Here is a 57,671-nt window from a genome sequence, read left to right as displayed (position 1 = left end):
GGCGACTGACTTCTCGTGAGACTCCACAGAGGATCGGAATTCTCCCCTGGAACCTCGACGTTCTCTGTCGTGATAGAGCCTCTCTGCATTCAGTCCGCCTCAAGTTACGGAAATCTCTTCGCTGCGCGCAGAACAGAATGCCCGTGCGGAGGCGAGAGTTGATCATCGTCTGCCAAGCGCCGATTGGCGTGGCCCCTGAAACGAGAACCGGTCGCTGCTCAGTGCGGGATCGCCTCCCGTTGAAACGCAATGGCCGTTTGGCTTCAAATGCCTGCTCGAAGAACGCAGTTGCCGCGGAGCCGGTTCCGCTGGCGGGAAAAATAGCGGTTGATCGGAGTTAGACGGCGGCGCTTCCGACTGGAAGCCGGGGAATGCCTCTGCGTTTCCTTGGAACCCCTTGGAACCCTGGGGCCGACTGCGAATTTCCGGATGATGAAGATTGGTGCGGTATTTCTCGCCATGTCGGAATCCGTCGTATGGCCGGCGGGCCACTGGCTCGTCCTCGCGGCGGCAATCCTCGTCGTGCTGATCTGGTGCCTCGTTGGCGTGGCAACCGGGATGCCCAACCAATGGTTCCTGCTCTCCAACGGCGCCGGCACGCTTGTCACGCTATTCATCCTTGGTGATCCAGCATTCACAAAACCGCGACATGCGCGCGCTGCAAGTGAAGGTCGATGAACTCATCAGGTCGAGCAATGCCAGGAACCACGTGATTGGTATCGAGCGACTGGAGACAGGAGAGCTCGTAACGTTGCCCAACGGCGAGGTTTCCGAAAGCCGTCCTATTGAACCGCATTCTGTGAACTGGAAAAAGAAGGGGTTTCGAAAGTCCATTTAGGCGCTATCTTGTCAAGGAGGCGTCAGCACGAGACTTTCATGACAGTTCAACATCACGGATACCTACACGAACGAATGACGATCCTTGGCGACCTCCAAGCCGCATCGTTTGTTCCGTGGATCCGTCGTCACGCAGCAAAGCTCGGTCTGTCCCAGGCCATATCTCATCAAAGTGTCGATCGGATCGAACTCGAAGTTGAAGGGCCGATAGAATTGATTGACATGATGGAGGTAGGATGCTCGCTCGGGCCTATTGATGTATGGGTGGAAACCATCTTCCGCACGCCGATTGAGAGCGACGCAGAGTAGGCCTTGCAACGCCCTTCAATTTTCCACTGCACGTTATTTGATCAGCGTTGCCAATGCGAAAAAATTATGCAAACGTGCTCCCGTCCGCTACGAACCGCACTATCCAAGCGGCGGCCTTGAAGCAGACAAAACGTTGATAATGCTGAGAAAGTTCCACCATGTCAGCCGATACGACGGGCTTTTGGACGCCAGTCGCGTTTTCTGCGGATTTGCCGTCAGGGACGGTAATCCCCGCACGCACAAGAGCCGGCTCAATTGCCCTCTGGAGAAGTGATTCAGGACGGGTCGCGGCATCGGCAGATCGCTGTCCCCATCGTGGCATGCGCCTCTCTTATGGGTTTGTACGCGGCGAGGCGCTCTCTTGCATCTATCACGGCTGGAGTTACACGCAGACGGGAAACTGCCTGCGCATCCCGGCTCACCCTGGTCTTACGCCGCCCGACACGATCCGCGTTGCGACGCATCTGGTCGAGGAGGCCGATGGCGTGATCTGGGTGGCCGTGGGAGAACCTTCGCATCCGCCCCCGAAATTGGAGGGCCTCGTTGCATTGCGCTCGCTAACGATGCATGCCGACGTTACCACCATTGAGGCGGCTTCCGGCGCGAAATCAGACGAGACCGGCCTTCTAAAAGCAACGCAGCAATCCGAAACGATGTGGTTGCTGCTTTCCGAACAGGAACAGGGCCGCACCCTCGTCCATGTACTCCTTGACGGCGAGAACACGCTCGGTGACCGCATCTCAGCGTCGCGGGCCGTCGAAAGCCTGCGCAGATGTGCCGAAGACCTTCAGGCAAGGAGATCTCGTGATGGCTAAGGAAGCTATGCTCGACGAGTGGTATCCAGTCGGCCTCTTCAGCCAGGTCAAAACGACCGCATACAAGACGGCCCTGATGGGCGAACCGATCGAGGTTTCTGTCGGGGCTGACGGCAATGCGATCGTGACGACGTCGGGCGGACGTGTTTTGTCGTCACGTGTTCGCTATGGCCACGTGTGGTCGTCCGTCGGAGATCCTCAAAAGGAGATCTTTTCCATTCCCGAGGCTGACCAACGGGGTCGCCGGTTTGTCGATGTTGGTGTGGTTCGCGTTCGCTGTTCGCCACTTCGCGCGGTCGAGAACTTTCTCGACATCGCTCATTTTCCTTTTGTCCATACTGACATCCTCGGAGCAGAGCCGCACACGGAAGTGCAGAACTACAAGGTTGAAATTCGCGACGTCGAGGATGAAGTCTGGGCAACGCAGGTGAAATTCTACCAGCCGCAAGCAGCAAAGTCGGCAAGCGGCGGGATTACGACAGAGTACATGTACCGCGTGCCGGCCCCGACCTGTTCAGTGCTTTATAAAACCTGCCCACCGCGCCCCAGTGAATGGGACGTCATTACTCTTTTCGTCCAGCCGCTGGCCGAGGATCTTTGCGATGTCTGGCCGTGGATGGCGCTGTTTGACGATGAAACATCGATGACCGACCTCATCCATTTCCAGCAGACGATCTTTCTGCAGGACCGCTCGATCCTTGAAAATCAGATCCCGCGTCTTTTGCCACTCGACCCCGGCATGGAGATCCCGACGCGCGCCGATCTGACATCGGTAGCCTACCGACGTTGGCTAAAGCGCCACAATTACACCTATGGCGCACAGTTGGTGGCGCAATGAGGCTTTACGATTACATCCTTTCGCCCAGTTGCTACAAAGTGCGCCTGATGGCGGCTCTGACCGGGCTGTCACTGGATATCCGGCCGGTCGACTTTCATCCGGGTGGCGAGCATCGCAAAGCCGAACTTCTGGCACTCAACCCGGCTGGCTCCATCCCTATCCTGGAGGACGGGGATCTGCTCCTGACGGAATCGTCAGCAATGCTCGTGTACCTGGCAAGAAAGGCGGCTCCGGAGTGGCTTGGGGACGGAACGGCCGAACAGTCGGCCAGGCTACAACAGTGGGTTTCCTTTTCTCACCGGCTGACCGCAAATCTTGGCGGCGCGCGCCTCCACGAGATGTTGCATCGCCCGGGCGATATCGCCCTGTTGCAAGCGCAGGGCGTTGCTGCGCTGCGCGAACTTGAAGCCGGGCTGGTCGAGCAAAATCTTCGGGGTATGCCGTTCCTTGCTTCCGATCGCCCGACGGTCGCAGACATCGCGTGCTTTCCCTACGTGGCGCTCGCGCCAGATGGCGGTGTCTCGCTTGACCCCTACCCTGCGATCCGGCGCTGGTCCCGCGCCATTCGCGCGCTCGATGCCTTCATAGAGATGCCAGGCATACACCGACTGCATGAGTTGAAGCCCGAGCCCCAGATTGGAACGGGCGAGGAGTAACATGACCGGCTATCTTCTGAAGAACTGCGCAGCGGTTATCGTCGATGAGGGCAAGGGCCAGACGACCCGTCGCAATGTTGACGTCCTGACAAGCGGTTCCGCCATTCAGGCAATTGGCGACAATCTTGGACAGGGCGAACTGCCGACCGGTACCATTGTTCAAGATGCGAGCGGCTGGTTCGTCTATCCCGGGCTCGTCAATACACACCATCACTTCTTTCAATGCTTTGTGCGCAACCGTGCGGATCTCGACTGGACGAAGCTGTCGGTCATCGAGTGGCTTGATCGCATTTATCCGATCTTTTCGCGATTGAACGAGGATTGCTTTTATCACTCCTCAGTCACCGCCATGGCCGAGATGATCAAGCACGGGTGCACGACTGCTTTCGATCACCAGTACTGCTTCCCCAGGCATGCCGGCAAAAGATTGATCGACCGCCAGTTCGAGGCCGCCGATCTTCTGGGCATGCGCTTTCATGCCGGCCGCGGTGGCAACACACTTCCGAAATCCGAAGGCTCGACCATTCCCGACGCGATGCTCGAAACGACGGACGAGTTCATTGGTGATTGCGAGCGGCTGATCGACACCTATCACGATGCCCGACCTTTCAGCATGCGCCAGGTGGTGGTCGCCCCATGCCAGCCGGTAAACTGCTACCGTGAAACCTTCGTGGAATCGGTGGCCCTGGCACGTGATCGTGGTGTTCAGATGCACACCCATGTTGGGGAGGGTGAAAGCCGCGTGGTCGAGGCCAGACATGGCATGCGCACCGTAGATTACTGTGCAGAGCTGGGCTTTGCGGGGCCTGATGCCTTTTACGCCCATTGCTGGGAACTGACCCACGACGAACTGCGCAAGATGGCTGCGGATGGGACCGGCGTTTCGCATTGCCCGGAGCCAGTCTATCTGGTTGGCGCCGAAGTAACCGATATTCCCGCCATGGCAGCCTTTGGCCTTCGCGTCGGACTGGGCTGCGACGGCGCTGCGTCGAATGACAACTCGAACCTGATGCATTGCATCCACTCCGCCTACATGCTGCAGTGCCTGACCGCATCGACGCGCAACCACCCTGTCCCGCCTCCGGTTGATTTTCTGGGCTATGCGACGGCGGGCGGTGCGGCTCTGCTTGGTCGAAAGGACATAGGCAGGTTGGCGCCTGGCATGGCCGCCGACCTGTTTGCGATCGACACGCGGCGGATGGACTATGTCGGCACACGCCATGATCCGCTGAGCCTGATGGCCAAGGTCGGTGTCGGCATGCCGACGGACCTGACAATGATCAATGGCCGCATTGTATGGCAGAAGGGCGAGTTCATCGGCCTCGATGAAAGCCGGATGTTCGCTGAGGCTGAAGCTGCGCTTGCGACTGTCGAACTCTAAAATCACAAAGAAGGGGAACCAGCATGACAAACATTTCTCGAAGAACCCTGATGCAGGGCGTTGCAGCTGCCGGCCTGGCCGGCGCATTTGGTGGTCGCGCCGCATTTGCGGCCGACGGCCCGCTCGGGATCACGCTCGTCGTACCCTCGCCCATCGGTGACGTTGGCTGGGGTCACGCGCTGGCTGCGGGTCTGGAGCCGATCAAGGCAGCGTATGGCGACAAGGTAAAGGTGACGGTCGTCGAAAACATTGCGGAGGGTCCGGATGCTGACCGCATCATGAACAAGACAGTCGCCGACGGAAACAAGTTCCTGATCGCAGGCTCCTTTGGCTATCAAAACGGTGCCCTGCAGATTGCTCGCCGCAACCCTGATGTCACCGTATTGCATGCATCGGGTTTCCAGGTGGCCCCAAACTTCTCGCCGTTTGCTGCCAAGTATTTCCAGGGGACGTATCTGCTTGGCATGGCGGCGGCGGCGCTGTCAAAGACCGGAAAGCTCGGTTCCGTGTCCGCCTTCGCCATTCCGGAACTGATTACCTCGATCAACGCGTTCACGCTCGGTGCTCAGGCTGTGAACCCCAACATCGAAGTTTCGGTCGTCTGGGTAAACTCATGGTTTGATCCGGCCAAGGAACAGGAAGCGGCCAAGGCGCTGATTGCGCAAAAATGCGACGTGATCTTCTCCAACGCGCAGGATACGCCCTCCGTCATCTCCGCGTGCGAGGAGGCTGGCGTCTACGCCTTCAACCTCAATTCGTCGATGAAGAAATACGCGCCGAAGACATATCTTGGTTGTGTGTCGACCGATTGGTCCCCGTTCTTCAAAGCCTCCGTCGACGCTCATCTCGCCGGCACCTTCAAGGGTGCAAACACCTTCCTAGGTGTTGCAGACAAGGTCGTTGAGGTTGTTGACTGGCACCCTTCGATCCCCGCAGAAACCATGACGAAGATCAAGGCCGCAGAGGCAAAGATTGCCGACGGAAGTCTCTCACCGTTTACCGGCCCGATCAGCAAGGCCGACGGCAGCGAGGGCGCGGCCGCTGGAAAGACCCTGGCCGATGGAGAAATTGTGGCCATGGACTGGCACGTCAAGGGCGTGACCACGCCGCTGCCAAAGTAAGCCATGACCGCCCCGCTCCTGTCGCTTCGCGGCATCTCGAAGAGCTACGGCCAGGTCCATGCCAACCAGGCCGTTGATCTGGACGTAGTCCCGCAGTCGATCCATGCAATTCTCGGCGAAAACGGGGCGGGCAAATCGACGCTGATGAAAATGATCTACGGCGTCGAGCAACCAGACAGCGGGTCGGTCGCCTGGGAAGGCGAACCCTTGGCCCTTGCCTCCCCGGCGGAGGCACGTGCCAAGGGTATCGGCATGGTATTCCAGCATTTTTCGTTGTTTGAGACCCTGACTGTCGTTGAAAATATTCAGCTCGTTGTCCCTGGCAAAAAAGCCGATCTCGTTAAACGTGTCCGTGCTCTCGGGCATGAATTCGGCCTTGAAGTCGATCCGCTCGCCCACGTGCATGCGCTTTCGGTCGGCGAACGTCAGCGAGTAGAGATCATCCGCTGCCTGATGACCAATCCGAGGTTGCTGATCCTCGACGAACCGACATCTGTTTTGCCGCCACAGCTGGTTGAAAAGCTGTTCGAGACGTTGCGCCGGCTTCGGGACGGCGGTGTATCGATCCTCTTTATCTCGCATAAGCTCGAGGAAATCCGGGCTATCTGTGACAGGGCAACCATTTTGCGCGGCGGCCGCGTCACGGGACATATCGACCCACGAGAACATGATGCCCATGACCTCGCCCGCATGATGATTGGCCGCGACATGCCCGAACCCATGGCCGCCGTGCCGCGCTCGGGCGGCGAGAAACGCCTTGAGATCATCGGCCTTCATCATCGGCCGGAAGATCCCTTTGCGGTGCCGCTTTCTGATATTGCGCTGACGGTGCGTTCTGGCGAGATCCTCGGGATCGCGGGCATTTCCGGAAACGGGCAGAGCGAGCTTGCCTCGCTGATCTCAGGCGAGATCATCCTCCCGAGAGACCAGCGCGACCGGATCTACATGATGGGACGTGACGTGGGAAGGCTCGACGCAGCTCACCGACGCCAGCTTGGATTTGCATTCGTTCCGGAGGACCGGTTGGGACGCGGAGCAATTCCTGAAATGTCACTCGTACTCAACGGGCTATTGACCGCCCACCCTTTGAACCTTCTTCGTCACGGCCTGATAGACAGGAAAAGGGCGTCTGCGTTTACCGAGGATTGCATCCGTCAGTATGATGTGCGCACGCCTGGCCCCGACGCCGAAGCCGGCGCACTTTCGGGCGGCAATCTTCAGAAGTTCATCGTTGGCCGTGAGATCATGTTGGCGCCGAAGCTGCTCTTTGTCGCGCAGCCCACATGGGGTGTGGATGTTGGCGCGGCGTCCGCTATACGCGCCCGTCTTGTCGCGTTGCGCAACGAAGGCATGGCCATTCTCGTCATTTCAGAAGAACTCGAGGAACTTTTCGAGCTCTGCGATTTCATCCAGGTATTGCACCACGGCACATTGAGCCCGCCGCTTGTCACCAAGGAAACGCAACCCGAAGAAATCGGCCGCTACATGATTGGCGCGCAAGACGCTTCAAAGAAAGTCATCGCATGAATGCCGTGTCTGCCGCCTTTCTGCCTACGCTTGTCCGCCGGGAACGCGCTTCGTTTTCTGCGACGCTGGCTGCGCCATTCCTGGCGCTGGTGGTAGCAACCATCCTGAATGTCGCACTCTACGTGGCGATGGGCCGCAACCCGGTCGCCGTCGTCTATGCAATGCTGCTTGAGCCCTTTCTGTCGTGGGCATCGTTTTCGGAAGTGCTTTTGAAAGCAGGGCCGCTATTGCTCATTGCGCAGGGTCTCGCGATCGGCTTCCGAGCCAAGGTGTTCAACATCGGTGCCGAAGGCCAGTTCATTCTCGGCGCCATTTTTGCCTCTGCAATTCCCGTGTGGTTTCCTCAGGCAACCGGTCAGTGGATTTGGCCCCTGATGCTTGTCCTTGGGACAGTCGGTGGCGCCCTTTGGGCCTCACTCACAGCGTTCTGGCGTGTCAGGCTGAATGCGAACGAAATCCTTGTTTCACTGATGCTGAGCCTGGTTGCGTCGCAGCTTTTGAATTACCTGCTGCTAGGCCCCTGGAAGGATCCAAACGGTTTCAACTTCCCGCAATCGGTCATGTTCCAGTACGACGCGATGGTGCCGCTTCTGATTTCGGGCACACGTGTCAACGTCTCGTTGATAATTACAATCGTCCTGTCCTTGGCTGCCTGGATATTCATGCAGAGGAGCTTTGCCGGCTACAAGCTTCAGGTTGGAGGCCTGGCGCCGCGGGCTGCAGCCTATGCCGGCTTCAAGGAAGGCTGGGCAATCTGGCTCTCGCTCCTGATCGGTGGATGTGCCGCAGGTCTTGCCGGCGCCGCTGAGGTCGCCGGGCCTCTTGGACAGTTGCAGCGGTCAATTTCCACCGGCTACGGCTACGCGGCCATCATCGTCGCCTATCTGGGCGGACTGCATCCAATCGGCATCATCGCCTCATCATTGTTCATGGCCGCTCTCTACATTGGCGGCGACAATGCCATGGTATCAGCAAACCTGCCCATCGCCGCGGTCCGGGTTTTCCAGGGAAGTCTCCTTCTCGCTTACCTGGTTGCAATCGCCTTCGTCCGGTACCGTCTTGAGTGGCGTCGGATCGTCCACCGGAGCCAATCATGAATGCCATCGAGTTCATTCTTGCGGGCATGCTCGCAGCCGCAACCCCTTTTCTTCTTGCGGCACTTGGCGAGCTGGTCGTTGAGCGCGCAGGCGTATTGAACCTTGGCGTAGAGGGTCTGATGGCCTTTGGCGCAGCCTTGGCCTTCATCATCGTCTATCACGGCGGCGGGCACTTTGCGGGGTTTGTCGTCGCGGGGCTTGGCAGCGCCGCCCTTTCCCTGGTCTTTGCGCTGATTGCCCTTGGCTTCAGGGCCAACCAGGTGGCAACGGGCCTTGCGATCGGCATCCTTGGCCAGGGTCTGTCTGCACTGTTTGGCAAGTCCTACGAGAGCCTCACGGTCAAGGGCCTGCCCAAGCTTTCCCTTCCGTTTCTGTCCGACATCCCGATCATCGGTGGGATCTTTGTTCAAGACGTTGTCGTCTGGCTGTCGCTCGCCGCAACGATCGGCATCTGGGCCCTTTTTGCCTTTTCGAAGGTTGGGCTCGTCGTGCGGGCAGTGGGTGAAAACCCCAAGGCTGCTCACGCCATAGGCTATCACGTGATTGCTGTTCGCGTGATTGCTGTAGCCTTCGGCGGCGCGATGGCAGGCTTTGCGGGCGCCTATGCTTCGGTGGTCTACACGCCGCTTTGGGCAGACGGGATGATCGCTGGTCGAGGTTGGATTGCCATTGCGCTTGTTGTCTTCGGCACGTGGCTGACTGGCCGCATCTTTCTCGGAGCGTGCCTGTTTGGCGCCGTCTCCCTGATGGGCCTTGCAGCACAGGCGACAGGGTTGAACGTGCCTTCGCAACTTCTTGCAAGCCTGCCCTACCTCGTTACCATCATCGTGCTCGGCATCATTTCGGCAGATCGTCGCCTGTTGAAGCTGAATGGGGTCGCCTCGCTCGGCGAGCCCTTCGAACGCTGAGCGTTACAAATAGCTGCATCGAGCACGATCGAAGCTGGTGGGAGAGATTATGATGGTTTCGCCGCCGGCTAACCCAATCGCACCTGTCAAAAGCGTCGATGTTCTCAGGGCCATACGCATTGAAGCGAGATCCCCCTATGCGCGGTCCCGATCTGGCCAGCGGTCATGCCAGGAGAGGCTGACTAAACGCTTCGCAGCAGCATTTCTATCCCGAGAAGCGCAAGGGCGATCAAGAGGCAGCGCTTGAACGTCACTGGGCTAACCGCCTTCCTCATGTACTGGCCGGCCCACATACCGATCAGAGCTGGAAGAACAGCGAGGCTCGACAGCGCTACTCCATCGAGCTGAAATGTACCTTGCAGAGCAAGCCCAGCGGCGAGCGCGATGGTGGAAATCGTGAAGGATAGTCCGAGCGCCTGAACGAGATCATCCCGTTCAAAGCCAAGTGCCTGGACATACGGTACGGCCGGAATGACGAACACGCCGGTTGCGCCTGCGATGAGGCCTGTCGCCAACCCAATCATGGGCGAGAGCCAACACTCGTGTGTTTGGTCAATATGGCAAGGTTTGGCTGACAGCGTGTAGATCGCATATGCCGTAAGCGCGAGGCCGAGGAAGACGGTGCTCAGGCGGGTTTCGCCACCTGTCAGCACAGACGTACTGGCGAGTGTGCCGACAAAAACTCCAGCCAGCATCGGCCAAAGCCGACAAACGACTGCGACAAAGTTCGGGCCAGCGATGAGCTGCCAGACATTCGTTGTGAACGAGGGCATGATGAGCAGCGATGCCGCTGTAACGGGCGACAACAATCCGCCGAGAATGCCCATGGCGACCGTCGGAAGGCCCATCCCTGTGATACCCTTTACGATACCGGCGACAAAAAATGTAGCTGCGACAGCGAGCAGCAATGAGATCGAGACATCATTCATTTCTTCTCATTACGACTTCTGACATCGTCCACAATGCGGCAGTTCCGTTTCCAGCCTTCGCCTGGACCGAAGGCAACGAGGAGTGTAACCTTCGAGGATGCGCTTCGACTTTACCGATCTTCGCCTCTTTCTTGCTGTTGCTGACGCTGGCAGCATCACCCACGGAGCGGCGGAGGTGAACCTCTCGCTTGCGGCGGCGAGTGAGCGCCTGCGGGAAATGGAGACAACCGGAGGCGTACGCCTGCTCGAACGAGGTCGTCGGGGCGTGACATTGACCGAAGCGGGCGAGGCGCTTTCGCACCACGCTCGTGAGATTCTAAATCAAGTGACGCTAATGCGTGGGGAGATGGGCCGCTTCGCACAAGGCATACGCGCGAGTATTCGCGTAAACGCAAATACTGCGGCCATCGTCGAGGTTCTTCCAATCCGCCTATCGGCGTGGCTTGCTTCGCATCCGCAAGTCGATATTGATCTGCGGGAGCGCCAAAGCTATGAAATCGCCCGAAGCGTCTCTGCAGGTTTCGCCGATATCGGCGTATTGTCGGATGCAGCTGGCCACCAAGGTTTAATCATTAAACCTTTCGCGGTGAGCAAACTCGTCGTGGTCTCAGCAAAGACACATTGGCTCGCGACTGAAAAGGAAATCCCGTTCGCGCGGCTCGCCGAGCAATACTTTATAGGCCTGGAAGGCGGAGCATTGCAGGACCATCTCGACGCTCAAGCCGAGAGGCTGGGCGTAGTGCTCCGATACCGGATCCGCCTCCGCACGTTTGAATCCATATGCGCAGCAGCAAGTAACGGCGTTGGAGTCGCTATCGTGCCGGACACGGTGGCGCGGCAGTGCAAGCGGGCCTACAACTGCGGGATAACGCCTCTAACCGACGCATGGGCGCGGCGAAATCTTTCCGTTTGCGTGGCCTCCGGATTCGATCCCACTCCAATTGCTCGAGAGCTGTTCGACCACTTGGCAAATGCGTGACCTGATGCCAGCATTTGCCGAGGCAACAACAGGCGAAACTCCAGCAGTAGGGCAAGGAGCTTTTACTCGGGGAACGCCTTTGAAGCGGGGCCTTTTGTTGACATATACGACTTCTGCGCTAGTTTATTTCTTGCACCTGTTTTGGTGCGTCCTCTTAATTCCACCTAAACGGCCCCGCCAATTCGCGGGGTTTCTTTTCGCCTTCGACGCAGGGACCCGTACATTTGCAGGGTAAGGATTCCACGGTTCGCTCTTCTATCCCGGCAAAGAAGTAAGGAATTCAAGAAAACATCACACACCTGTCCGTGTCACCACTCAGCGAGCGGACGGCATGTGGTATTCTTGACCAGGCTCGGGTTTGTCGGGACGAGCGCGCCGACCCTGGTCCGTTATTCAATAATCAATCGCCGAAGCGTCGAAGCATCGTCTGGAGCTGCAGATTTTCCTGGCGAAGGCGTATTGCCAAAAGTCGTTTCAGCCGCCTGTTCTCCTCCTCCAGGTCAGCGAGATCGTCGAATTGCGTTTCGATCTTCGCAATGCGCGTGGCCAGATTGCTCGCCTGTGGGACGCGATTTTTCTGGCGGGCGGCGCGTTGTTTGGGAGGAGGCGCACTTTGATTTGGCGAAGTGACCTCAGGTTCCATTACCTCTGCCTTGGAATCCGAGCTGACTGTTACGCTGTCCTTTTGCTGAACCGTTGGAGCCTCAAAAGCGGCGACCGGAACCTGGATCGTTTGGTCGATGCGACTTTCGCTCGACACATGAATTGATCGCACTGGAACCGGAACCGACTCGATTTGGCTTTCTTGGACGGCAGGTATCGAAACAGTGCTCGGCCCGAAAAGGTTCGGTGTCTGCGAGGCCGTTTCACGGACGGCGGCCTCAAGATCCGTGCCGGCCCAAATGGAAGCCGACTGTGTTTTCGATCGACGCCGCGCTGACTTGAACTCGACGACAAATTTCCGTTGCTGTGTTTTCATGGTTTCCCAAACTGTGCGAGCGACGCAATTCAGCTTACGTCGCATCTCTTGAGCATCTCTCTAAGCTGAGCATTCTGCTGGCGCAACTTTTCAGCCAGTCGCGTCCTCAACTGCCCTATTTCGTCATCGAGTTCCCTCAACGGGTCAATGGGCGTTTCTCGGGGCGGCGAAATTGATCTCGCTCTTTGACCCTCCCCTGATACCACGGTCTTTCCGACAACTCCATCCGGGCGGTTTTCTTTGACATGGCGCATGCGTCGCGCGTTGCTTTTGCGTGCGTGTTGCCCACCGGAGCCCCCTTCCCCAAACGATTCCTGAGCTCTCGCGCCCGGCGGAGGGACCTGAGCATTGCTCCGTTCTTCATCCCCGACAATTTCGACTGGCAGCCCCGATGATGGAGGATCAATGTCGCTTCTGGCCGCGTCCGGGCCTGCGAGCGTGTCGTCGTTTCCTGGCGCCAGATCCTGCGCATCCGGTACCTTTGGCGATGCGGAAAAATGCTCTTCCTCGACTTCAACCGCCTTTGCGTCGGCCTCGTCACCGGATGAAGATACGCCTTCCGTTCGCCGTTGGCGCGACGTCAGTTCTGACAGGAATTTCCAAGGAGATTTCATCGTGTTTCAATCTTGAACAAGCTGCACCGCGAGGTTGCAGTAGCTTATTGGTCGGGCCCGGAACTGGGCCCGACCAAATCAGTTTAGACAACGTCCCTCGCCACATCATGTCACGCTGGGTTACCGCAACTGATCGAGTTCTTTGAACTCTCAGTTAAGCCCAAGCCGTTTGCGAAGGTCAGCATTTTCGGCGCGCAGCTTTTCAGCAAGTGTCTTGCGCAACCGGCTGTTCTCTTCCTCGAGTTGGATAAGATCTGCCATATCGTCCAGCGCCGAGACAGAAGCGGGAGCTGTCTTGGTCAGTTGTTTTTGCGCTCCAAGTCTCCGGCCTTGCTTGACCGCGCCCTTCGCTTTCGCCGTGGCGGTCGTTGCCGAAGCAGCTGGCTTTGGCTCGCTCGCTGGCTCTTCCACCTTCTTGCGGCGACCTCGCGGCGATTTTACGACCGGCGCTGCCGCTACGTCGGCAGCGGCCTTCGGACGTCGTGGTCCCCGTGTTTTCTTCGGCGCAGGCGCCTCCGCCGAAGTAGTTGCTTCTGCGCCCTCGGTTATCGACGCGGTATTATTGTCGTCAGCCATGATTTTCTCCCTCACTAGCTGGGATTCTTTTCAACTGCGCGGGGAACAGAGTCAACATAAGGCCAATCGGCGGCATTGTGATTTTTACCCGCTTCATTCAATTCATTTCGTTGCTCGTGCGACACCCCCTATTCTGGTGGCATACTCAAGTCATGAGCGACAAGCGAAGGCAGGCGCCAGGGAAATGGGAGCCAAGCTGTGGGCCATCGGCCGCGATGCGCGAGAAACTAAATGTTGGCTGCGTTGATGGCTACTGAAAGGTTAACGGGCGACTTCTCTCCTGCCAATGCCCGGTCAACCGCGGCGCACATCACTGCCCGAGCGCGTTCGGAATCTAACGCTACACCATGGTCGTTACACCACTGGCGGACAACATCGCTCACCGTCTGGAGGTCGTCGTCATCCAAGGGGATCAAGTTGAGAAGTGGAGGCGTGCCCGTGCTCTCCAGTCAGGCAAGAGCACCTATAATCTCTCAAGCGGTCTTTGCCGTTAAATAGGGACCGACATCGGGGATGATACTCTGATCTTGGAACAAGGCAATGCCGAGATCGGAAGTCAGACAGTGTATACGAAGGGCGCAAGCTGACTCTGTTGACCAAGGCGATATTAAGTGAAATTGACCGAGAACGGATTTGCGATCCAACTCCATGTCGTGCCCGACAAAAAAACGCCATCGGACCGTCCGCATGGCGCCCTGGTCCGACATCGGCGAACACATCTCAGGCGTCCCTTTTTGCTTCGGGGGCGACGAATGGCCGCTCGATCCGTCGTGAGGGCTGAATAAAGCCGCCGGGATCCCGAAATGCCCCACCAGCGCTACGAGCATAAACTCTCTTCGATCAAGCCTAGTTCCTTGCGAGAAGAACAACGTTCTCGTTCGACAAGGTTACAGTCACAGGAGCGCCATTGATCCGAATGGTAACCTCTCCCTTTTCGTCGTCCACGTCAGTAATCTCACCAAACAGACTGACACGGTCTTTTATGGTGAAACTCCTGCTAGATGTGTCGGAACGCCACATCGAGTCGTCCCAATATAGGTCGAGTTCCGATATGCCAACGCTCGCGAGAAAGCTGGTCTGCAGGTTTTTCTCCAGCCACTCTGCCGAACAGCCAAGCGCGGTCGCGGCCGCGTTGACGTCAGAATAGTCGTTCTCCCCGCCCTCGCCCCAAGTGACCTTGACGGAATCACCGCGCTCTGGATTTCGATAGATCCGAACGTTCTTCTGTCTCATGGTTCGACCTCCTATTGGCTGTGACTTAGCGTTGATGTGCGAGTTTTCTTCCGCGTTGATTGCGTTTTTGATTATCCCGGCTCAAAGATTGCGGATTGGCGATATATTGTAAAGGTGCTCTGGCGAGCTAGCCGCTAATCGTCTCACGCGTCGTGCGTCTCGCCGGCCAACAGGATTGCGACACCGGCGGCGTGTTCATGCAGTTCCGAATCCTCCTCGATATTTACGAAGGCATCACATCGCCTTCATGCTTGGCTCCATTCACCGCTTGGTTGATGATGATAACAAGTTCGCTATGTTGGACAACTATTGGCGATGTGGCGCTATTGGATTGATAAATGTCGCAATTTGGACATCAAGCAATCAAATGAAAGGTAATGTAGTTATAACGAAATAAAGCGCAAAAAAATCGCGCCGGGAACGAATCAAATGACACCGTCCGAGTACCGGGCGACGCTGGCTGTCATCGGATTGACGGCAAGCGTCGTGCAAGAGCTTTTCGATATAGATGAACTTACAAGCCGCCGATGGGCCACAGGCGACTTGCCCGTTCCGCGCGCCGTCGCATTGAGTTTGTTGCTGATGGCATCGTATGGCGTATCCATAGGTGAGGCACGGATTCTTACAGGCTCCATACCCCTATTAAAGTCAGCTTGAGCGCCCTCCCCCGACCGCATGCAAGTGAGGTCATGTTAAAGCTGTCCCATCCTTTGCAGGATAGTACTGGTCGATAACGCAGTCAGCAGCTATGTCGCCGACGCGTGGCCGCCTTGCGGCGGACTGGCCGCACGAGAGCCTTCACTCGATCGGAAAGAGCGTGGGGTTCAGCAACGACCGTGCAGGCTGTTTGACCAGCACCGTTTTAAGCAGGTCTGGGGGCCCAAGGATATTGCCGGTCTGAAGCGGGCGAAGGGAAGCCGTTTGGGGCGGGGGCTTCCCTTCTTATGCTTCCCAGTCGCTCAGCGATCAGGACAACCTAGAGATAGCCGCCGTGGGCGATGCACGCTAGTTGGACCAAGGTCCGAGCACCTCGGTCCAAAGTCCTAGGTGCTGGCGTCACGTTTGCCCATCACCGATTTTGGCGAGGGTGATGGAGAAAATGAAAACCGCTGAGCGCGACGATATCGTCGAAACCGCTCGATCGTTGGCAAGGACAGGCCGCCCGGCAGTGGCGATTGCGGCCCGCCTGTTTTACGTTGCGGGCAAGGCTTGCAGCGCGGCATTGACCTTTGTCAAAAACCCATGGCTCTAGCCACAATCCAGGTGGGAACCCCGGCCGTTACAGCTGATGCCAACAATATCGAAACTATCTTGATCGCATAAGCCCGAGCATCATGCCGTTCGTATCTCATTGACCTGCCCTCCAATCCCCGCTTGCGAATTGAACTACAGGCGTGAAGGACAAGTCGAGTCACGTTTCTTCAACGTCGTTAATAGTCGGCGCCGCGGCGGTTCCGAGTAAGCGTTGGCGTCGACTTTAACTGCGCGGTCAGCGTGATCTGCGAAGCAGCTCTCGGATCTGAGCAAATGGAGGCTTGGCATTCTGAAGCGTGCGGGATAGCGGACGCTAAGAGAAAGTCGGTGCCCAAGGGGTCATCTGAGCTGTCACCGTATCGAGGGAGGCCGCTTGTGACGAAGCAGTGTTCAAATCAATCAACGGCAGTCATCATGCTCTTCAAAGCGCAAAAGCTGTGCCGAAAAGCGCGATGCTCAAGGGGCTATTCCGCCCATTCCGCATCGGCCGTGAACGCGATGGTGAGCCAGCGGTTGGTGCTTTCATCGCCGATCGCATTCCCTATTTCGTCGCGCAGCGCATCCCAATCCTCCACCGTTTTCGGCGGAAGGCCCTTGGGAACGATGAAGTAGAGTTCGATCTGTGTCGCCCGACCGACACGAGCAACGTAGGCGCGATATGAAAGGAAGTGGAGGCGACGCACGGTCTCGGAAGCGACGTTGTCCACATGGTTCTTAAGGTCGACCGGCGCGATGAGAAGGATCTCGGTCAGTGCCTTCCAGATTGTACCGATTAGAAGCGGAATCATCACCACGCAAACCAATGCGAGGACGACTGGGTCAACGTAGCTGGCGATCCACGCGACAGGGGTCGGCTGAACAGCGAGACCGATGACAAACGCGATCAGCAGGGCAAGGGCAATACCTCCCGACATGATCCAAGCCTTGACGTCGACAGAAATGAAGTCCGACTTCAGGCGGCGGTTCAACCTGACACCAATAACGGCCATGACAGCGCAGACGAGTACGGTCGCCGCCGTGTAAGTGATCGCCACGCCGTAACGCAGTTCGTGCCCGCCATTGAGGATGCTGATGATCGCGTTAATCAGCGCGTAAACCGCAACGGTCATCAGCAGGCTGCCGTTAAGCATCAAGACGATTGGCTCCAGATGCCAGAAGCCCATTGTAAAGCGGTTACGAACTCTTCCAGACAACGCGTCGGTTTGCGCTGACTTCACGATCAGGCTCGACACCCAAAGCGCAAGGCCGGTCATCGCCGCGTCGCCCAGAGAATAGACGCCGTCAAAGGCGATCGAGAACGAGCCCGACAAAATGCCAAAGGCCACTCCGAGAGCGGCGACGACAACCGTTGCCGCAATAGAGATGCGTAGGAACTGCTGCTCGCTCAACATCGAGTATCTCCGACATGACCGCACGACTATGTCCATCCTATCGTTTTGGCATCGCACGTGAAGACATTCGAAAATATCGACGACCGGGAATTCAACCGAAATGGAAAACCTGGGTTCCCAAAAGAGAATTAATTTCAAGGATTAGATTAGAGGGTCATTGTCGATGGTACGGTCGCAGGACATCATCGCTGGTGCTGGTTCAGCGCTCTAGGCTGCGTTCAAATACCGGGGTTTCGTCAGCCGGGGGTCACGATCGCTGGCAGTCATTCCTCTGCGAGCCGAGCGGCTTGTCCAGTCCGTCGTGCAGTTCGTCGGGGAGCCGGTTCAGCCAGCGAATGACGGTGTCATCGACGGTGTTCAGGGCACGCCCCCACGGTCTCGACCTCCTTGGTCGACAACGAGTAGTCACCAGATGTTTGATGACAAGGACGCGTTTTCCTTGACCGCCAGATGGCTGTGGATCAGACCAAACGCTGCGTTGTGCGCAACGTTTGCATTCCGAAAACGCACAATTCGGTCGTGGTCGGCTCCCGCCTCCCGGTTGGATTTACGCATTTTCCATCTGTGGTCAGGAACGCCGCGGAGGAAACATTCATCGATCAAGTCCGTCGTTTCGCCAACACAGCCGGATCGCCCCCGAAAGAAAATCGGCCGAGATCGGCAGACCGTATCAATTCGAAGTCTCAGGTGCGATTATCCCGATGGCCGCTGCGGCGAGCTCCGCCGGCGTTTCGATCAATAGATCTGCGCCGGCGTGTTCCAGCTCTTCTTTCGTCCCGTAGCCCCAAAGGACGCCAATCGATCGCATTCCGTTCGCATGCGCACCGGCGATGTCGTACCGGCGGTCCCCGACCATGACGCAGCGATCGCGGTCGAGGCCGTTCTCCCTCAAAATATGGGCGATCAGTTCTGGCTTGTGGTCGATATCGCCGGTCGGCGTCGATCCGTAAATTCCCGCAAACTGCGAATCCAGCTTCTTATTCTCAAGGATTCTACGCGCGAACGTTTCGCGCTTCGATGTGGCCAAGTAAAGCCTTGCGGACCGGCTCATTGCCCGCAGAGCCTGCGGTATCCCATCATAAACCTCGCTGAGGAGCAGGCCGCCAGCCCCGTAATCCTGCCGGTAGGCATCGACAGCTTCTGCGACGCGATCATCCCCGAATTGTTTGAGAAGGTAAGACATGACGTCTTCAATCGGTGGGCCGATGATCGATGCAATGTCCATCGCTGGATCGGTTGTATGCCCGAGCGCGCGCAGAGCAGCACGGCAGCTTGAGAGGATGCCGGGTTCCGACGCGATCAGCGTCCCATCGAGATCAAGCAGGATTGCGGAAAGGTCAGATACCACCAGGCAGTTCTCCATTGAGTTGCTGAAGTGGCGATAGCGGAAGTGAAACCGAAATACACCCCCAAGGAACCACGCCAGATGGAATGGCGCCGCTCGGCAACGCGGACGGGAGAGAAATGAGCAACTCCCGGCACCAATGGCGTCCGCAAAACCTCAGTCGAGCAGAATGACAATTCAGGGTCTCGTTCACAACCCGGTGCAGCCGGTCAAAGTCGGTGTCTAAATCGACACCGACCCATACAGACCACTGCTTGTGCTGTCACACGCTAACCGAGGGCCAGAATACCTACCGCCTATCCACGAAGTCCGCCATCCGACGGATCAGGAATGCGCCGACCGTGGCGCCGGCGTCCTGCAGACCGACGGTCTTTTCCTGGAATGCCGCCGCCTTGCCGTGCTGTGCCAGCATGGACTTTGTGGCTTCCAGCGCCTGTTCGGCAGCCTCGGCCGTGACGCTTAGAGCGTCTGAAAGCGCTGAACCCGCGGCAGCATGCGCCTCCAGCGTGGTCGCGACAGGATCCAGCACGTCGAGCAGGGTTTTGTCGCCAACCTTGGCCTTGCCACGCTCGGCAACACCATCGCGGTAAGCCCGCCAGAACGCTGCCATGTCGGCAGTATCCAGCGATTCCTTGCCTTCCACGGCCTTGCTTGCCCGGAGAAACCCTGTTGCCGTCAAGGTGCCCATCGTGGAGGGAGCAGTACGCGCCATGGTCGCCCCGGCGGTGCGCAGAAGCTTGGCTATACCGGCTGCCTCGCCTTCAGCGTCCAACGCTTCCGCCGCGGCCGCGAAGGACTTGTTCATGGTAATGCCGAGGTCGCTATCGCCTACTTTGCCATCAAGCGCGATAAGGAACTCGCGCTGTTCGGCAAACAGCTCCTTCCAGCTCTTGAAGAGGTCGATAACGTTCGCGGCGTTCAATGTCTGAAGCGTCATGGTCTCACCCCGCGATGTGCTGGAAGAACGGCGTGTTTGCGGGAGCCGCGACGAGGCGATCCAGCTCTTCGTCGAGATGCAGGATCGAGATGGAGGCGCCTGCCATTTCCATCGAGGTTGCAAATTCGCCGACCCAGACGTATTTCGCCGTCACGCCGCGTGCTTCCAGAAGCTGCGAAACACGGCGGAAGAGGATGTAGAGTTCCTCCAGTGGGGTACCGCCGAGGCCGTTCATCAGCACGGCAACGTTATCGCCCGGGTTGTAGTCGGTCTCGGCGAAGATGCGCTCCATCATCTCGTCCACAACAGCATCGGCTGGCGCCAGCTTCTTGCGGCTGATGCCATTCTCGCCATGGATGCCCATGCCGATTTCCATCTCATCCTCGCCGATGGAGAAGGTGGCATGGCCGATCTCTGGAACGACGCAGCTCGAGAGCGCCACACCCATGGTGCGAGTTCGCAGGCGGGCCTTGTCGGCCAGGCGCGTGACCTCGTCCAGTGAAAGTCCTTCGGCGGCAGCAGCACCCGCTGCCTTGTAGATGAAGAAAATGCCCGCAACACCGCGGCGCTTGTGTTCCTCACCGACGACCGACGAAGCAACGTCGTCGTTGCCGACGACCTGCTTGACCGCAATGCCATCGAGATCAGCGAGCTCGGCCGCCATGTCGAAGTTGATGAGGTCGCCGGTATAGTTGCCGTAGATGTAGAGCACGCCGGCGCCCTGATCGATGTGCTTCGTCACCTGGTACATCTGCTCGGCGCTGGGCGACTGGAAGACGCCGCCGACTGCGGCGCCATCAAGCATTCCGTCGCCGACGAAGCCGAGGAAGGTCGGCAGGTGACCAGAGCCCCCACCGGTGGCGATGCCGACCTTGCCTGCCTTGGTCCTGGCGGTGACGAGGCAGCGCGGGTCGCCAGCTGTATAGGTGACGGCGGGATGGGCCTTGTAGATGCCTTCGAGCATCTCGTCGACGAAGTTGACGGGGTCGTTCAGGAATTTTTTCACGGGGGTCCTCCGGAAGTGGGTTATTTCTTACGCTGGCGCGTGACGAAGAAGGCGGCGGCCAGCAAGATAAAGCTGCCGACGACGAGGCGTTGCCAGGTGCTGGGAATACCGACCATGACGAGCACACTGTTGAGCACGACGATCAGCAGCACACCGAGAAGGGTACCGAGGACCGTGCCCGTGCCGCCGGTGATACGCGCCCCTCCGAGCACGACGGCGGCAATGACGTTGATCTCGGTGCCGACGAGATCGAAGGGGTTTGCCTGTCGATTGGCGCAAACATGAATGATGCCGGCTAGACCGGCGAGCGCGCCCGCATAGCCGAACAGGAAGACATGCACGGTGCGCAGGCTGTAACCGAGACGGCTTGCGATATCGGCATTGCCGCCAACGGCAAAGATTGCACGGCCCATCAGGGTGCGGTTCAGGATCCACCAGGTCACGAGCGCCGCGACGGGCAGAACGAGGAAGTAGAACGGAAGCGTTATGAGCGCACCGTTGGCGGACTCAAACTGGACGAGCGGCATGCGCCCGAAGGCGCCCATTTGCGGCGGCAGCGACATGATCCACACGGTGCCGATGAACGAGAGCAGGAAGCCGCGGAAGAGATACTGTGTGCCGATCGTCACGATCAACGACGGCACCTTCAGGTGATGGACAAGCAAGCCATTAATGATGCCAAGCACCGCGCCGCCAAGTGTCGCCATCAGGATGACGACGACGATGGGCAGGCCCGGCAGGTAGCTCTGCACAAGCACCGTCATCGAGTACATGGTGAAGGCCGCGATCGCTGTGAAGGACACGTCGATGCCGCCCGCGGCAAGGATGATGAAGACCCCGAGCGCGAAAAGCCCCATGACCACGCTCGCGCGGCCGATGTCGATGAGCGTCGATGGCTGCAGGAACGCCGGGTTGGCGATGGCGACACCGACAACTATCGCTATCAGGAGGAGGAAGGTGATGGTCTCCGGTCTACGGCGCACCAGCTCACCGAAGCTGAAGGAACGCGACGGGCCGTCGGCGCCGTGGAGTTCATCGGTTCGTGAAGCGTCCATCACACAGTCTCCGTCGTAATCACCAGCATCGCCTTATAAAGCTGGTCCTCAGTTGCCTGCTCGGCATCCATTTCCGCGACCACCCGACCGCCGTTCATGACGAGGATGCGGTCTGCGTTCTGAAGGAGTTCCGGCAGGTCGTCGCTGACGATGATAAGCCCCATGCCGGCTTCAGCGAGCCCCTGGATGACGCGGTAGATCGTATCCTTGGACCCGACGTCGACGCCGACGGTCGGTCCGTGCAGCACGAGAAGCTTGGGCGCGATGCTCAGCCACCGCCCGATCAGTACGCGCTGCTGGTTACCACCCGAAAGCGCCCCGACCGGCAGGTCGAGATTCTTGGTGTTGAGCCGCATTTCCTCGGAAAGCCTGGTTGCGATAGTGCGCCCCTCCTCTCGATCGACGACGCCGATCGAATTGGCAAGGCGCGAGACGATAAGAGCGATCTCGTTTTCAAAGATCGACTTGCCGAGGAAAAGGCCTTCGGCGAGCCGGTCCTCCGGCACATAACCGATGCCCCGCTCGATCGCCTCGGCGGGCGAGCGTACGGAGACGGTCTTACCCTCGATCGTCACCACGCCGCTTGTCGCGGGTGCGACGCCGGTGAGTGCCATGGCAAGTTCGTTGCGGCCGGAATCGGCAAGACCGGTAATGCCGAGGATTTCACCCTTTTTGATCGAAAAGCTCATATCCCGCACGCCATCAGCAATGAGGCGGTCGACCTTGAGAAGTTCGGCATCGGACGGCTTGCCCGTACGATAGCGCTGAGCGTCGATGGATCGGCCGGTCATCAGCTCGGCCAGTTCCTTCTTGCTGTAATTCGCGATGGGGCCCTGGGCGACGCACTGGCCATCACGGAAGACGACAGCGTGGCCCCCGATGCGGTAGCATTCATCAAGCTTGTGGGTGACGAAAAGCACAGCGACATTTTCGGAGCGAAGGCGCTCGACGACACGAATGAGATTGTCCACCTCGCGACGCGTCAGGGACGTGGTGGGTTCGTCCATGATGACGAGCTTGGCGCGGGTCGCAATGGCCCGTGCGATGGCGACGAGTTGGCGGGACGCAAGCGGCAGATCGGAAACGATGGTGTTCAGGAAGGTACGGTCGGTCGGCAGCCCCGCGGCGGCGAGCGCCCGTTCGGCCGTCTCCTTCAGTCGCTTGCGGTCGAAGAGGCGCAACAGGCGGCCATTGCCGTTGACCAACTGCTCGTTCAGCGCGACGTTTTCGGCGACTGTGAGGTTGGGCAGAAGCGACAGGTCCTGGTAAACCGTCTCGATACCGGCAGCCAGCGACTGGATCGGCGTCAGCGACGAAAAGGTCTCACCATCGAGGATGATCTCACCAGAGGTCGGTGCATGTGCCCCGGACATGATTTTGATGACAGTGCTCTTGCCGCACCCGTTCTCACCGAGAAGATGGTAGGCTTCGCCCGGCTGGAGCGTCAAGTCGATGCCACGCAAGGCATGAACGCCGCCGAACCTCTTCTGGATGTTTCTAAGTTCAAGGAGCGCAGCCGAATGCTGTGCCGTGTGTGTTTGTGCCGCCACGGAAATTGTCCTCATGCTGACCGGCGCGTCGTTGCGCCGGACGGGTCGGCCGGGAGGTAAATCTGCCGGCCGACTGACGGTTTGCGGAATTAGAACAGGTGTTCCTTGTAGGTCGCCTTGTCGGCCAGGACCATGCCATTGCCGAGGATCAGCAGACCCTTGCCCGGGCCCTTTTTGACCGAGACCTTGTTGTAGCCTTCGACACCGAGGTCCATACCGTCGGTGACTTCCTTCTTTTCCAGCAGCAGCTTGGCAACGGAGTTCATAGCCATGCCGGCCTTCTGCGGATCCCAGAAGCCGATTGCGGTGATTGCGCCGGATTCGAGAAGGTCAGCGGATGGGTTCGGGAGGCCGGTGCCGACCAGGCAAACCTTCCCGCTCAGGCCCGCTTCGTCGATCGCGCGGCCAACGCCGAGTACGTCATTGCCGGCCGAGGTCTGGAAGCCCTTGATATCGGGGTGCTTGCGCAGGATCTCCTTGGCCTTTTCATAGGTGCCGTTTGCGTCGTCGAAGGATTCGTTGTTCGGATCGACGAGTTCCATGCCGGCATACTTCTTGGCGTTCGCTTCGCCGGCGCCGACCCACTGCATATGAGTGCGGCTACCGAGCGAACCAACGAAAGTCGTCCACTTGCCTTGCTTGCCCATGCACTCGGCCAGGCGCTCGTTGAGCGCGGCACCGTAGTCGGCATTGTCGAAGGCCTCGACGTCGGCATTGGTGTTCGTCTGGTTATCTGCTTCGTGAGTCACGACGACGATACCGCGGTCCATGGCGCGCTGGAACGTACCTTCGAGAACAGCCGGGTCCATCGGCACGACGGCGAGTGCGTTGACGCCCTTGGCGACGAGATCGTTGACGATCTGCAGCTGCTGGGCCGAATCCGCTGTGGCTGGACCGCTCTGGGTGGCAACGACGTCAGTATTTGCCTCCTGATAGGCAACAACGCCCGTATTCATACGGTCAAACCACGGGATACCGCTGATCTTGACGACGGTGGCGATGACCGGCTTGTCCTGGGCGGCCAGCCCACCGATCGAACCTGCGAGCGCGACAGCTGCAACCGTGGTTCCAGCCAAAAGCTTCTTCGAAAACGACTTCATAGTTTCCTCCACGAATATTCCCTCCTGTTTTTACTTCGATGCTTGAGGGACAGGCACCGAAGGGGTTTGCGTGCGGCGACCTGGGGACAGGAAGCCAGCGATGTCGTAGCGGCCGATGGCCAGGAAGGTGAGCAGCAGCAGGCCCCAGGCAAAATCGCGCACGAAATTGGAAAGGCCGCCGAAATTGAGCAGGCTCGACATAAGCTGCAGGGCGATGGCGCTGAGCACAACGCATACGACGCGCCCATAGCCGCCCTCCGGCTTCACGCCCGCCATCACCGCAATGAGGATGGCGATGAGCAGGTACGAGCTCCCGTAGTCGAACTTCACATTGACGTTGCGCGCCGCAATGATGATGCCGGCAAGACCCGACAGCGTGCCTGAGATCGCATAGGTGGCGATGATCACGCGGTTCCTCGGAAAGCCCGCATAGACGGCCGCCCTGGGATTGGTGCCCATCAGCATCAGCCACAAACCATAGGGCGTGAATTTCAGGAGTGCTGCAACGGCGCCGGCGACGAGCACGAAGATGAGAAAGCTGATCGGCACCGCAGTAATCATGTCGTTGCCGATGCTGGAAAGCAGCGCCGGGCTGCCGACAGCCACGGCCTTGCCGCCCGAAACAACGACCGCAAGCCCCATGAAGGCCATCTGCGTGCCGAGCGTGCAGAGTATAGGCGTGATGTTCAGCTGCGAGATGAGAAGGCCATTAATGACGCCGCCTGCAAGACCGATCAGGATTGCGCCGGCAATGAACAAGAGGCTAAAGGCCATGCCGCTCTCTGACACAGACAAAACGGATGAGACGATGACGGCGGAAAGCACGCCGGAAAGATTGGCGAGCGCAATCCCTGACAGATCGATACCGCCATTGCCGGCACACATGGCGAGCATGACGCCGATGGCCAGAAGACCGATTTCCGGCACCTGGCTTGCCATGGACTGGAGATTGAAAACAGAAAGGAACGTGCCGCCTGAAATCAGGGCGCCCGCCACAAGCAACAGACCGTTTATGACAAGCAGCATCGCCAGCTGTCCGCCGGTTTTCTGCATGATCTCCTCCCATTTGTTTACTAAACAATGTCCAGCTTCACTAAACGCTATCAAAGGATATTTGCGCTGACAAGCCCCGTTTTTGCGGCATATCGGTTGCGATTGGCCCCAAATTGGCTTAGGTCTCGCAAATACCGCTTAAATCGTTTAGTAAACTCGTTCGCAGTCGCAGCATGAAGGGTAACTTGTCTCCGCATGAAGAAACCGGGAAGACTGACCATCAGGGATATCGCCGAAGCGGCGGGCGTATCGCCCGCGACGGTTTCGCTCGTGCTAAACGGCAAGGGGGAGATTTCCGGCGTGACGCGGGCGCGGGTCTTAGAGGCGGTGGCTAGCCTAAACTACGTCCCGCGGGCAACGCGCAGCAACGCCGAACCGGGCGAGACCTTGCGCTTCTTGAAGATCGCCAAGCACGGCCACACGGTCAACCGCGACCATAGCGTCTTCATCTCCGACTATATCGACGGCATGTCTGCCGAGGCGACGCGGCGTAACTACACGCTCGAAGTCGTGAGCTTCGAAGGCCAGCCAATCAGCACGGTGGCGGAGTCCCTTGCCGGCGCGCCGATATCAGGCGTCATCGCGCTGGGTACGGAGTTGACGGAAGCCGATATCAGGCTCATTCAGGGTCTCGGCCTGCCGACCGTCTTCATCGACACGTTCTATGACGTGCTGGAGGCCAATTTCGTCGACATGAACAACGAGGACGCCGTCTATAAGGCGCTGTCGCGTTTCCGCATGCAGGGTTTCCAGCGCATCGGCTTCGTCGCATCCCATGTCGACACAACCAACTTCCGCCTGCGTCGCGAGGCTTTTTTCAAGAACATGGCGAGGCTCGGCCTGCCTGTGAACGAGGCCGACATCCTTTCGGTTGAGTCGACCTATGACGGCGCCTATCTCGATACTCGCGCGCTGCTTTCGACCGGGCTGGAGCTTGCCGAATGTTATTTTTGTACGAACGACATTATCGCCTACGGGTTCATTCGCGCGCTTCGCGAATATGGCGTATCAATTCCACAGGACGTCTCGATCATCGGCTTCGACAACCTGCCGCAGAGTGCGACCATGGAGCCGGGTCTGACGACCATCGACGTGTCGAAGCGCAAGATAGGCAACCTTGCCGTTACTGTGCTGGACGACCTGATTGTCGCCGCCGAGCCGCAGCCGCCGGTCAAGATCCTGGTTGGCGCTGAGCTTGTTCTGCGCGCCAGCCACGAGCATGGCGAATCGGAGACTGCGCGGGTCCGCGCGACGCGCAAGACACAGCAGCCCGTATAACGAAATCGCGGGGAAACTCACCTTGTCAGGGAAGAGAAACTCGCGTAAGACGCGTATCGTCGCTGCAACTACGCGGACCTGTCCAAGACCGCTGGAGCGGCCGTTCCCTCTGACTGTTGTCCACCATGCTTTAGAGCCTCGGATACGATGACTTTCGTTTGGATCACGGTCGGACGTTGAGGAATTTCCGCCACAACCTAATGACCCGGGAGCCCGGAAATGCGTATTGAGCCGCAGGTGCGAATTTATACCTGCTTCTTCCTCTTTTCGGCATCGACCGGTGCCCTGCTCTCACGCCTTCCCGATCTCCAGGATGCCCTCCAGGTCAACAAGTCGGAGCTTGGCCTCACGCTGATTGGTGCAGCGATCGGTGCACTGATATCCTTAACGTTCTTTTCGCCCCTCGTGGCCCGTTTGGGTGCCAGAATCACTGCGTTCATAACCGTGCTCGGGACGTCCGCGCTGATCGCCTCAGTCCCGTGGATGACGAGCGCCGAACTCGTTTTTGGGATCCTGTTTTTGGAAGGACTGCTCGCAGGAGCCCTAGAAATAAATCTCAACGTCGAAATTGACCGTATCGAAGCGCAGCTCGGCCGGGGTGTCATGAACCGTGCCCATGGTTTCTGGAGCCTTGGATTTTTCGTGACTGCGCTTATGTCATCAGGAGTGCGTCAGGCCGGCATCTCGATGCAATTCCACTTGGCACTGACATTTATTGTGGTGTTGGTTGTGGCCGCTGTCGTGATCAGCGGAATGCGTAGTGCACCGGCGCGGGCTTTGGGCGAGCATGCGGACGCAGGTCATGTCGCATTGCCGACGCTTGGTCTTCTTCCCCTCTGTGTCATAGGCATTGCCGCATTCCTGGTGGAGGGTGCAGGCATAGATTGGTCATCTATTTACATGCGCGATGTTTTCCAGGTTGAACCATTTGTCGGCGGCCTTGGATTGACCCTGTTCACACTGTTCATGGCGCTCACCAGGCTGTTCGCGGATCGTTTTGTCGATCAATACGGCTCCCGGGCAGTCGCGGTCACTTTGCTGCTGATCTCAACGGCTGGACTCATGGCAGTTTGGCTTGCTCCCCATCCGCAGCTTGCGCTCGTCGGCTTTGCCCTAATGGGTGGCGGCTGCAGCGCCGTCTATCCGCTTGCGGTTTCGGCTGCCGCTCAGCGAACCGACCGGCCTGCCCATATGAACGTTGCCGCATTGGGCCAGATGTCCTTCATCGTTTTTTTCCTTGCTCCACCTTTGCTCGGCTTTGTCGCTGAGCAGGCAGGTATTCGAATGTCATACCTGGTCTGCATTCCGGTCATTGTCGTTGCGCTTTTCTGCGTCAAATCGCTCTCAACAAGGCGAAGTGCGTTCGCGTAACCACCCAATCCGAGGAAACGAAACACGCACGGCATCGGCGCGCCTCGAACGGCCTGATGGCGGCGAACTTCCGGATGCCGTCAACTCTATCGGCATGTTGGACGCCACGGCAGAAGTCCGATCCGACGTTCCGGGCAGCCAGATTAGCCCTTGAGCGTCCTGACTTTGGCAAGCTCAGGAAACAGACGTGTCCACATCAATACGATGGCAATAGTGCCGACGCCGCCGATGACGCCGGCCAAAAGAGGCCCCATGAAGCCCGCCAGCATGCCGGATTCGAATTCGCCGAGCTGATTGGAGGTACCGATGAAGAGCGAATTGACCGCATTGACGCGGCCGCGCATCTCATCTGGCGTCAAAAGCTGGACAAGTGAGCTGCGCACCACGACGCTGACGGTATCGGATGCCCCGACGACAAGCAGTGCACATACAGACAGTGCAATATTGGTGGAGAGCGAAAAGACAACAGTCGCCGCGCCAAAGACGGCAACGGCAGCAAGCATCTTGATCCCGACACTGCTTCTCAGCGGCCGCCGCGCCAGCACGATCGACATGGCGAGAGCACCGATCGCCGGTGCGGCACGCAACAATCCCAACCCCCAAGGGCCGGCATGCAGGATATCCCGCGCAAACATCGGCAGCAAAGCGGTCGCCCCACCGAGCAGCACTGCAAAGAGATCGAGCGAAATCGTCCCTAGCACGACGGGTCGGCTGCGGATAAACGAGACGCCGGCAAATATCGACGTCAGCGTTACCGGCTCGCGTTTTGCGGGCCTCCACTGCATTCGGATAGAAATTACATTGACGCTCGCAACGGCAAAGAACACGGCGGCGACGGCAAAAGGTGCGACCGGATTTACGCCGTAAAGCAGGCCGCCGAGGGACGGGCCGACGATGAAGGCAGTTTGCTGCATCGAGGTGGTAGTAGCAACAGCCCGCTGGAGCATCAGTTCAGGCACGATATTCGGCAGCAACGCTGCCATCGTCGGCCGTTCGAAGGCGGCGGTAGCACCCAGGATCGTGACGGCAACGAGTATGCCCGCCGGTGTCAGCCACTGCTGCCAGGTGGCAATCGCGAGCGACAGCGAAGTCGCTGCCTCGATCAGTTGGCAGACAAGACCGATGCGTCGGCGGTCGTAGCGGTCGGCGACATGGCCAACGATGAAGGTCAGCACAACCATCGGCAGGAACTGGCAAAGGCCTACAAGCGCCAACGCAAAAGCGCTGTGCGTCTGGTCGTAGATCATCCACCCCATCGCGATCGCGATGCATTGGAATGAGAGAGAGGAGAGAACGCGGGAAGCTGCGAAATTGAGGTAGCCGGGATGGCGAAGGACGCTACCCGGCAGCACTTGAACAGTATCCATTTGAACATCCAGGCCGGCGGAACCCGCTGAGCCATATATAAGATTCTTATACGGTCTCTGTGCTGTTCGCATGACAGGTTTGTCAACCGCTCGAAGAGCGAATTGCTGGTTTGCGCCAGCGCGAACGAGATCTCCCACGTTCAAATCTTGTTGATCAAATGGCCCCGGGCCATCTGTTTCGGACAATACCCGGACCGGCCGACCCCTCCCTAAAAGGGACCGGCAGGGTGGCCCGTAACGGAATGATAAAAGACGGTGGCGACCGTCGCCAACTCAACAATTGCGCACACACGGCACTCTTGAATTTTTGGTGAGCCTGTCGATCGACCTGACCCGGTACGGCACGCTCACCGATTTCTCCGATAGTCTCTTTGTGCCACCGAGCGCGACATTGGTTTTGGCTGCCTCCGAATAGTGAAACCGGCTCTTCATGCCGTCGTTGCCGAACGCAATGAAGCAACCGTGCCTCCCAGCATGCGGTAATCCATTGGACATCAAGCGAAAAGCGGCAATAAAGCCAGACTTACCCGGCATTGTGTGGAGCGTTCTTCTCGCGATGCGTAGCAAAGTTTCAACGAGAAGACGTAATTATCTAAATTCCGTCTTGACAGATTAAGTAATTTTTAAAATTATCTCCACGTTCTCTAGCTTTCTGCATGTCATTGGAGGCAGTGCGCCATGGTGTACTGGATATGCAGCAAGTTCCTATCAGTAATAAATGGGAGGAAGTTTCATCTTGATTGAGGAACTTTCATGGGAACTAAAAGGATTCGTGTTTCGGTAATTTGCTCGTCCGGTGAATTATCCGAAAAAATTCGGTCGGGAGTCTGTGCTGATCACGGGATGTGCTTCGTCGACACGAAGCGTGCCGGTGAGTCTGCGCATGAATTTGTCGCCCGAACATTGCCCGCGGTTGTATTATGCGAAATAGCCAGTTCCGCCGACGTTGCGACTGGCACTGCAATACGCCGTTTGGCCGACACCGAGACAGAGTATCCGTTCACCCTGATATATGCCCTGAGCCGCGCAAGCGCGGATCTCATTCGTGACATCTATGTCGATGGCGTATCAAGCATGGTGTTTACGAATGACGACAACAGGGACATTCGCGCAGCAATCGCGAGCGTTGCGGCTGGTCATCACCATATCAGTCCCGCGGTCTTCAGATCGCTACCCGATTTACATATTCGCAGCTTCTACTCACTTCTCAACGGCCCATCACCTGCGGCATCGCGGTTGTCGGAAGGCAACCTGAGCGTGCGCGAAGAACTCGTTCTCAAGCTGATTGCCTATGGCTTCAGCACCAAGGAGATAGCGGCAGAGATGCGGCTAAGCACAAAAACGGTCGACACATACAGAGCACGTGGAACAGACAAGCTAAGCCTTTCGAGCCGCGCAGCCATAGTAAAATATGGAGCATCAAAAGGTTGGTTTGATATTTATCAGCAACAAAGCTGACTATTCCTCAAGTATTTTATCCAGTTATTCTTTCTGGAACTCCGCGTTCCGGAAGGATATTCCTATCTAAACGATATACTACTTCCAATTTCCCCTACATCTATTCTTATTTATCCGACTTTTTTTCTTTTTATCCCAACGTATTCTTCGTATGTGCCTGACGACACCTCGGTACGCCGGAGAACCGTCCCGTCGTGTTGCCAGGCCACTCGGAGCAAGATGCAATCGTGGGGACACGTTATGGCGAGAATTAGTATACTTGGTATCGGATACGTTGGAGTTGTGTCTGCGGCCTGCCTTGCAGAAGATGGACATACCGTCGTTGCCGTCGACATTGATCCGGCCAAGGTGGCAAAACTAAATGCCGGCGAAGCGCCAATCGTGGAAGCGGGGCTGACGCCATTGCTTGAGCGCAACGTTGCGCGAGGTCGGCTGAGCGCCACGACAGACATTGCCGCTGCCATTGCCGAAACGGACTTAACGTTCATTTGCGTCGGCACACCCAGCGCGCCAGATGGTGCTGTCGGATTGGATTACGTCAAGCAAGCTTGCGGCGACGTTGCAAAGGCGATGGCACAAAAGGCGTCCTTCCACTCTGTCGTGGTGCGATCGACCATCGTTCCGGGCACCATGAACACCCATTGCATACCAATCCTGGAGCAGCAGTCCGGATTGATCGCGGGCGAAGGATTTGGTGTCGGCTACTATCCGGAGTTCCTCCGCGAAGGCACCGCCATCGACGACAATTACAATCCCGGCCTCATCGTTTTTGGCGCGATAGATCCTATCACCGAGCGACTGCTGCGCGACATCAACGAAGGATTGCCATGTGCCATTAACGTCGTTCCTTTGGCGACGGCGGAAATGATCAAATACACCAGCAACTCCTGGCGTGCGGTCAAGGTCACCTTTGCAAACGAAATCGGGAACATTGCCAAATCCTGCGGCATCGATGGTCAGCTGGTGATGAAGGTGCTGTGTTCAGACGACAAGGTGAACATGTCACCCTATTTCATGCGACCCGGCTTTGCGTTTGGTGGTTCTTGCCTGCCAAAGGATGTTCGCGCCCTTCGGCATCTTGCGCAAGGCAAGGCAATTTCAACGCCATTGCTTGACTCGGTCCTGACAGCAAATGCCGAACAGATCGAACGGGCGGAGGCGATGGTCGAGAACGCGCCGGGCAAGTCGATCGGGATGGTGGGTATCAGCTTCAAGGCAGGTACCGACGATTTGCGTGAAAGCCCATTGGCTGAGCTCGCATCGCGGCTGATATCCAAGGGTTTTGATCTTAGAGTCTACGATCCGAGTGTCAGCGTCGCCTATGAACATAGTATGGGCGGCTCGGGCCGGGGGAGCGGCGTCGTCCCAGACCTTAAGGAGCGCCTTGTCAGCAAAATCGACGAGCTCATCTCAGGCGCTGACATCCTGCTTGTCGGCAATCGCTATGACGAAGCGCTTGAGCCTCTGACCGCGGCGGCTGCAACCAAGAGCCTGGTTGACCTCACTCGCATCGATCCGAAGATGCGCTCGGGTGGTCTTTATGCCGGCATCTGCTGGTAGGAGCTGAGTGTGCTGGGCCATCTCCTCTATATCCTTGTGTTCTCGAGCGTCGCGGTTGCGATCCCCGCTCACCAGCTTGCCGAGAACACGGGGCTAATCTTGACCATCGGCACATTGGGAATGTGGCGATATGGCTGGGGCGCGATCAACTTTGTCCGAGCGCAGATCTTCATTCATGTTGTTCATCCTCGTCGGCGCGCCACCCTTTCGCGGATTTATCTGGAACGGAAGCGCCCGGCTCATTCTTTCTTCCTTGCGACGACGTACAAGGTCGATACGGCCGTCACGACCAAGGTCTATCGCTCCCTTTTTAAGGCGGCGGCGGCTTCACGAGGTGGTGCTACGGTTGTTGCCTCGATCGTGGATGCTGCTGACGAACGGCTCATTCGGCAAATCTATTCGCTGATGCGGTCCGAGATCGCTCACGTGAGGCTAATTGTTGATCGCATTCCCGCTACTGGAAAACGCGATGCACTTGCAACCTCCTTGCGCATCATAGCCCGGCAGTGCCCTATGCCCGACGACATCGTCGTTCTCATTGATGGTGACAGTTGCCCACCGGAGGATCTCGTCGAGAAGTGCGCCCCCTTCTTCATCGATCCCAAGATCGGTGCGCTCACGACGGATGAGGATTGCGAGATCGTGGAGTCCCGGCTGTTCCGAGACTGGTTCAATTTACGCTTTACTCAACGCCACATGATGATGTCTTCCATGGGACTGTCCGGGCGCGTCCTGACGCTGACAGGACGTCTGTCGCTCTTTCGGGCATCGCTCGCCTGCGACCCGGATTTTATCGACAATGTGCAACACGACTGGCTTGTGCACTGGCGACTTGGAACCGTGCGGTTTCTGACCGGGGATGACAAATCAACCTGGTTCTGGCTGCTCAAGCGCGGATTTAAGATGGCCTATCTGCCAGACGTTCGTTCGGTCTCTATGGAGAGCCAGCCAAAGCCCGGATTCGTTGATTCTGCGGTTGCGTTGATGCTGCGTTGGTTTGGCAACATGCTGCGAACGAACGGAAGAGCGCTCGCACTAGGGCCACGCCGTATTGGTTGGTTTACGTGGTGGTCTGTGCTCGACCAGCGTGTATCGATGTGGACAACACTGTTTGGTCCGGCGACTGTATTGATGTCGGCTCTTCTTGTCAGCCCTCTTGTCCTGCCTCTCTACTTGGCATGGGTCATGTTCACCCGGTACATTTACTGCTGTCTGCTAACGACCTTCAGGCCCGCCTTTCCGATCACCTACCCATTCCTGTTGTATTTCGGCCAGATCGGCGGCGCCCTTGTAAAAACCTTTGTCCTCTTTCGCCTCGATCGGCAAAAATGGACCCGGCAGTCCACCGCACGGCGTGCGCGTCCGGCATCTGCATCCGAACGCTTGCGAAACCTTTCCTCGACTTACGTTCACCTGCTGGCGAGCTCCTGGCTCCTGCTCGCCGCCCTTATGATTTCCACCGCAAAAATGTGACTTGGAAGGATCTCTGATGACGACAATCGACCATCGCGAAAAAGAAGTGCCTTCAGTCGACAAGGGTGCGGGTGACGTGCCCGATTTCGCAGAGGCGAATGAACATCCGCGCTTGCGTATACCGTTTTCCGTCACGATCGATGGCCGCGCTTATGAAGGGGTAACCCTTTCCATGGTAGGCGCCAGAATTGCCGGAATTGCAGCGGCTAACTGGGCGGGAGCCGCCAAACTTGCCATCTTTCGCTTCAACTTCAAAGAATTCTGGTTGTCGCTGCCGATCGACGTGACGGTTGCGTCGAGTGATAGCGAAACCGGCGCAATGATCTTGCGATTCCGCGATCCGACCGGTCAGCATATGCCGCAGATCCGCTATCTCTTGAATAGCTGGCTTGCAGGCGACCCGGTTACCCTGAACGGGCTCCTTGGCACGCCAGGGACGGGACAAGGTGAAAGTACGTCCACTCCAAAAGGCGCCCTGCAGCCAGGTAACGCTGTTCTGGCCAAGGTAGCCGGGACACTCGGCATCAGTTTGGCCACCATTGGCCTCATCGCCTTCATTGCATCAGGACTGAGCAACCGGCTTTTCGTGACTGACGTCGATGGACCCGCAGTGGTTCAGCGTCAGGGCCTGACAATGAAGGCGACCACCAGCGGTCAGATTGACTTTATCAATTTGAACGCCGCGGCCGGCCAACCGGTCTATTCGATCCTGTCATCGAATGGCGTTTCTCTGACCGCCAGCATGCCTTGCGACTGCGACGTGATCCCAGCAGGAATCGAACGCGGCTCCACGGTCCTCCTCGGTCAACCGATCCTCGATGCGAACAGGCGCGACGCACCACTCATCGTCCAGTCTACTCTGACAGGCCCCGAACTGCGCAGACTGGGCATGGGGGCGACAGCTGAAATTGAAACGCCTGCCGGAAGTCGAATTGAGGCCAAGGTTGTCCTCGACCGCACGGCCACCGGCCCCGGTGGGCCCTTGCCGGTCACTCTCCTTCCCATTCGGCCATTGGAGGCCACTCCCGGAACACCGGTGGCGGTGCGCCTCGACAACTCGCCTGAACTACTGCGTTCCATGAAGGCCGGCCTGTCATATCTGTGGGGTTCGAAATGAGTGACATTCATCCACTGATTCTCTGTGGAGGTTCAGGGACTCGTCTTTGGCCGCTTTCGCGAGCTCATCAGCCAAAGCAGTTCCAACCGATCAATGGCGAAGGCTCCCTGACGTTCTTTCAGAGTACGGTTCAACGCCACCGCAGCGATCTGTTCTCCGACCCGATCGTCTGCGTCGGTTCTCGTCATGTGCAAACCGTTGGCCGCCAGCTTCGTGAAATTCAAAGCAAGGCACACATCATAACTGAGCCAGTGGCAAGGAACACGGGTCCAGCGGTACTGGCGGCATCACTCTATCTTGCTGGTGCCAAACCTGATGCTGTGCTGGTCGTGCTTCCATCTGACCATGTCATTAAAGGCGAGCTCAATCGGTTGATTGCACAAATGCACGATGCGGCCCTGGATGGATTGGTCGTGACCTTCGGTATTCAGCCCAGCTATGCCGAAAAAGGCTACGGGTACATCATGGACGGAGGCCGGTTCGACCATTATCCAGGCCTGCATCGCGTCGAAAGCTTCATCGAAAAGCCGAGCACCACAATCGCTCAATCGTTAATTGACACAGGCTTTGCATATTGGGCCTCGGGCATCAGCATGTTTCGGGCAAGCAAGTTGATCTCGGAATACCAGCGTCACGACCCGGCGACATTTGCGCATGTGCAGGCGGCTCTCCAGTCCGCCTCGCCCCTTGAAGCAGAGGCGGGGCTGCTGCTCGACGAACGACATTTCATGAAAGCTGAAAATCAACCAACCGAAAAGGCGGTGTTTGAACGGTGTAAGGACATTGCCCTTGCGCCGGCAGCGATCGAATGGGACGACGTCGGCGGTTGGACCTCTCTCCACGCAATCGGAATGAAGAACGAGAGTGGCAATGTCACGTCAGGGGACGTCGTTCTGTTTGATACACGCGGCTCTCTGGTCCGCGGCGGCGAGCGTTTGGTAGCTGTCGTCGGCATGAACGATGTGGTCGTGGTCGATACCGACGACGCATTGCTCGTCACAAACAAGGCAAGCTCCCAGGACGTCAAGCGGATTGTCGAGCACCTCGTGACCCTAAAGCGTCGGGAAGCAGAAAATCATCGCAGCCAGGTCACCGAGTGGGGCAGGATCAAGTCGATGCAAGCAGGCCCCGGCTTTGCCATGGACCTTCTCAGCATAGACAGCGGAAAGACCGTCACCCTTGTTGGCGAGGAGGGCGTATCCCGGACTCTCGCCGTCATCCACGGTCGTCTGCAGCTTGTCGGTGACCACACCCAATCTGAGTTAACTCCCGGACTGTCGGCGATGGTTGCGATCGGCAAGGAGGCAAGACTTGTCAATACCGCGGATACGCCGGCCGAGGTTATTGAAATCAGCTGTGGCAATGCCAGCGCACTTGGCCTGTCCGGTCAGTCCCTTGCCGCCATTGCGGCTGATGTGAGGGCGGCCGATTATGCCTAGTCGTCCTGCCTTTGTTATTGCCATTGCCGCTTGTCTAGCGTGGCCGCCTTTCGCGCTCGGCCAGCAAGCGTCATTCAATCGACAGCTGGAAGCGCTCGAGCTCGAGACACGCAGCTTGGACGTGCCGTCCGCCGAGATCTTCGCGCGCGCCAACGAGTTTGCCGGAATCGGCAAATTGCAGGCGGGGGAGCACGCTGCGCGACTTGTGCTGCCAGAAGGTCAAAAGCGTGTCAGTCGTTCGCCCATCGACATTCTCATGCGCCGCATCGGACTTTCGGCGAGCGAGGGCTTCGTAGAGGCGAGCCTCAAGGCACAGCCCGACCCGCAGGCAAGCGCCATCGTTATCGAAAGTGGCTCTCATACGTTGGAAGATGTTCGACAGGCATTGGGGTCGAAGGGGATTGGGAGCTATCTGGAAAGGCGGCCGCAAGGATATGTCGCCCACCGACCCATCTTCATTTGGGGCGGTGGGGCACTGACAATCGGGCCTGGCGAGACATTGACTTTGGACGGCAGCCAGGGCGCTTTTATCGTCAATACCGGCGCGCTCGAAATCATTGGCGCCCGACTGGATGCAACACCGGGTGCAAAGAGCGATTTCCGGCCATTTCTGCTGACGACATTTGCCGGCGCGACACAAGTTAGCCGAAGCGTAATTGCCGACCTCGGCTCTCCCGCGTTTCCCGAATCAAGCGGTTTGGCATTTACGCATCAACAGTTTTCGACTTCGGGAACAGCGTCTATGCTGAGGGATAACGTGTTCAGGAACGGCGTTGGGGTCGCAGTCACCGCGTCGAATAGGCTTGACGTTATCGGCAATCGATTTGTCGACGGCTCGAAAACAGCAGTCCTTGTAAAGGCGGCGCGCGATGTGCGTATTGCCGACAATATCGTTTCGCAACGAACCGGTACGCACGGCATCAAGGTAACTGACAGCTCCAGTCAAATCGACATTTTGCACAACGTTATCATTGACAGTCCAGGCAACGGAATCCTTGTGGATGGTGGAGCAACTGATGTCAGGATTTCTCGCAACCTCGTCGGCAAATCAAGGCTGGCAGGCGTCAGTGTCGCTGGTTCAGCGTGTGTTGCAATCACAAGCAATTTTGTCATCGCCAATGGCTCGCGGGGCATCGCGATGCGGTCCGTCCTTAGGGGCAAGGTTGAAGACAACCATCTTATTGCAAATGGGTCGGCGGGTCTGGCGATTTCCGGACAGTCCGACCATGCCGCCCTCCTCGTTTCTCGAAACATTTTCAAGGACAACCGCTTCGGGTTGAGCGGAGCAAGGCTGGGAGAGTTAAGCCTTTCCGCAAATGACTTCGAGCGGCAGCTTCCAAGAATCGCTGATGGCGAGTTCTCAGCCAATCTCGGCGAACTGCTGGAATTTGTCGCATCCAGCAAGCCTGGAGAATTCAAGCTGGCGTCGACCACGTCAGAGGGTGGTGAGTTGTCGCAGTTTTCAGCGGTCGATCTGGCTCGTTGTGTCGCCAAGAAGAGAGCATGACGTCATGGTGTTTTCCTCCGAGGTTTTTGTTTTTCTTTTTCTTCCAACCTTTCTGGTCGCCTACTATGCGACTCCCGTCGCTGGCCGCTCTCTTACCATCCTCATAGCCTCCTATATTTTTTACGGCTGGTGGCGGATGGATTTTCTGGCGCTGCTGTTTGCGACCACAGTGTGGGTTTACACCTTCGCGATCGCCATCGAGCGCAATCGGGAGCGGCAATTGGGAAAGATCCTGTTGACGCTTGGTATATCCGGCTGCCTGACAGTGCTTGGCATTTTCAAGTATCTGAATTTCTTTATCGACAGCTTTGCGGCCTTGATCGGCACGGATGCCGAGGGCCTTGGTGTCCACTGGCGTCTCATCCTGCCAATCGGCATCTCCTTTTATGTCTTTCAGTCGATCAGCTACCTGATCGATGTCTATCGCCGGGACACAGCGGCAACGCGTAACTTCATTGATCTGGCTGCATACAAGGCTCTGTTCCCGCAACTCATCGCGGGACCGATCCTGCGTTTCAAAGATCTGGCGGACCAATTCAAGCATCGTGAACACACGTTGCAGAAGTTTGCCGACGGCACGGCACTGTTTGTCATCGGCCTTGCAAAGAAGGTGCTGATTGCAGATCCGATCGCGCCGATCGCGGACAGCATCTTTTCAAGCCCTCACCCGACGCTGATCGAAGCCTGGCTTGGCTCCATCGCCTACATGATGCAGCTCTACTTCGATTTTTCCGGATACAGCGATATGGCGATCGGACTTGGCCTGATGATCGGGTTTCGCTTCGCTCCAAACTTCGACGCACCATATCTCAGCCGCAGCATCACCGAATTCTGGCGCAAATGGCACATCAGCCTTTCAAACTGGCTTAGGGACTATCTCTACATCCCGCTTGGTGGTAGCCGCCACGGCCCTATTCGGACCTACGTCAACCTGATCTTGGTCATGCTGCTCGGTGGGCTCTGGCACGGTGCCAACTGGACTTTCGTGCTCTGGGGCGGATGGCACGGTGGCTGGTTGGCGGTCGAACGCGCAACCGGCTGGAACAAGATTGCAGCCTCGCGGTCGATTGCATTACCCACAACGCTTTTGATCGTTTTATTGGGTTGGGTTATTTTCCGGGCAGAGAACGTCTTTGTCGCGCTCGACCTCTATACAGGCATGCTGGGGTTCAACGGGCTGTGGGTTCGACCAGCGCAACTTCTCGATATCACACACGAGGGATTGCTCACGCTTGCGGTAGGTTGCGTCATTGTCGCGAGCGAGCCTTACCTCCTGGTCCTGGAACGGACGAACGTTGACCTGCCCTCTGCTGACGGGAGCGCTACGGCGCGCCAATCCATTGCTGTGCCTTTAGTGCTGACATTGCTGGCAACCGTGACGGTATTGAAGCTCGCGGAGGCCAATCACTCGCCGTTTCTCTATTTTCAGTTTTGAGGAACCAATGCAGATCCACGCTAGATATAATACAGCCGCAAGACTGCTACTCCCGGCGATGTTGTTTGGCTATGCACTTGTAGCGAATGTAGACATTCGCCATCAGTTGGCAGGGGCGCTTTCGAAACTTCCTGCCAACCTCGACCAACTCAGCCATGGGCTGATTGGTACGACGCTCGAAACCGTCTACAAATCAGAACTGCCACATCGCGAGTTTGCGGTCGAACTGGTTGGAGCTGCGCGCTACATCCTTTTTGGCGAGGGGCGCCGCGGTGTGGTTGTCGGAAAGGGAGGATGGCTTTTTTCCGAAGAAGAGTTTCGCGGTGCCGCCAACGCTGACACCGGCATCGAAACCGGTGTGCGCGAGATATCAAAAGTGGCCGATACTCTTCGCTCGCATGGAATTCGGCTGATCATTGTGCCTCTTCCGGCCAAAAGCGACATTTACCGCGAAAATCTTGCCGACGACCGGTATGCCTCGATCGCGGAGCACCGATATCTCGACTTTGTCCATTCGCTGTCCTTGGCAAAGATTGACGCCGTCGATACGCGGGGTGCCCTACTCGTCGCCAAAACCAGCGAGCCCGTCTTCCTGAAGACAGACACGCATTGGACACCAGCAGGCGCCAAGGCTGTGGCAGGTGCGGTTGCAGCATTCTCAGGTATCGTCACCCAATCGCATTTTGCCTTGAAAGACGAGCCGAAACGCACGGTGGAGGGGGACCTCGTCAAGTTCGTGACCGGCGAAAGACTGGCGCCGTCGATTGGACTAGGACATGAAGTCGTCGCACCACAAACGGCAAGCCGAGATGAGGCGGGACCTCTGACCGACATTCTTGGCGAAAGCGACCGGTTCCCCGTCGCTCTGGTCGGCACCAGCTACAGCGCCAATGACACGTGGTCCTTTTCCTCATACCTGGAAGCCGCATTGGGAGTTGATGTGCTGAACGTCGCTGAGGTCGGCCGTGGACCTGTTGTTCCCATGCGCAACTTTCTGGCGGCCAACAGCCAGCTTGAGGGACAGTCGACTGTCTTATGGGAGTTTCCGGTTCGTTACCTGACAGAGCCTCGACTCTGGGATGCGCCTGCATCTGCGGTTAGGGAGTAGATAAATGCGGATTCATGCCCTCCTGCTCGCTTTCAGTTTTGCGGTCGGTCTCGGTAGCAATGTTACACCAGCCGCCGCGGTTACAAAGAACGCCGAGGCCACGAAATCAAAGGCAGACGCGAAGCGCTATCGACAAGGCTTCAATCAGGGGATTACGAGAACAGACCAGCTGGAGGGCCCCGAGCTGCAATCAATCCGGCGGCGCATGATTGCCCGCCAGCGCGTTTCCTACAAGGAGCTGCAAATGCTGGCCGACCGGGGCGACGGCGTGGCTGCAATCTACGTGGCCAAACGACTTGCGGCAAACCCGACGCTTAAAGCGGACGCAGTTCACTACTACACGATCGCATGCAGCACAGGCCGTGCAGGTGCTGTTGCTCCACTTTCCAGATTGCTCAGCACCGAAACCGGCTCCATCAGCGACCCACGGCTTGATCAGGCAGAGCAGACCCTTCGCGACCATGCCGCCCATGGGAATCCTGTTGCGGTCGCTCAACTCATCAAGTTTTACAAAAGTGGCCATCCTTTCGGCGCCAAGCCCGATGAGGTCATCCGCTTAGAACGACAGGCCGCCTCCAGGGGCGATGCAAAGACAGCCCTCGATATGGCGATCTCGATGATTTCGCAGGGGCTGACAAGTGAACAGGAAAAAAAAGAAGCAAGGCAGTTCCTGATAACCGCGCAAACAAGTGCTGAACCCAGCACGAGGGCGGTGGCGGCCGCTGTCCTGCGCCGACTGGACACAGAACCCACCAATCTTGTCGAGGTCTCTCAATGATGAGCCGTATCAGACAATCGGCGGTGCGTACCGGCATCGCAATCGCGCTGACCCTCGGTTCGTGGGGGACCGGCTACGCGGCGTCATCGGCATTCGGATGCGCAGGTCTCGAGACCAATAAGCAACTTGCATCGGTCGAGGGACGGAATGGGTTCTTCTATCGGGTTATTGCGGACTTGCGCATGGAGCAGCAGCTTTCCGAGCATACTGCTGACCAGGTCGCAACGATCGCCGAGGCGCTTGAGGCCCAGGGAACGACGCTCGTTTATGTACCAATACCAACAAAGAGCCTCGTGCTGCCACAATATCTGCCTGCCACGGCAAGCAGTGACTTTGGGTTCGACTACGATGTGGCAAAGAGGGCTTATGAAGGCGTCATTCAGCGACTGCGCGAGCATGGCATCGTGACCGTTGATCTGTTGGAAAGGCTCAAGGAACAGTCCGGCGAGGAACCACCATTTTTCCAGGCTGACTTCCACTGGACGTCAGCCGGAGCTCGTGCCTCGGCAGGAAAAATTGCGGAGGTAATTCGCTCACTCCCAGGTGCTGGCGAACTGCAGAAGGCAGAGTTCGAGACAAGGCCGACAACGCCGTCATCCATTATCTCTACAATGCGGCGAATGCTGCAGGCCAGCTGCACGGATGCTTTGCCCCTACCCCGCACGCAAGGGTATGAAACCGTCGAGACCGACAGCGGAGCGAGCGCGATCGACATATTTGGAAGTCCTTCGTCCGGTGGCACCGTCGCCCTGGTGGGAACCAGCTATTCGGATCTTCCGGCGTCGAACTTTGCTGGCTTTTTGTCGCAGGCTCTATCAACACCAGTGACGAACTACTCGATTTCAGGCGGCAACCAATTCGGTTCTATTACCTCCTACCTGACGTCAGAGGTCTTCCAGGCAAACCGGCCTCGTTTTCTGATCTGGGAAAATCCCATCTACAACAATCTCGGCAAGTTCGGTGACGCACCACTGATCGAACTGGCGACAGCTGCGCGTCAAAGCTGCCGTAGGATCGACCCCGAAAGAATTTCTCCTCTTGGTCCCACGACAGTGAGTGTGGCCCTTGAACAGGGCGAGGTCTCCGATTCCGCCGTAATCTATGCATTTTCTGGCGACACGCTCAGCCGACACGCCACTTTGAGCTTCAAACTGAACGACGGTCACGACTACCAAAGCAGTATCGTGAGGGCAGATCGAATGGTCTCGACGGGCCGCTTCTACTTCCCGGTGCGATACTTTGCCAGCGAGGCATCCAAGCGAATTACCCTCGAATTCGACCGCCTATCCACAAACGCGGCAGCAGTGAGTGTCTGCCATCCCAAAGCAAGGTGAGGATCATGTTTCTACCACGCACATATGCGCTCCTTTTGACCATGATGCTGGCCCTGCCAACGCTTTCATTGGCCCAAGATGCCGGACTGTATGGCAAACCGATCGATCCCAATGGATCCTTTATCCGGATTCTCGATACCAATGCCTCAGCCGCTGTGATCGCGGGATCCCAGGTTGCGGGTTTCGACGATGGCGTATCGCCTTATGTGGCCGTCAAGCCAGGCAACGTCGACATGTCGATCGGCGCTGAGAGCATCAACATCACAGCTGCCCCAGGCAAGTACTACACCTACGCCAAGCTATCGGACGGGCAGACAAAACTCTATGTGGATGGCGTCAAGGACGACCCTTCCAAGGCGCAGGTCTATCTTTACAATCTCAGTGATCTTGAAGCCATTGACCTCGCCGTGCCCGCTGCAAATGCAACGGCAATCAAAGGGGTTGCCTCCGGAACATCCGAGAGTGTTTCGTTACGAGCCCCGCTCAATCTCAGCTTCGCAATTCAGCAAGGTGGCAAGACCATCACGCAAACCGACAAGATCGACCTGAAACGGCGCGCCGGATTCAGTATCGTCTTGTCGGGCAATGCGGGCGACTACCACGTTGTGGTCACCGAAAATCATCTCAACCAATAGGGGGCGATTATGCTGTCTCAAGTTTTGCGTTCTGCGCCTTTTTTCGCCGGGGCCGTTGCGACCTGCCTGTGGCTGGCAGTGGCGATCGACCAGGTCAAGGCAGATCCGGTGGCCATTGAGTTCCTGCCGCCCAAGGTAGATGTCAAGGCCGTCTGTGTGCAGCGCGCGCCCGATGGAGAAGTGATCGATCGGTGGGTTTCATGGGATCGCAAGACGCTGCCAAAACTTCAATCTTGGATCATCCAACGCGAGGCTCAACGGCTACGAGACATCGATCCGGAACTTTATTTCCCCATCATCGCCCGCATGATCGAGCTTCTGCCGGACATCGACCGCAGCCTGAAGCCACGGGACCTGGCGGCTGACAGGATTACCCTTTACCTGCGTGCCGGCAAAATTAAGGAGCTTGAGAGTAACGGAGCCCTGGAAACATTTTTCACGCAGGCGGAGGCAGGTGCGCCGAAGGACCTCGATCTCGCCGCTGAACTGATACTGACGGGGGTCGTCGCTCAGAAGGACAAAACCAAAGCTCTCTCCTATCTCGTCAATGCCGCTTATGGTGGAAACCCGAACGCGCTCCTGCAGCTTGCCAAGCGAAACCTTGATGGCGAGCGGGTCGAGGGTTGGTCTGTCGATCCATCACTGGCCATAACCATGGCCTTTGGCGCAATGGTCGGAAAGCTCGACAGCGGAATTTGCGATCGCGTGGCACGCATTGCGCGAGAGTACGAAAAAGGAGACGTGGTCAAGCAAGACCGGACGATTTCGGAGGCATGGTTGCGGTTTGCCGCCGATCTTGGCGATGGCAACGCAGCCTGGAAAGTAGCCCGTTATCACCTCGAAAGCGCGGATATTCGCAAGGACAATGCCGTTCTCATGCACTACCTCAAGTTTGCGGCCGATAATGGCGTGATTGCTGCCCAGTCAGAGCTTGCACACGTGTATGAGGTCGGCGCCATCGTTACAAAGGACCTTGAAAAATCGGAATACTATTATCGCCAGGCGGTTGCAGCAGGACATCGCAGCAGCTTGATCAGGCTTGCCAATCTCTATGGCGAATCCGATGCAAAGGACGCTCGGGAGAAGTACGTGCAAGCACTGAACGAACTCGCGTCACTCGAGGATGCCCCCGGCTGGGTTTTTGCGCGATTGGCCAATCTAGCGATTGACAAGGATGGTTTCTGGAAATCGCATGATCAGGCAAGCAAGTTCTTTCAGCAAGGCGCTGATCGTCGTGACATGACATCGATGCACAGCCTTGCTGCTCTTCGCCTGAGCAGCACAGGTGATGGAAATTTCGATGAGGGCATCAATCTCCTATTGGCGCTCCTCGACAATTTCGGCCGGACAGACACGATGAAGGATCTGCGCGATGCGTATCTGTGTCATGCACCAGACGGACCGCGACTCGAACAGGCGGAATACTGGTCAAATGCTGCCAAGGGATCGCAGGCCAGCGCATGGTCTGTCGAAGACATCGATGGGCTCGTGCACCATCTTGATGACCCGCAAACCGCATTGCTGCAGTCCGGCGCGCTCAACGGACAGCCAAAGGCGATTGCGGGCTATCTCTGGTATCTGACTTCTATCGCGAAGGACGCGGATGCAATCAAGGAATGGGAGGGTCGGCTGTCGCGCAGCCCCGATGCCGAAGCGGCGTTTGCGGCCCTGATGCTACAGGCTGCCGGCAATGACATCGGCAAGAAGCGCGCCGCATTGGACCGGTTTCTTTCGGCCGCGGACCTGCCGAGCTCGGCTGCACGCATCGGGGCCGGCGAACTCATACTTTCATCCTTTGCAGAAGATCCAAGACTTTTGGCAACGGCAGAGAAATATCTGAGACTTGAGGCCTCACATGGCAACGGAAAGGCCTTGCAGTTGCTGGCCACCAAGTTTGCGGCACCGGCTGAAATCTACAATCAGTATCGCTCGGCCATCGTTGATCGAGGCGACGCAGATGCATCGATTTTCGCGGCAAGGTACGTCAGCGATGTCGCAACGAGGGAAAAATATCTGCTGCGAGCTCAAAGCCTCATGGATTGCTCCTTTGATTCCGCCTTGTCGATGGCGCACGCCTATATCGATTTGCGCGAGCCTGAAAAAGCACAGGACTGGATGGACGTTGGCGAGACCTTTTCAAAGGACAAGCCCTGGAGAGCAAGAGTGCTTGCGGAAGCCTATTCGACCTTTCCTTCGCCAGTCGGACAAGACAGCGCAATGCGTTTGTTTGAGGTTGCAGCACGCGGCGGTGACGCGAGGGCTGAGCAGTATCTCTTGAAGGCATATACCGATCGGCAGGGGCAGCAATTCTCGCTCGAGAAAGCGACCACGTTGATGGTCGCCGTTATCCAAAATGCTTCCGCAGATCGGGTTGCCAGCCGCTTGAATGGATTGGCGCGGTCACACAAGACTGTCTACGAACAGCTCCTCGCCCGGATTGACCTCACCTCGATCTACGAGCGCTCGGCTCAATCGGGTGATCCTGTCGGAATGCGTGAGTACGCAAAACTGAAGCTTGCAAACAGTGGGGGTGCCGAGGCAGCGTCGAGTGCGACGGATCTGTTCCGCAAGGCTGCAGACAAGGGCGATTCCGAGGCAATGGTGCTACTGGCACAGAATTACGCTTACGGGATCGGCACGCCGCCATCCCTGCCGGAGGCAAAGCTATGGCTTGAAAAAGCAGCGCGTCTTGGAAGTAAACAGGCAAATGAAATGCTGTCGGTTATGTCAACGAAGGTAAATTAAATGAGACGTTGCACTCTCCTGCCACTGTGGTGGCCTTTGACCCCATTGACATTCCGTCGGACTGCTCTTGTCCCATTGTTGGCGCTGGGTCTGCTTGCCGTCGAGGCGCAGCTCGCGCAGGCCGAGCTTAAGTGCCCGCGAGTGCCGAAACCTATGACGAGCCTCGAAATCGGGAGCCGCTATGAGAAAGGCGATGCCTCGCGCTCGGAAATCGATGAGGATGGAAACGCGGCAGTCAACAAGGCGCTTCGGCCTCTGGACCTGTTCGTCAGAGCGGTTGCCGCGCTTAACAAGGGATCATCCGGCAAGCATGCCAACGACGAGAAACACTTGTGTCTCTACAGTGCCCTGGCATCATGGGCGGATGCAGGGGCATTGTCGGATCTGAGCACCGTGAATGCCAAGCTCGCCGTTTCGCCACGCCTTGCCGGAATCGCCATTGCCTATAACGAGGCAAAAGAGAAAACAGCTCCACCTCCAGAGAAGCGACGGACAATCGAGGCATGGTTGGGTCCATTCGGCCATACGCTGCAATCGTTCTTCGATAACGATGCGCCTGAGATGGCATCACAGAACAACCTTCGGGCCTGGGCAGCGCTCGCAGTCACCCAGATCGGGCTGGCGACGAACGACGACGCGCTGATTTCCTGGGGCTCGAAGTCCACTGAAATGGTCGTGTGTTCGGCCGACGACGACGGGGCTCTTCCTTTCGAAATGAAAAGAGGAGACAAGGCCTTGCATTATCAGTTGCATGCGGTCGCGCCCCTGGTGGTAAACACCGTGCTCCTGGACAACCGTACCGGTGATGGGTTCCAGGCTTGCGGCGCAAAGCTCGAACGGATCGTGGACTTTACACTTTCTGCGCTTGAAAACCCTCAGCTGGCGGCTGCAAAGGCGGGCACCGAGCAGTCGTTTTCGACCGGCAGCGAGACATTGGAGCCGTTTCAGCTTGCGTGGCTCGAGCCCTATCTCAAGCGTCAAAAGGATGAAAAGGCCTTGCGCTTCGCGGAAAAGTACAGGCCGTTGTCAAACTCGAATCTCGGCGGCAACCTAACCGACCAATACTCGAGCAACTGAGCCATAACTGCCTCCAGCTACAAGCCAAACACGCGAAGAAGGGAGTTTCCCGTGCGTAAATTTCATTATGTGGCAATGATCGGTCTCGCCACACTATTGTGCGGGTCTTTCGACGCGTCGGGTCAGGGAATGACAGTTCGCCCGACGGTATCAGATCAACCGCCGGAAAATAAGCAAGCTCAGAAACTGAGCCCCAAGGCCTGCGCCAAACTGCTGACCAAGGCAGAGAATTCGGGCAAGAGCATGAACGTGATTATCCGGCGAAAGATGCAGCTTGCCTCCCGCGGTTGCGAGTTCTAGGTCAAGATCAGAGAACGCGTTCGTACCCGCGCTGACGACCTCGTGATACGGTGATCGATACACCACTCTGGCAGGATACCCACGGGCGCTATTTTCAACGACCGGCTGTCCAACAGAGAGAGGCTGACACTGGGGTTAATCGTCCCGCGTCTACGGTATTCGATCTCATCATCCAGCCTTCTGAAGGAAACTGAAGCGACCGCACCGAGCGGCCGCTTACAGCTTGAGTTCGCCTACAGGCTGGAACGATATCGTTGTCGTTCAGCGGCGATCTGCTCCGCAGTATAGGGATCGGCGGTTTCGTCGAAACGGGTCCACCCCTGTTCAACATAACTCGCGCGGCGTGCTCCGATATCTACGGGACGCCACCGGTCAAGGATAGCCTGGGCCTCGGTGACACGTCCTTCCTCCACCCTCGCGGCGACGACCGATCCTCCACGGCGGACGCCTTCCGCGTAAAGATGCGCGTCTTCTTCAGGGACGCCTTCCTTGACCATGGCACCGACGATACCCCCGACCGCACCGCCGGCAACGGCGCCGACTGCAACTCCGGCCGCGGTCGCAACGAGCCAACCGGCAGCAACGATGGGACCTACCCCCGGAATTGCAAGCATGCCAAGACTGGTGAGGAGACCGCCGGCACCGCCGGCCAGTGCGCCAAGACCGGCACCGGTTCCTGCTCCTTCTGCGGCGCGATTGCCCTGGGCTTCGACATCGACACCATTCGCCTTGTTCGTGGCAATGCTGATGTCATCGGACGGGACGCCGGCGTCTTCCAACGCTGTCACGGCGGCGCGGGCGTCATCGTAGCTATCATATAATCCAGTGATCGTTCTCATACGACTGCTTCCTTGTTATTCGTGGTTACTTGGCCATGGTGACGTTGCCCTGAAAGTCCAGGGAGACGCTCGCTTGTTTGCCGTCCTTGGTGGCGCTGGCCCGCCACACCCCCTGATCGTCAAGCTTGAGGCCGGTGACGTCGGTGTAACCAGCTTCCTCGATCCTGGCCTTTGCCTGGCCTTCGGTGAAGCTGTTCTTGCCTGCTACCGAGGCTCCCGGATTTTGCTCGGTTTTGACCGCAGGTGTTGTCTGGGACGTCGTCGGCGTTTCGCTCTGGGCAAGCGCGACCGAGGCCGTCATCACCATGCCGATAGAAAGGATCATGAGTTTTTTCATTGATGTTTCCTTTGGTTGAGAACAGAAGAACAACCAGAAACTCTGCTTGTTCCATTGACACGTTGAGACTGAAGTCGATCGACCCTCGATTGATCGTTTGCGCTCGGCAGGAATTAGATCCTGGGAGTCGGCCTTAAGTTTTCTTCAGAACAGAGCCTTCACCAGGCGGCACGCGCAGGAACTCTAAGCATTGCCCGGCGTTGATTTACTGGAGGTAAGAGTCATGGCATCAGAGCATCTGGGCTTAATGAGTGAAGGCGATGATGGGTTAGATGTTTTACGAGCGATAAAAATCGCGTTCTCGGCTCATGCAGGGCAGACCGACAAGGAAGGAAACCCATATTTTTCGCACTGCAAGCGCGTCGCTAGCGCCGTCGAGGGGGACGACCAGCGGATCGTCGCCTACCTGCACGACGTCATCGAAAAGGGCCGCGGCTGGACTTTTGAGCGCCTGAGTGATGACGGATTCAATCCTTCCGTAGTGGCCGCCATCAACGCCCTGACCCGAAGAGAAAATGAAAGCGAGGATGAGTTTGTCGTCCGGGCAGTTAGTGACGAACTTGCCCGTCCGGTAAAGGTGGCCGACCTTAAAGACAATCTGAAGCAAGCGCGGAACGTTGGTTTGGATCAGTCAAAATACAAGGAAGGTCTGAAGATCATTGAGGAGTTGTACGGCGTAACCGCTACGAGCGGAAAATAGTACCCAGCAATTACGACGGCAAACCTGGGTGAACGGAACGCCAAGTGGCGGGTATCCTCGCACGACTCGTTTGGTCACTGCTCCCCCTATCTCTGAGAATCCCCACCGGCGTACTCAATGCATAGATGCAATGAGACTGTTACGATCTTAACTCGGTCCGGATTGTAGATCTCAACTTCAAGCGGCTCCCGTATAGCAGTGGGAATCCCGTCGATGGCCATCTCGGCAACGAGGCGCTTTGCTTCATCGAGCGCCGCTGGCAAGTCGGGGAACTCATAGCCATCTTCGTCTTGCCAGGGAGTGTCTGTCGGGCCGGTTCGGAAGTAGAATCTTGTCACGATGAATTTCCGTTTGCGAGATCAACTCACCGACGGTTGCAAGGTTCCGTCGCGCAATACGATGGCCTCGCAAAGGATCGAACTTGCGAAGCTTGATGTTCCGGATGAATTTTTTCCAAGCTGATCGAGAGGTGGCGAGTCCGTCGCGGCGACATAGCCACAGTTCACCTCAGTCCGAATTCCGCAGGTTGTCTCGCGCCAAGCGTTGAATACTGATGGAACGATGCGGCAATAGCTGCATTTTCGTGGCGTCATCTCGTTTGCTCGCCGGTTACGGTCGCCGGAATTGGAACAGCCCGTCTTCTTTCGCCAAGCGATTGGATCCCGAACAACCGGGCTTTGCCAGTGCTGTTCTATAAATCTGCCGTCATCAGCGAAGAGGCATCGGCAAAACGATTTGAGAGTCTCTTTCAAGAACACGGTTGGACGGGGCTCTGGCGTGACGGGATTTTTGGCTATCAACACTATCACGTCCACGCGCACGAAGTGTTAGGTGTAGCTGACGGCCACGGCTCCATCATGATCGGGGGCCCTCATGGTATCGATTTTGCGGTCACGGCTGGGGATTGCCTGATCTTACCTGCCGGCACTGGGCATTGCCTTGTCGCCGCGAGCCAATCGTTTCTGGTTGTCGGTGCTTACCCGCCGGGCCAGAGCGCCGATATCAAGACTTCGGCGGCCACCGGCATGGAAATGGACGTGATCAGAAAGTTATCTTTGCCTACCCTTGATCCGGTTACGGGAACGCGCGAGCCTCTTTTGTCCCATTGGCGATCCGAGAAGACGCGATAAAGCGGAAGTAGTGAGCTGATGCTCGACCGGAAAAATTAGACGTCACGTCCTGAAACAGGCAAATCAGAAATGTCAAAGTTAAATGACATTTATTTTAGCCTGCACTAAAGCACCCCTCCAAACGGAGGAGAGTAATGTCGACGCACATCAGAGAGGGTGATCTCGATACCAAGAAATCCTTGAGGATTTGGTCGGTGCGCGATTCTTGCCGCCAGCACCAGATAGGTGAAGCCGACGAACGGCGGATGCGCCAGCTCTTTGGTCATTTTGCATCTGCAGGCGAACTGCTTTATAACGCCAATAGAAATCCGCGCTGGCGCGTTTGATTTGTCATGAAAAAGTCAAACGTGGCGGCATCGCGTGATCTCCGATTCGCCGCCCCCTTGCCTTGTGGCGGCTCGCGTGCGGCACCACGGGACAACGTCGTGTGATCATAGATGGCCATTCGCTACCAAAGCGAGATTTCGCTCTCAAGCTGACCGGCCGTTTCGCTGCTTCCCAACACAGAGCTGATTGTGAACTTCTGGAACTTCCGGCATTGCTGGCAGTTGGGGGCCCAACCTTGAAGCGGAGGTGCGATGAGGATCGCAAGCAATCTCGAAGAGGACGCGGCTGAGCCGGGAATTTTTACCTGGTCTCTTGCAGGAGATACCGTCTACGGCGATACGGCCATAGCATCTTTGTTTGGCCTCGATCCGGCCGAGACGATCTGTGGATTACCGATCGCCTCGTATATCGAGCGGATCCATACCGACGATCGCGCGCGTGTGGCAGCTTTAATTTCGCAAGCCGTCAGAAGCGGGCTGCCCTATCATGCAGAATATCGCGTTCGTGATGCTTTCAACGAAACGCGGTGGGTGATTGCGATGGGCAGGTGCTTCCGGAATCGGCAAGGCGAACCAACCCACTACGCCGGGATCGTCTATCCACTTGAACTTTTATGAAGGTCAACACATTCATGGTCACCGCGGAGCGGTACCAGCCTATGTCGTCCGGTGTTTAAGGGCGGACATAGCGGAGATAGTTTTGGTTCATGGTCGCATCGTGGCAGCGGGAACGCAAATCCAAGGTCGCATCTACCAATGAGTGGAGAGCGCAAAAAGGAGCCCGGATCGCTCCGGGCCCTCCAGTTCGTCTACCAGGTCTGGCTACCGTACCAGTCGTCGATATCCTGACGAGCCCGGTCCCGTGCTAGCCCATAGCGTTCCTGAATTTTTCCTTCCAACTGGTCGCGTTGCCCATCGATTTGGTCAAGATCGTCATCAGTGAGTTTTCCCCACTGTTCCTTGACCTTACCTCTGATTTGCTTCCAGTTCCCTTCAACGCGGTTCCAATCCATGTATTCCTCCTTGGTTCGGACTGGAATTAAAACGAAGCAGGCGACCGAGTGTTCCGATTAGCAGGAGGATTTCCGGCAATCAGCACGCGCTCTGAGCTTGAAAGCTGGCCGACGATCGACTGTCGCCTGCCGCAAAACCCTTGGAAAGATCCGGCGATCCAACCGCAATAGAGAATGCCGAAGTCGGTTGGTGAGACATGTCCGTCGAACGAATGCGACCGCTGCGAAACTCCAATGCGCAACAGTAGTTTCGCGATTCCCGGATCGAAAATCACAAAGGAGGTTAGGCTGCGTGCTTATAAACCTATACGCTCGGTGTCAGCCCCCGAGTGTATAGGTACTGCGCGTCCGACCATGTCTCGGATGCGGACGAAGCTGCAAATGATGGCGTGCCGCTTACTGCCTCGCAAGCATCGGCAAAATCAAGCCCCACCGCGTCTCTCGAGCTGATCCGGACGGTTCGAAACCCAGTTTCTTGTAAGCGGCAATCGCCCGTTGATTGGCAGGGTGAGGATCGGTTGCGATAACGGGTACGCCCGCATCGAAGAGAGCCATCATTCTCGCCCCGATAAACGCTGATCCGTGCCCAACACCGATCATTTCGGGGTTTCCTATGTATTGATCGATTCCCCGCGATTCCCTAGGAAGCTTCGCAAAATGGTGATCTTCCCAGCCGTGGACGATATAGTCCTGCATAAACGCAAAGGGGCGTTCGGCGATTGAAACAATCCAACGCGCTACCCGAGGATCAGCCAAGTCTGTTGCATCGTACGGCTCATCTGAGTCCCACCATTCGCGGACATGCGGGTTCGCTTGCCATGCTCTGAGCAACGGAAGATCATCCAATGTCGCTTTGCGAAAACTGTAATGGTTGGGCGCTGTCATTCGACAAGCTTAGCACGTCGCTGGCCGGTAGAAATGGGCTTTTTGCGGCGATCGAGCGACCGCGCGCGAACGAAGTCTGGGTCGCAGAAGCGAACCAGAAATTGACCGGGACCCGCAGGCGTGGAGCAAGCTGCGAACGGGGACCGTTCGAATGCGCTATGCCCTTACCCAACGCCGAGGCAGCCTGAGAGCCAATAAAGCCGCGAGGCGTCTCCCGGGTAAACGATAGGCGATCCTGCTACAGGCTGCAGGGTGACCACCAAGATCCATGCGATCGGTGCCTGTCGGAACCAGCGCAATCCTATGTGCTTTAGCCCACACCCTTACCGACAAAAAACCCGGTTGAGCGGTTTGGACCGGATAAAGCATGTCGGTGCACACGACGCGGCCTCGCTTCGCCACGCTCGCGGCCACGCGGCCATGGCTGAGCATTTATGAGTCCACGACACAGTACCCGCAATCAATGCAGCGTTGCTGCGCTCTTGCCAGCGGATGCAAGGTTCTCGAGGAGAGCCACCAGCTTCGCGAATTCGTTGAGAACGCTTTGAAATTCAGCGTCATCCATCTCTGCTATGTCAGCTATCATCAGCGAAACGCATTTAATCAGCGCGTCCAGGCGTAAATATCGGTCTAACGCTAACTCGCCGAGTTTTCTTGACCGGTAGAACCGCAGTTCATCAACGATACGGCCGACAAGATTGCGTCTGTCGACCCTATCGAGATAGGGAAGCTCAAATTGGGCAAGCTTGATGTCTGTTATGAGCTTTGTCACACGATTCCCCTAAGCCGCGGATAGAACCGGCGGGAACTGTCCCCCGCCGGCATACGACCAACACCAACATCCCCTTACGATTACTGGATGACCTGGATCACCTTCCGCGAGGATGGCTCGACGATTACCCGCTGCTCATTGACGATCGCATAGGCATACTTTGGATCATCAGGAATCGGTGTTACAACGACCGTCTCGGGGAGCGGTTGGCCAACAACCACCTTTTCCTTGACGACGACTCTGGTCGTCGGAGCCGGAACTTGCTGCACATATGTAACGACTTTCTGGGGCGGCGGATCGATAAGGCTGCCTGCCACGCCACCGACAATGCCTCCTACGGCTGCACCGACCGGCCCACCGACGATCGCCCCGGTTGCTGCCCCGCCGGCAGCTCCCGTCACCGTCGATGATTGCGCGTAGGCAAAAGTTGATGCGAGAGCGACCGCAGTGGCAGTTCCTATCAATTTGATACGCATTCATTTTCCTCCATTGGAAGCGGTATTGTCCGCTCCCTGAACGAACCACCAAGCGCAGCAACGGTTCCCTCCCCGGGACTTCAGTCTGACGGCCCTCAGACCAAGGTCCGAGGTCACTGCCCCGATCGGATCTCCAATGAACCAACGGCCGAGCGTGGAGCAGGATAGGCAGAAGTTGCTGCCTTCGTGCTTTCAGCCAAATGAAGTTCGACGGGGCGGCCAGGCGAAATCAATTTCCACCGGAGTGAGGAATTCGCAGCCTATCGGGAACTTCAACGTTCACATGAAGTTGAGAGATCGGTTCCGTTGCACCGAAGGGATCTGAGCAACGGGAAGTAATCGCATCTCCAGTTTAGGGAAAGCAACCGATGGCGAAGAAAACCACGAAGGGTCAAGTCAATCTTGTCTCGATTCACGACCAAAAGCCTCATCGAGGAAATGGTGGCGAACTTCATCAGTTTGCCGAAGACGGGGCCGAAATCATGACCACGTCGCAAGGCGCGCCTGTCGCTGACGACCAGAATTCACTGAGAGTAGGTGCCCGCGGGCCCCTCATCGTTGAGGACTTTCACTTCCGAGAGAAGATTTTCCATTTCGACCACGAACGCGTTCCAGAGCGGGTTGTCCATGCTCGCGGTTACGGTGCACATGGTTTCTTTGAGACCTACGAATCTTTGGCGGCATATACGAGAGCCGATATTTTTCAGCGTGCCGGGGAAAAGACACCGGCATTCGTTCGCTTCTCGACGGTTGCAGGCAGCAAAGGTTCCTTCGATCTTGCCCGTGACGTCCGCGGCTTTGCTGTGAAAATGTACACACGGGAAGGAAATTGGGACCTCGTTGGAAACAACATTCCAGTTTTCTTTATCCAGGACGCCATCAGATTCCCGGACATTATCCACGCAGTCAAACCGGAACCTGACAGGGCCTTTCCACAGGCGCAGTCGGCCCATGATACTTTTTGGGATTTCATCAGCCTTACCCCTGAGAGCATGCACATGATCATGTGGGTGATGTCGGATCGCGCCATTCCACGCTCATTTCGCTTTATGGAAGGATTCGGTGTTCACACGTTCACGCTCGTGAATGCGAAAGACGAATCGACATTCGTGAAGTTCCACTGGAAGCCGAAGCTTGGCCTTCAATCCGTGGTCTGGAACGAAGCGGTCAAGATCAACGGTGCCGACCCGGACTTTCACCGCCGCGACCTTTGGCAGTCCATAAAGTCGGGCAATTTTCCTGAATGGGAACTGTGTGTGCAGCTGTTCGATCAGGATTTCGCCGACAGCTTCGATTTCGACGTCCTCGACCCGACGAAGATCATTCCCGAAGAGATCGTGCCGGTGAAACCGATCGGACGGCTGGTATTGGACCGGATGCCTGACAACTTCTTTGCCGAAACTGAGCAAGTTGCATTCATGACCCAAAACGTCCCGCCCGGGATCGACTTCAGCAATGATCCGCTGTTGCAGGGGAGGAATTTCTCTTATCTTGACACGCAGCTCAAGCGCCTGGGTGGTCCAAACTTCACGCATCTACCCATCAACGCGCCCAAGTGTCCGTTCCAGCATTTCCAACAGGACGGCCACATGGCGATGCGCAATCCGGTCGGCCGCATCAACTACCAACCCAACTCTTTCGGTGAAGGGCCACGAGAGTCCCCCGTGCTGGGTTACCGGCACTTTGCCTCGTCCGAAGAGGGTGGAAAGGTACGGCTTCGTCCGGAAAGCTTTGCCGATCATTATAGTCAAGCCCGACAGTTCTACATCAGCCAGACCCAGCCCGAGCAGCGCCACATAGCGGCGGCTTTGACGTTTGAACTGAGCAAGGTGGAGACGTCGGTCATCCGGGAACGCATGGTTGCTCATCTGCTTAATATCGACGAGAGCCTCGCCGAGACCGTCGCCGATAAGCTTGGCTTCCAGACCATGCCTAAGGCCGCGGACGCGGCAATGCCGACACGTCAGGATCTTGAGCCTTCACCTGCCCTCAGCATCGTGGAGAAGGGTCCGAAGCGGTTCGAGGGCCGAAAGCTTGGCATCCTCATAACCGATGGCGTAGACGCCAATCTGCTGAAGGGATTGACCGATACTGTCGGAAAGGAAAAGGCGATCGTCGAGTTTATTGCTCCCAAGGTGGGCGGGGTCACCGCTTCGAATGGAAAATGGATCCAGGCACATCACATGATCGACGGAGGCCCGTCGGTGCTGTTTGACGCCGTGGCATTGCTGACTTCCTCCGCAGCGATAGAAGAGCTGATCAAGGAGGCAACGGCCCGCGACTTTGTGGCCGATGCCTTCCAGCACTGCAAGTTCATCGGATACGACCAGTCCGCCTTACCCTTGCTCGAAAAAGCGGGCATTGCTGGAATGGAAGACGAGGGCATTGTTTCACTATCAGGAAAAGACAGCCTGCCGTCCTTCGTCTCAAAGCTTGGCACGCTTCGTGTTTGGGCCCGTGAGCCCTCTGTGAAACTCGGCAAGGCGTCAGTCCCGGTCAAATAGGTATTTGACGCAGGCGCGGTAATCCTTGCCGCGCCTACGTGGAAGTCGTCACGGAGCGTTGTTCGCTAGCTTTTCCGCTTGCTTCTTCACTGAACGGCGCCCTGAACAGGACGATTTGCCTTAAAGGACATATAGGTGCGTTGTCCATGGCTGCAAAACCTCCTCTGCAGCCTCGCTGACAGGCGGATACACCCTCTGACCACAATCGCGTCCCATCGACATTGCCCGCCCTGAGGCATTGGCTCTCAACTGCAGGGTTCGCGCACCCAGCTTCCAGTCAAGGAACACTGCCTGTTCAACCGCAGAAACGACCGAGCCCGCGTAACCGTCTGCATCCGGTAGCAAGGGAATAACGTGGTTGCGACGAACCTTGATCAGTCGTTTGAAAAAAGATGCCCACGCTGCCGCCTCATCGTCAGCGAGAACGTCCCAATCGAGTTTCGAGTCCAGAAAGGTCGAGAGATCGTTCGGATCAGGCAGATCCCTCGCGCCACAACCTTCGGGCAGGCCACCAAAATTTTCTGCTTCTGTCGACCTGCCGGCGGCGATCGCTCTCGCCAACTCGCCATTATAGTCGGCGAAGAAGTGAAACCTGCGCGGAGTTAGATGGTCGTCGCCCATGAAAAGAAGCGGGATTTGCGGTGACAGCATAAGGATCTCTGTCAAAACCCTGTGACAGCGTTGATCAATCATGGTGTGAAGACGATTGCCAAGCGCGCGATTTCCAACCTGATCGTGGTTTTGAAGAAAATGCACGAAGGCGGTAGGCGGCAAGGAGGCCGAGTGGGCTCGATCGCGGGACTGGAAACTATTGCCGTCGCACAGATATCCCTTTTGGAGCGTCTGCTTCATCTTCTGCCACGGCTTGTCGCCGAATGGCGCATAATGGCCACTCGCCTCGCCCGTGACCGCCACGTGCATGGCGTGATGGAAGTCGTCGTTCCAGTCGGCAACAAAAAAGGGCCCGCCATCTCGAGCGAGAAGATTGGTGGCATTGGCAGGGTTTTCCGTGATCAAGTGCACATGACGATCCAGAAAGCGCGCGCAAACATTTTCAGAAATCTCTTTCAGTATGTGCGGGTCGGTTCGATATCCCGGTAGGGACGCCCGTTGCCGAGCGCCCCCCGGACAGATCCGAGCGAGCGGGATTCCCGCACTCGGCTCCTACCTCGGGTGAGTGACGGCGAAGCGGACGCTTGGCCAGGGATGAAGAGTAC

The 57,671-nt window shown here is 57.3% G+C and carries 53 protein-coding genes and 1 pseudogene (1 of these 54 running past the window's edge); 32 read left to right on the top strand and 22 right to left on the bottom strand.

What is annotated here, in order from left to right:
- Positions 1–89, bottom strand: the 5' end (the start) of a protein-coding gene (locus IB244_RS28285) for an N-formylglutamate amidohydrolase (RefSeq protein WP_192306410.1). The gene continues 745 nt to the left of window position 1, outside the view; 89 of the gene's 834 nt are visible here — the first part of the coding sequence; its start codon is at positions 87–89; its stop codon lies off the left edge, out of view.
- Positions 90–432: 343 nt separating this feature from the next.
- Here IB244_RS28285 and IB244_RS33260 point away from each other — a divergent pair.
- The 10 genes and pseudogenes from IB244_RS33260 to IB244_RS28235 all read left to right on the top strand — a co-directional run bounded on the left by IB244_RS33260 (position 433) and on the right by IB244_RS28235 (position 9,489).
- Positions 433–838 (top strand): annotated as a pseudogene (locus IB244_RS33260) (low affinity iron permease family protein).
- 38 nt (positions 839–876) lie between these two features.
- Positions 877–1,146 (top strand): acylphosphatase, encoded by a 270-nt coding sequence (locus IB244_RS28275; RefSeq protein WP_192306408.1) that lies wholly within the window; start codon positions 877–879, stop codon positions 1,144–1,146.
- 158 nt (positions 1,147–1,304) lie between these two features.
- Positions 1,305–1,961, top strand: a complete 657-nt coding sequence (locus IB244_RS28270; protein ID WP_192306406.1) for a Rieske (2Fe-2S) protein — start codon at positions 1,305–1,307, stop codon at positions 1,959–1,961.
- Positions 1,954–2,799, top strand: a complete 846-nt coding sequence (locus tag IB244_RS28265; RefSeq protein WP_192306404.1) for an aromatic ring-hydroxylating oxygenase subunit alpha — start codon at positions 1,954–1,956, stop codon at positions 2,797–2,799. Before IB244_RS28270 ends, IB244_RS28265 begins: the two co-directional genes overlap by 8 nt.
- A complete protein-coding gene (locus IB244_RS28260; protein WP_192306402.1) occupies positions 2,796–3,455 on the top strand; it encodes a glutathione S-transferase family protein in 660 nt (219 codons plus the stop codon). Before IB244_RS28265 ends, IB244_RS28260 begins: the two co-directional genes overlap by 4 nt.
- 1 nt (position 3,456) lies before the next feature.
- Positions 3,457–4,836 (top strand): amidohydrolase, encoded by a 1,380-nt coding sequence (locus IB244_RS28255; RefSeq protein WP_192306400.1) that lies wholly within the window; start codon positions 3,457–3,459, stop codon positions 4,834–4,836.
- 23 nt (positions 4,837–4,859) lie between these two features.
- A complete protein-coding gene (locus IB244_RS28250) occupies positions 4,860–5,957 on the top strand; it encodes a BMP family ABC transporter substrate-binding protein (RefSeq protein ID WP_026371865.1) in 1,098 nt (365 codons plus the stop codon).
- A gap of 3 nt (positions 5,958–5,960) precedes the next feature.
- Positions 5,961–7,484, top strand: a complete 1,524-nt coding sequence (locus tag IB244_RS28245; RefSeq protein ID WP_192306398.1) for an ABC transporter ATP-binding protein — start codon at positions 5,961–5,963, stop codon at positions 7,482–7,484.
- The gene (locus IB244_RS28240) at positions 7,481–8,581 is read left to right on the top strand and encodes an ABC transporter permease (protein ID WP_192306396.1); all 1,101 of its coding nucleotides are present in this window, start codon (positions 7,481–7,483) and stop codon (positions 8,579–8,581) included. The genes IB244_RS28245 and IB244_RS28240 overlap by 4 nt, the downstream gene beginning before the upstream one ends.
- Positions 8,578–9,489, top strand: coding sequence for an ABC transporter permease (locus tag IB244_RS28235; protein ID WP_192306395.1), 912 nt, complete (start codon positions 8,578–8,580; stop codon positions 9,487–9,489). The genes IB244_RS28240 and IB244_RS28235 overlap by 4 nt, the downstream gene beginning before the upstream one ends.
- 182 nt (positions 9,490–9,671) lie before the next feature.
- On the opposite strand, the gene IB244_RS28230 is transcribed toward IB244_RS28235, so the two are convergent.
- On the bottom strand, positions 9,672–10,418 hold the full coding sequence (locus IB244_RS28230) for a sulfite exporter TauE/SafE family protein (RefSeq protein ID WP_192306393.1): 747 nt from the start codon (positions 10,416–10,418) through the stop codon (positions 9,672–9,674).
- A gap of 97 nt (positions 10,419–10,515) precedes the next feature.
- Here IB244_RS28230 and IB244_RS28225 point away from each other — a divergent pair, with 97 nt between their 5' ends.
- On the top strand, positions 10,516–11,397 hold the full coding sequence (locus IB244_RS28225; RefSeq protein ID WP_192306391.1) for a LysR family transcriptional regulator: 882 nt from the start codon (positions 10,516–10,518) through the stop codon (positions 11,395–11,397).
- A 1,743-nt stretch (positions 11,398–13,140) separates the two neighbouring features.
- Here the strand turns inward: IB244_RS28225 and IB244_RS28220 are convergent.
- The 10 genes from IB244_RS28220 to IB244_RS28175 all read right to left on the bottom strand — a co-directional run bounded on the left by IB244_RS28220 (position 13,141) and on the right by IB244_RS28175 (position 25,490).
- Positions 13,141–13,566 (bottom strand): SyrB-like regulator, encoded by a 426-nt coding sequence (locus tag IB244_RS28220; protein WP_169683103.1) that lies wholly within the window; start codon positions 13,564–13,566, stop codon positions 13,141–13,143.
- 846 nt (positions 13,567–14,412) lie between these two features.
- The gene (locus IB244_RS28215) at positions 14,413–14,799 is read right to left on the bottom strand and encodes a hypothetical protein (protein ID WP_192306389.1); all 387 of its coding nucleotides are present in this window, start codon (positions 14,797–14,799) and stop codon (positions 14,413–14,415) included.
- A 1,718-nt stretch (positions 14,800–16,517) separates the two neighbouring features.
- Positions 16,518–17,444 (bottom strand): cation diffusion facilitator family transporter, encoded by a 927-nt coding sequence (locus IB244_RS28210; protein ID WP_192306387.1) that lies wholly within the window; start codon positions 17,442–17,444, stop codon positions 16,518–16,520.
- 670 nt (positions 17,445–18,114) lie between these two features.
- The gene (locus tag IB244_RS28205) at positions 18,115–18,792 is read right to left on the bottom strand and encodes an HAD hydrolase-like protein (protein WP_312867275.1); all 678 of its coding nucleotides are present in this window, start codon (positions 18,790–18,792) and stop codon (positions 18,115–18,117) included.
- Between the two features lie 286 nt (positions 18,793–19,078).
- Entirely contained in the window at positions 19,079–19,726 is a 648-nt protein-coding gene (locus IB244_RS28200; RefSeq protein ID WP_192306383.1) for a dihydroxyacetone kinase family protein, read from the bottom strand.
- 4 nt (positions 19,727–19,730) lie between these two features.
- Complete coding sequence (locus IB244_RS28195; RefSeq protein ID WP_192306381.1) at positions 19,731–20,732, bottom strand: dihydroxyacetone kinase subunit DhaK; 1,002 nt, start codon at positions 20,730–20,732, stop codon at positions 19,731–19,733.
- 20 nt (positions 20,733–20,752) lie between these two features.
- Positions 20,753–21,787, bottom strand: coding sequence for an ABC transporter permease (locus tag IB244_RS28190; protein WP_192306379.1), 1,035 nt, complete (start codon positions 21,785–21,787; stop codon positions 20,753–20,755).
- Positions 21,787–23,352: a sugar ABC transporter ATP-binding protein gene (locus IB244_RS28185; protein WP_192306378.1), complete on the bottom strand. Its 1,566-nt coding sequence runs from the start codon at positions 23,350–23,352 to the stop codon at positions 21,787–21,789. The genes IB244_RS28190 and IB244_RS28185 overlap by 1 nt, the downstream gene beginning before the upstream one ends.
- Positions 23,353–23,426: 74 nt before the next feature.
- Entirely contained in the window at positions 23,427–24,437 is a 1,011-nt protein-coding gene (locus IB244_RS28180) for a substrate-binding domain-containing protein (protein ID WP_192306376.1), read from the bottom strand.
- A 30-nt stretch (positions 24,438–24,467) separates the two neighbouring features.
- Positions 24,468–25,490, bottom strand: a complete 1,023-nt coding sequence (locus IB244_RS28175) for an ABC transporter permease (protein WP_192306374.1) — start codon at positions 25,488–25,490, stop codon at positions 24,468–24,470.
- A 195-nt stretch (positions 25,491–25,685) separates the two neighbouring features.
- On the opposite strand from IB244_RS28175, the gene IB244_RS28170 reads away from it, so the two are divergent.
- Together IB244_RS28170 and IB244_RS28165 are read left to right on the top strand one after the other, a co-directional pair.
- Entirely contained in the window at positions 25,686–26,768 is a 1,083-nt protein-coding gene (locus IB244_RS28170; protein WP_192306372.1) for a LacI family DNA-binding transcriptional regulator, read from the top strand.
- Positions 26,769–26,987: 219 nt separating this feature from the next.
- Positions 26,988–28,139 carry an MFS transporter gene (locus tag IB244_RS28165; RefSeq protein WP_192306370.1) on the top strand — a complete coding sequence of 384 codons (1,152 nt, stop codon included), beginning with the start codon at positions 26,988–26,990 and terminating at the stop codon, positions 28,137–28,139.
- Positions 28,140–28,282: 143 nt separating this feature from the next.
- Here the strand turns inward: IB244_RS28165 and IB244_RS28160 are convergent, their stop codons facing one another.
- Positions 28,283–29,506 (bottom strand): MFS transporter, encoded by a 1,224-nt coding sequence (locus IB244_RS28160; protein WP_192306368.1) that lies wholly within the window; start codon positions 29,504–29,506, stop codon positions 28,283–28,285.
- A gap of 753 nt (positions 29,507–30,259) precedes the next feature.
- Here IB244_RS28160 and IB244_RS28155 point away from each other — a divergent pair.
- The 5 genes from IB244_RS28155 (at position 30,260) to IB244_RS28135 (ending at position 36,553) form a co-directional block, all read left to right on the top strand.
- Complete coding sequence (locus IB244_RS28155; protein ID WP_192306366.1) at positions 30,260–30,964, top strand: helix-turn-helix transcriptional regulator; 705 nt, start codon at positions 30,260–30,262, stop codon at positions 30,962–30,964.
- Positions 30,965–31,204: 240 nt separating this feature from the next.
- Entirely contained in the window at positions 31,205–32,524 is a 1,320-nt protein-coding gene (locus IB244_RS28150) for a nucleotide sugar dehydrogenase (RefSeq protein WP_192306364.1), read from the top strand.
- Positions 32,525–32,623: 99 nt separating this feature from the next.
- Positions 32,624–33,997 carry a glycosyltransferase gene (locus tag IB244_RS28145; protein ID WP_246734724.1) on the top strand — a complete coding sequence of 458 codons (1,374 nt, stop codon included), beginning with the start codon at positions 32,624–32,626 and terminating at the stop codon, positions 33,995–33,997.
- A 16-nt stretch (positions 33,998–34,013) separates the two neighbouring features.
- The gene (locus IB244_RS28140; RefSeq protein WP_192306360.1) at positions 34,014–35,114 is read left to right on the top strand and encodes a hypothetical protein; all 1,101 of its coding nucleotides are present in this window, start codon (positions 34,014–34,016) and stop codon (positions 35,112–35,114) included.
- A complete protein-coding gene (locus tag IB244_RS28135) occupies positions 35,111–36,553 on the top strand; it encodes a mannose-1-phosphate guanylyltransferase (RefSeq protein ID WP_192306358.1) in 1,443 nt (480 codons plus the stop codon). The genes IB244_RS28140 and IB244_RS28135 overlap by 4 nt, the downstream gene beginning before the upstream one ends.
- Before the next feature lie 70 nt (positions 36,554–36,623).
- Here IB244_RS28135 and IB244_RS28130 read toward each other — a convergent pair whose 3' ends face one another.
- Complete coding sequence (locus tag IB244_RS28130) at positions 36,624–36,914, bottom strand: hypothetical protein (protein ID WP_192306356.1); 291 nt, start codon at positions 36,912–36,914, stop codon at positions 36,624–36,626.
- Between the two features lie 144 nt (positions 36,915–37,058).
- On the opposite strand from IB244_RS28130, the gene IB244_RS28125 reads away from it, so the two are divergent.
- The 9 genes from IB244_RS28125 to IB244_RS28085 are packed head-to-tail and all read left to right on the top strand — an operon-like array spanning position 37,059 to position 47,472.
- Complete coding sequence (locus IB244_RS28125) at positions 37,059–38,060, top strand: right-handed parallel beta-helix repeat-containing protein (RefSeq protein WP_192306354.1); 1,002 nt, start codon at positions 37,059–37,061, stop codon at positions 38,058–38,060.
- Between the two features lie 4 nt (positions 38,061–38,064).
- A complete protein-coding gene (locus IB244_RS28120; protein WP_192306352.1) occupies positions 38,065–39,495 on the top strand; it encodes an MBOAT family O-acyltransferase in 1,431 nt (476 codons plus the stop codon).
- A 7-nt stretch (positions 39,496–39,502) separates the two neighbouring features.
- Positions 39,503–40,603 carry an alginate O-acetyltransferase AlgX-related protein gene (locus IB244_RS28115; RefSeq protein WP_192306350.1) on the top strand — a complete coding sequence of 367 codons (1,101 nt, stop codon included), beginning with the start codon at positions 39,503–39,505 and terminating at the stop codon, positions 40,601–40,603.
- A gap of 4 nt (positions 40,604–40,607) precedes the next feature.
- The gene (locus tag IB244_RS28110) at positions 40,608–41,381 is read left to right on the top strand and encodes a hypothetical protein (RefSeq protein WP_192306348.1); all 774 of its coding nucleotides are present in this window, start codon (positions 40,608–40,610) and stop codon (positions 41,379–41,381) included.
- Positions 41,378–42,715, top strand: coding sequence for an alginate O-acetyltransferase AlgX-related protein (locus IB244_RS28105; RefSeq protein WP_192306346.1), 1,338 nt, complete (start codon positions 41,378–41,380; stop codon positions 42,713–42,715). The genes IB244_RS28110 and IB244_RS28105 overlap by 4 nt, the downstream gene beginning before the upstream one ends.
- A gap of 5 nt (positions 42,716–42,720) precedes the next feature.
- On the top strand, positions 42,721–43,350 hold the full coding sequence (locus tag IB244_RS28100; RefSeq protein WP_192306344.1) for an alginate O-acetyltransferase AlgF: 630 nt from the start codon (positions 42,721–42,723) through the stop codon (positions 43,348–43,350).
- A 9-nt stretch (positions 43,351–43,359) separates the two neighbouring features.
- Positions 43,360–46,095: a tetratricopeptide repeat protein gene (locus IB244_RS28095; RefSeq protein WP_192306342.1), complete on the top strand. Its 2,736-nt coding sequence runs from the start codon at positions 43,360–43,362 to the stop codon at positions 46,093–46,095.
- Positions 46,096–47,172 (top strand): alginate lyase family protein, encoded by a 1,077-nt coding sequence (locus IB244_RS28090; protein ID WP_192306340.1) that lies wholly within the window; start codon positions 46,096–46,098, stop codon positions 47,170–47,172. It abuts the gene before it with no gap.
- Positions 47,173–47,223: 51 nt separating this feature from the next.
- The gene (locus IB244_RS28085) at positions 47,224–47,472 is read left to right on the top strand and encodes a hypothetical protein (RefSeq protein ID WP_192306338.1); all 249 of its coding nucleotides are present in this window, start codon (positions 47,224–47,226) and stop codon (positions 47,470–47,472) included.
- A 233-nt stretch (positions 47,473–47,705) separates the two neighbouring features.
- Here IB244_RS28085 and IB244_RS28080 read toward each other — a convergent pair whose 3' ends face one another.
- The gene (locus IB244_RS28080) at positions 47,706–48,311 is read right to left on the bottom strand and encodes a general stress protein (protein WP_192306336.1); all 606 of its coding nucleotides are present in this window, start codon (positions 48,309–48,311) and stop codon (positions 47,706–47,708) included.
- 25 nt (positions 48,312–48,336) lie between these two features.
- On the bottom strand, positions 48,337–48,648 hold the full coding sequence (locus IB244_RS28075; protein WP_192306334.1) for a PepSY domain-containing protein: 312 nt from the start codon (positions 48,646–48,648) through the stop codon (positions 48,337–48,339).
- 223 nt (positions 48,649–48,871) lie between these two features.
- Here IB244_RS28075 and IB244_RS28070 point away from each other — a divergent pair, with 223 nt between their 5' ends.
- Entirely contained in the window at positions 48,872–49,348 is a 477-nt protein-coding gene (locus tag IB244_RS28070; protein WP_246734722.1) for an HD domain-containing protein, read from the top strand.
- Positions 49,349–49,434: 86 nt separating this feature from the next.
- Here the strand turns inward: IB244_RS28070 and IB244_RS28065 are convergent, their stop codons facing one another.
- Entirely contained in the window at positions 49,435–49,686 is a 252-nt protein-coding gene (locus IB244_RS28065; protein ID WP_192306332.1) for a DUF6894 family protein, read from the bottom strand.
- 345 nt (positions 49,687–50,031) lie between these two features.
- Here IB244_RS28065 and IB244_RS28060 point away from each other — a divergent pair, with 345 nt between their 5' ends.
- From IB244_RS28060 to IB244_RS28050, 3 genes are all read left to right on the top strand, one after another.
- On the top strand, positions 50,032–50,478 hold the full coding sequence (locus tag IB244_RS28060; protein ID WP_312867273.1) for a cupin domain-containing protein: 447 nt from the start codon (positions 50,032–50,034) through the stop codon (positions 50,476–50,478).
- Positions 50,479–50,612: 134 nt separating this feature from the next.
- Positions 50,613–50,804, top strand: coding sequence for a hypothetical protein (locus tag IB244_RS28055; protein ID WP_169684423.1), 192 nt, complete (start codon positions 50,613–50,615; stop codon positions 50,802–50,804).
- A gap of 252 nt (positions 50,805–51,056) precedes the next feature.
- Positions 51,057–51,422 (top strand): PAS domain-containing protein, encoded by a 366-nt coding sequence (locus tag IB244_RS28050; RefSeq protein WP_192306330.1) that lies wholly within the window; start codon positions 51,057–51,059, stop codon positions 51,420–51,422.
- Between the two features lie 191 nt (positions 51,423–51,613).
- Here the strand turns inward: IB244_RS28050 and IB244_RS28045 are convergent, their stop codons facing one another.
- From IB244_RS28045 to IB244_RS28030, 4 genes are all read right to left on the bottom strand, one after another.
- On the bottom strand, positions 51,614–51,817 hold the full coding sequence (locus tag IB244_RS28045) for a CsbD family protein (protein ID WP_169684417.1): 204 nt from the start codon (positions 51,815–51,817) through the stop codon (positions 51,614–51,616).
- Positions 51,818–52,213: 396 nt separating this feature from the next.
- Entirely contained in the window at positions 52,214–52,702 is a 489-nt protein-coding gene (locus tag IB244_RS28040) for a GNAT family N-acetyltransferase (protein WP_192306328.1), read from the bottom strand.
- Positions 52,703–53,162: 460 nt separating this feature from the next.
- Entirely contained in the window at positions 53,163–53,474 is a 312-nt protein-coding gene (locus IB244_RS28035) for a hypothetical protein (RefSeq protein WP_113162980.1), read from the bottom strand.
- A gap of 80 nt (positions 53,475–53,554) precedes the next feature.
- Positions 53,555–53,950, bottom strand: coding sequence for a DUF1236 domain-containing protein (locus IB244_RS28030; RefSeq protein WP_113162979.1), 396 nt, complete (start codon positions 53,948–53,950; stop codon positions 53,555–53,557).
- 368 nt (positions 53,951–54,318) lie between these two features.
- Between IB244_RS28030 and catE the strand changes: the two genes are divergently transcribed.
- Positions 54,319–56,454, top strand: a complete 2,136-nt coding sequence (gene catE, locus IB244_RS28025; RefSeq protein ID WP_192306325.1) for a catalase C — start codon at positions 54,319–54,321, stop codon at positions 56,452–56,454.
- Positions 56,455–56,574: 120 nt separating this feature from the next.
- Here catE and IB244_RS28020 read toward each other — a convergent pair whose 3' ends face one another.
- Complete coding sequence (locus IB244_RS28020; protein WP_312867272.1) at positions 56,575–57,477, bottom strand: DUF3459 domain-containing protein; 903 nt, start codon at positions 57,475–57,477, stop codon at positions 56,575–56,577.
- Positions 57,478–57,671 lie beyond the last annotated feature (194 nt).

The organism is Rhizobium sp. RHZ02 (genome assembly GCF_014851575.1).
Taxonomy (GTDB): Bacteria; Pseudomonadota; Alphaproteobacteria; order Rhizobiales; family Rhizobiaceae; genus Rhizobium; species Rhizobium altiplani.
This window is presented reverse-complemented; position numbering and strand designations above follow the sequence as displayed.

What these genes read in the sequence shown, in the direction of transcription:
- IB244_RS28275 (WP_192306408.1), top strand. Translation starts at nt 877, where the DNA reads ATGACAGTTCAACATCACGGATACCTACACGAACGAATGACGATCCTT.
- IB244_RS28270 (WP_192306406.1), top strand. Translation starts at nt 1,305, where the DNA reads ATGTCAGCCGATACGACGGGCTTTTGGACGCCAGTCGCGTTTTCTGCG.
- IB244_RS28265 (WP_192306404.1), top strand. Translation starts at nt 1,954, where the DNA reads ATGGCTAAGGAAGCTATGCTCGACGAGTGGTATCCAGTCGGCCTCTTC.
- IB244_RS28260 (WP_192306402.1), top strand. Translation starts at nt 2,796, where the DNA reads ATGAGGCTTTACGATTACATCCTTTCGCCCAGTTGCTACAAAGTGCGC.
- IB244_RS28255 (WP_192306400.1), top strand. Translation starts at nt 3,457, where the DNA reads ATGACCGGCTATCTTCTGAAGAACTGCGCAGCGGTTATCGTCGATGAG.
- IB244_RS28250 (WP_026371865.1), top strand. Translation starts at nt 4,860, where the DNA reads ATGACAAACATTTCTCGAAGAACCCTGATGCAGGGCGTTGCAGCTGCC.
- IB244_RS28245 (WP_192306398.1), top strand. Translation starts at nt 5,961, where the DNA reads ATGACCGCCCCGCTCCTGTCGCTTCGCGGCATCTCGAAGAGCTACGGC.
- IB244_RS28240 (WP_192306396.1), top strand. Translation starts at nt 7,481, where the DNA reads ATGAATGCCGTGTCTGCCGCCTTTCTGCCTACGCTTGTCCGCCGGGAA.
- IB244_RS28235 (WP_192306395.1), top strand. Translation starts at nt 8,578, where the DNA reads ATGAATGCCATCGAGTTCATTCTTGCGGGCATGCTCGCAGCCGCAACC.
- IB244_RS28230 (WP_192306393.1), bottom strand. Translation starts at nt 10,418, where the DNA reads ATGAATGATGTCTCGATCTCATTGCTGCTCGCTGTCGCAGCTACATTT.
- IB244_RS28225 (WP_192306391.1), top strand. Translation starts at nt 10,516, where the DNA reads ATGCGCTTCGACTTTACCGATCTTCGCCTCTTTCTTGCTGTTGCTGAC.
- IB244_RS28220 (WP_169683103.1), bottom strand. Translation starts at nt 13,566, where the DNA reads ATGGCTGACGACAATAATACCGCGTCGATAACCGAGGGCGCAGAAGCA.
- IB244_RS28215 (WP_192306389.1), bottom strand. Translation starts at nt 14,799, where the DNA reads ATGAGACAGAAGAACGTTCGGATCTATCGAAATCCAGAGCGCGGTGAT.
- IB244_RS28210 (WP_192306387.1), bottom strand. Translation starts at nt 17,444, where the DNA reads ATGTTGAGCGAGCAGCAGTTCCTACGCATCTCTATTGCGGCAACGGTT.
- IB244_RS28200 (WP_192306383.1), bottom strand. Translation starts at nt 19,726, where the DNA reads ATGACGCTTCAGACATTGAACGCCGCGAACGTTATCGACCTCTTCAAG.
- IB244_RS28190 (WP_192306379.1), bottom strand. Translation starts at nt 21,787, where the DNA reads ATGGACGCTTCACGAACCGATGAACTCCACGGCGCCGACGGCCCGTCG.
- IB244_RS28185 (WP_192306378.1), bottom strand. Translation starts at nt 23,352, where the DNA reads ATGAGGACAATTTCCGTGGCGGCACAAACACACACGGCACAGCATTCG.
- IB244_RS28180 (WP_192306376.1), bottom strand. Translation starts at nt 24,437, where the DNA reads ATGAAGTCGTTTTCGAAGAAGCTTTTGGCTGGAACCACGGTTGCAGCT.
- IB244_RS28175 (WP_192306374.1), bottom strand. Translation starts at nt 25,490, where the DNA reads ATGCAGAAAACCGGCGGACAGCTGGCGATGCTGCTTGTCATAAACGGT.
- IB244_RS28170 (WP_192306372.1), top strand. Translation starts at nt 25,686, where the DNA reads ATGAAGAAACCGGGAAGACTGACCATCAGGGATATCGCCGAAGCGGCG.
- IB244_RS28165 (WP_192306370.1), top strand. Translation starts at nt 26,988, where the DNA reads ATGCGTATTGAGCCGCAGGTGCGAATTTATACCTGCTTCTTCCTCTTT.
- IB244_RS28160 (WP_192306368.1), bottom strand. Translation starts at nt 29,506, where the DNA reads ATGGATACTGTTCAAGTGCTGCCGGGTAGCGTCCTTCGCCATCCCGGC.
- IB244_RS28155 (WP_192306366.1), top strand. Translation starts at nt 30,260, where the DNA reads ATGGGAACTAAAAGGATTCGTGTTTCGGTAATTTGCTCGTCCGGTGAA.
- IB244_RS28150 (WP_192306364.1), top strand. Translation starts at nt 31,205, where the DNA reads ATGGCGAGAATTAGTATACTTGGTATCGGATACGTTGGAGTTGTGTCT.
- IB244_RS28140 (WP_192306360.1), top strand. Translation starts at nt 34,014, where the DNA reads ATGACGACAATCGACCATCGCGAAAAAGAAGTGCCTTCAGTCGACAAG.
- IB244_RS28135 (WP_192306358.1), top strand. Translation starts at nt 35,111, where the DNA reads ATGAGTGACATTCATCCACTGATTCTCTGTGGAGGTTCAGGGACTCGT.
- IB244_RS28130 (WP_192306356.1), bottom strand. Translation starts at nt 36,914, where the DNA reads ATGAGAGCCACTTTCGATAACGATGGCGCTTGCCTGCGGGTCGGGCTG.
- IB244_RS28120 (WP_192306352.1), top strand. Translation starts at nt 38,065, where the DNA reads ATGGTGTTTTCCTCCGAGGTTTTTGTTTTTCTTTTTCTTCCAACCTTT.
- IB244_RS28115 (WP_192306350.1), top strand. Translation starts at nt 39,503, where the DNA reads ATGCAGATCCACGCTAGATATAATACAGCCGCAAGACTGCTACTCCCG.
- IB244_RS28110 (WP_192306348.1), top strand. Translation starts at nt 40,608, where the DNA reads ATGCGGATTCATGCCCTCCTGCTCGCTTTCAGTTTTGCGGTCGGTCTC.
- IB244_RS28105 (WP_192306346.1), top strand. Translation starts at nt 41,378, where the DNA reads ATGATGAGCCGTATCAGACAATCGGCGGTGCGTACCGGCATCGCAATC.
- IB244_RS28100 (WP_192306344.1), top strand. Translation starts at nt 42,721, where the DNA reads ATGTTTCTACCACGCACATATGCGCTCCTTTTGACCATGATGCTGGCC.
- IB244_RS28095 (WP_192306342.1), top strand. Translation starts at nt 43,360, where the DNA reads ATGCTGTCTCAAGTTTTGCGTTCTGCGCCTTTTTTCGCCGGGGCCGTT.
- IB244_RS28090 (WP_192306340.1), top strand. Translation starts at nt 46,096, where the DNA reads ATGAGACGTTGCACTCTCCTGCCACTGTGGTGGCCTTTGACCCCATTG.
- IB244_RS28080 (WP_192306336.1), bottom strand. Translation starts at nt 48,311, where the DNA reads ATGAGAACGATCACTGGATTATATGATAGCTACGATGACGCCCGCGCC.
- IB244_RS28075 (WP_192306334.1), bottom strand. Translation starts at nt 48,648, where the DNA reads ATGAAAAAACTCATGATCCTTTCTATCGGCATGGTGATGACGGCCTCG.
- IB244_RS28070 (WP_246734722.1), top strand. Translation starts at nt 48,872, where the DNA reads ATGGCATCAGAGCATCTGGGCTTAATGAGTGAAGGCGATGATGGGTTA.
- IB244_RS28055 (WP_169684423.1), top strand. Translation starts at nt 50,613, where the DNA reads ATGTCGACGCACATCAGAGAGGGTGATCTCGATACCAAGAAATCCTTG.
- IB244_RS28050 (WP_192306330.1), top strand. Translation starts at nt 51,057, where the DNA reads ATGAGGATCGCAAGCAATCTCGAAGAGGACGCGGCTGAGCCGGGAATT.
- IB244_RS28045 (WP_169684417.1), bottom strand. Translation starts at nt 51,817, where the DNA reads ATGGATTGGAACCGCGTTGAAGGGAACTGGAAGCAAATCAGAGGTAAG.
- IB244_RS28040 (WP_192306328.1), bottom strand. Translation starts at nt 52,702, where the DNA reads ATGACAGCGCCCAACCATTACAGTTTTCGCAAAGCGACATTGGATGAT.
- IB244_RS28030 (WP_113162979.1), bottom strand. Translation starts at nt 53,950, where the DNA reads ATGCGTATCAAATTGATAGGAACTGCCACTGCGGTCGCTCTCGCATCA.
- catE (WP_192306325.1), top strand. Translation starts at nt 54,319, where the DNA reads ATGGCGAAGAAAACCACGAAGGGTCAAGTCAATCTTGTCTCGATTCAC.